The sequence below is a fragment of the Exiguobacterium sp. s133 genome, from assembly GCF_018618595.1.
GTDB classification, from domain to species: domain Bacteria; phylum Bacillota; class Bacilli; order Exiguobacteriales; family Exiguobacteriaceae; genus Exiguobacterium_A; species Exiguobacterium_A oxidotolerans.
This window is the reverse complement of sequence record NZ_JACSMK010000004.1, coordinates 1-56388: the sequence shown is the minus strand read 5'-3', so window position 1 is coordinate 56388 and position 56388 is coordinate 1. Positions and strand designations below refer to the sequence as shown.

Sequence of the window (56388 nt, the reverse complement as noted above, 5' to 3'; positions counted from 1 at the left end):
CCATCGCCGTCAAGACGTCGCGTGTCTGATACGCAAGCGACTCGAGTGTCGCACGAATGAAGTGTTCCTTTTCTGTTCCACGCGTCAGGCCGAAGACTGCTCCACGGACGTCGCTATCCCAGTAAGGTGTCCCGAGTCCGACGAATGCCGGAACGACATAGACGCCGTCTGAAGAAGTGACACGTTTTGCGTAAGCTTCCGTTTCCTTCGCATCATTAATGAGACGTAAGCCGTCGCGCAACCATTGAATTGCTGATCCGGCAACGAAGATGCTTCCTTCGAGTGCATATTCGACTTTTCCGTCGACACCCCAAGCGATCGTCGTCAATAAGCCGTGATCCGAAACGACTGGTTTTTCTCCTGTGTTCAACAACATGAAGCATCCTGTACCATATGTGTTTTTCGCCATTCCTTTTTCAAAACAAGCTTGACCAAATAATGCCGCTTGCTGATCGCCTGCTGCTCCAGCGATCGGAACCGACTCACCGAAGAAATGATAACCTGCTGTATTCGCATAAATTTCAGACGACGGACGGACTTCAGGAAGCATGGCTTTAGGCACATCAAGAATCTCAAGTAATTCGTCATCCCACTTCAGTTCATGAATGTTGTACATCAATGTCCGACTGGCATTTGAATAGTCTGTCACGTGCGCTTTTCCACCTGACAACTTCCAAATCAACCACGTATCAATCGTTCCGAATAAGAGTTCTCCTCGTTCTGCACGTTCTCGTGACCCCTCGACGTGATCGAGGATCCACTTGACTTTTGTACCTGAGAAGTAAGCGTCAATTAAAAGACCAGTTTTTGAACGGAACAATTCACCATGACCCGCTTCACGTAACTCTTCACAGATTTCAGCTGTCTGTCTGGATTGCCAAACAACTGCGTTGTGAATTGGCTTACCCGTTTCTTTTTCCCAAACGACTGCTGTTTCACGTTGGTTCGTAATCCCGATTCCAGCGATTTGATTCGCTTTTACGTTCGCTTCTGTTAAACATGTTGCGACAACTGCAAGGACTGTACCCCAGATTTCATTCGCATTATGCTCGACCCAACCCGGTTTTGGAAAATACTGCGTGAATTCACGTTGGGCGGAATGAACGATTTCCCCTGCTTGGTTAAACAGAATCGCTCGTGTACTCGTTGTTCCTTGGTCTAATGATAAAATGTAGTTCTCCATCTCTTCCCCATCCTTTGTATCTAGTAAGTTAAGCTGACTTTGACGCTACTGACGTTTCTTTATTCGGACGAATACCGAATTTATAGCATAAACCTAAAATGACAATTGTCACAAGTCCGACGATAATGAAGGCCGGTGTATCCTTGCCTGAGAAAACAGACCGATAAAATAATCCACCTAAGCTTCCGCCTAATACGGGACCGAGTACTGGAATCCAAGCGTAACCCCAATTCGATGATCCTTTTCCTGCAATCGGTAAAATGAAGTGTGCGATCCGCGGTCCTAAATCACGTGCCGGATTCATTGCATAGCCTGTCGTTCCCCCGAATGACATACCGAGACTAACAATCAAAAAGCCGACGATGAGTGGATTCAAACCATCTGAGAACGTATTAGCACCAATCGATAAGATTCCGACGACGAGCAGGAACGTAGCAATCAATTCACTGACAACGTTTGCGAATGTATGTGGAATAGCGGGTGACGTTGCGAAAACACCCAATTTTGTTGCCGGGTCTTTTGTTTCTGCCCAGTGCGGTAAGTAATGAAGATAAACGATACTGGCACCGACGATTCCACCTAAGACCTGCGCGATCATGTATCCTGGTACATCTGTCCAAGCAAATGAACCGTCAAAGGCTAATCCGAGTGTGACGGCAGGGTTCAAGTGGGCTCCACTGAACTGACCGACGGCATAGACGGACAACGCTACCGCAAATCCCCAAGCAAACGTAATGACAATCCATCCAGCGTCTTTAGCATACGACTTTGATAGCGAAACCCCTGCCCCGACTCCGTTACCTAACGCAACAAGTAAGGCTGTTCCTAAAAATTCTGCTAGTACTGCTGACATGTTCTATTCCCCCTTTTATCAAAATAGCAACAAAAAAAAGAGATTCACACTTCCTCCCTCTTGAGAATTACTCAAAGGGAATAAAAGCGTGAATCTCCGATTTCTCCGTCACTGTGTATTAACTTAATGTCACTATAACAATCGATGAAAACGCTGTCAAACACTTTTTGTGCGTTTTATCATAGCGCTTTCATCGTTCAGGTTCAAAATGTCGCCACAACTCTTTATTGGACGTCGTAATACTCGACGCACCCGCTGCAATCGCTTGTTCTACTTCCTCGACCGTATCAATCAATCCACCCGCAAAAACGAGTCGTCCCGTTTTTCGTTTAACTTCTTCAATGTATTTTGGCATCAATCCGGGTAACACTTCGATATAATCAGGCTGAGTCCGCTCCATCAATTGATAACTTTTTTCGAGTGAACTGGAATCGAGCAGAAACATCCGTTGCATCGTTTTAACTTTCTTTTGACGCGCCTTTAAGATGACGCTCGCTTTCGTTGAAATGACACCATATGGCTTTAATTCCTGACAGACGTACTCCGTCGCATATTCATCATTTTTTAGTCCTTGAACTAAATCCATATGCAAAAACATTTTTTTATCATATCGATTGGCTAATTCATAAACCGACTTCAAACGCGAGACGTGCATCTCGAGTAACACTCCGTATTCATACGGACTTTTCAGCATTTTTTCAAAGTCCTCAAGTTTCCTGACGGACGGTAAAATTTTCTGACCAAAATAAGTCATCGTCACTCCCCATTTCTTTGAATTGTTTTCAGTATGTCGTGTCCAGTAAAGGTTTCGCAATGGGGTTTCCTGAATTTCCATGAAAAGAGTCAACACTTTTAGGGTATACCTTAACGTAAAACTGTCTGAAAAGGAGGTGAGAAGCGTAGCATCACTTGCTACGTTCCACCATGAGTCAACAAAAACGAATTACGATTTACTTATTTTCTATCATCATCAACGCCTTAGGGAACAGCTTTATGGTCACCGCCGCAATCGGGAGTGCTCCTTGGACTTCCGCCAGCGAAGCTTTAGCGAGAATTTCACCTTTAACGGTCGGGTTAGCAATCGTTTGTCTGCATATCTTCGCGCTCGCCAGCGCTCTCGCTTTAGGAAGTCGTTTTAGTTGGTGGACAATTATTTTAAGTTTTTCGCTCGTCGTTTTATTTGGTGTTGCGATTGACTTTTTCTTAGCTATTCATCAGTTACTCTATGTGCCATCGAACCTTGTAACCCGTTCGGTTTATATGATAATCGGGATGCCGATGATTTCATTAGGTCTCGCCCTTTATCTACAAATCGGTTTCGTCTTAATGCCGCCTGATTACTTGATGAAATCGTTAATCAGTCGTTTTAACAGTACGACAATCGGTGCGACGATCAGCTTAGCAATCCCTTTCCTCATCGCAAGTGTTCTTTCCATCGTCGAACACGAATTGATTGGAATTGGTGTCGGAACCTTTGTGTTCTTGTTATTGAATGGTCCATTAATCGAGTTTTTCCAGCGGATTTTCCCGATTTCCAATCGAGTGAAGTAATTAAAAAAATCCCGCCCTCACGAATCATATGAGGACGGGATTTTTTTACGTATATGATTTCTTTTGGAAGATTAAAATTGATCCACCGAGCAATACTAAGATATGCGCAAGTACAAAGAGCACGGAGAACGTCAATGTCGTGTCCATTTGATTAGCCATCTCTGCCATTAGTGAACCATCGAAGTACATCGACCAATCGAGGTGCATGAAGACGATCCATTTCGCGATTTCTGGTTTAAAGGCAAGCAAGACGTTCCCGGCAATCGAAGTAAAGAACTGAGCAAGTACAGTAAAACCGATGATCATTCCGACGGAGCGGAAAACGAGCGAAAAGAATAACGTCATGAAAATCGTAAAGATTGGACCTACCAGTTGTAACCAGGTATCCCGCATGACGAGTGGGTCTCCAGCTTCAGAGAACGTAAATGACAATGCGTATGAAAGCAGGACGATAAACAGGAACTGACCGAGCATGATGAGAACGGAAAACGCTAATTTCGAGAAATAAATCGTCATCCGAGAATATGGACTCATCAATAAATGTTTCATCGTATCATACCGGACTTCATTACCAATCGCTTCAGCTGTGAAGACGATTGTGATGATACCAAGCAGTGCAATTAAAACCATCGACGTGATTGAATAAAATTCACTTCGCGTAAAATCGATATCATTTGTCTTTGCGATTATGATGATTCCAATCGTAACGAGTACATACAAGGCCAATACGATTTTCGATTTTTTCATCGTCCACCATTTCATCCATTCATTTTGTATGAGTGAAAGCATGTGAATCCCCCTCTTTTTTCGTGACTTGCAAGAATTGTTCTTCTAACGTCATCCGTTTAATGGTTAACTCGTGTAAATCAGCAATCGGAACGACTAGGCGAGCAATCGCCGGGCATGACGTTTCAGGAGCCGTAACGACGATTCGATCATTCCACAGATCCGCTTGATAGTTTGCTGCTTTAAGTGCTTCAAGTACGTCTTCCGTTTCTTCCGTCGCAACACGTAATAAAATTTTCGATCCCGTCTCATTGCGGACGGATTCGACAGATTTGATGACACCTTGATCGATGATGGCATACCGGTCGCTAATCTGCTCCATTTCACCCAACATATGACTCGATATTAAAATCGCAATCTGTTGATCCCGAGCCATCGCCCGTAAATACTCACGCAGTTCTGCGATTCCGGCTGGGTCAAGCCCGTTCGTCGGTTCATCGAGAATGAGAACACGCGGATTATGTAATAAAGCGCGGGCAATTCCTAAACGTTGTTTCATCCCAAGAGAATACTCGCCGACTTTTTTCGACAGCTTCCCTTCCAGCCCAACGAGACGGGAAAGTGCCTCGTAGTCGACTTCACCTAAACCTGGAATTAAGTTTTTCGCATGAACGAGGTTTTGCTTCCCTGTCATATACGGATAAAATGCCGGATTTTCGACAATCGCTCCAATTTGCGTCAATGCTTTCGAACGCTCCTCGACGACATCGTGTCCATTCACGGTCACTTTACCTTCGTCCTGCTCTAACAACCCTGTAATGATTCGAATTGTCGTCGTTTTCCCCGCACCGTTCGGACCTAAAAATCCAAAGACTTCTCCGGGTGCAACTTCAAAGCTGACATCTTTTAGGATTTGCTCTTTTCCGAGCCGCTTCGAGATATGTTCAATCTTCAACATTTTTTTCGCCTCCTCATTTTTTTACTCTACCTTTACATTGTACGGGAAATAAAAGAAAAAGTTCCTTTTCTTACAATTATGTAATCAAAACCCACTTGCTCTTTGTATAATAAAAGCATTGAATGTTACGAAATTGATGAAAGAGAGGTTCGACATGGACGTTACGTTTATTGAAATCACCCCGGACCACTTTAAAGATGTTCAAACCATTTTTAATCACAACCTGGCATATGCTCAGCTAGAAAATCGTCAACTTCCTTTAACTCGTCAAGCATTCACAGAAGAGTTCCTTAACCCCGAAACCGTCAGTCTTCTATGTCGAAGTGATGCGGGATTTTTTGCAATTATCGACTATTTGCCTGAACATCCAAGGGACGGATCAACTTGGATTGGTCTCTTTTTGATTGATGGCCGCTATCATCACCAGGGAGTCGGTACAATTCTTTATCATACTTTTCATGAACGCTATTTAAAGAACAAAGACGTCATTCGTTTAGCTGTTCTTCCAAAAAATCAAATCGGACAATCTTTTTGGCGGAAACTAAGTTATATTTTCGAACAGAAAAGTATTTCTAATACGAACCAGGAGGTCGAAGTTTTCGTCAAATTTCAAGACCTGTCGAGGAACTATGATAAAATAAAGTAGAATACGTCATCGTATATTTACAGGTGAAATGGAGCTCACTAGATGCAAAAGTTATCAATTCGTTTTGATGTGTTACTTGCAATGCTAATTGCCCTACTCTTTTTTACAATGACCTTATGTTTAACCTTTTTTATTAGTGACCGTGCAACAGATCGCCTAAAAGAAGAAGTCGGAATGACGTTGTCTGCGACTGCCTACCAGTTGTCTGATAAACTCGACCATTACATGTGGTCACGGGCAGCAGAAGTTAATCTACTTGCTACGCTTCCGACGCTTAAAAATTCAGCAGACCTCCCTGTCACGCGAACGACGTTAGAACAACTTCAGCAACAAATTCCTGATTTCTCTTGGATTGGTCTACTCGATGCGAACGGTACAGTGCGTGCTTCGACGGATCAAATCTTAGAAGGGCAATCGATTCAATCACGCCCCGTCTTCCAAGAAGCGACAGAACGCCCATTCATTGGTGATGTCCATGATGCCGTCTTGCTTGCAAAACTGCTTCCCAATCCGAGTAATGAACCTTTACAGTTCGTTGATATCAGCACCCCTTTATTCACTGATGGTCGATTGACTGGCGTCCTTGCAGCGCACCTGAGCTTCGCCTGGGCAAAAGAAATCGAACAAAGCTTTAAGAGTTCAACCAAACAAATCGAGGGTTTAGAATTTTTCATCGTCAGCGAAAATCAACGGACTGTTTTACTCGGACCGAATGAGTGGCGCGGTAAAGCGCTCCCACAGAATCTCGTCGAACCCGTCGAGTCCGGTTATCATGTATCGGAATGGTCTGATGGAAATGTCTATTTGACCGGCTCGACTAAAAGCCAAGGCTACAAAAACTACGATGGTCTCGGCTGGACGATTCTTGTCCGTCAACCAAGTGAAATCGCTTTTAACGACGCCATCCTATTGAAGAAATTTATTTTTTTCGCTGGACTGATTGCTTCCATCGTTACTGCCGTCATCGGTTGGTTCATCGCGCAACTCATTACGAAACCACTCAAGAAAATTACATTGGCTGCTGAGCAGATGCAACACGATCATTCAATCTCAATCCCGTCCCATAAAGGAATTCGAGAAATCACCGTTCTATCGGTTGCCTTACGTCAACTGATTGCTCAGCTGTCTGATACAGAACAGCAACGAACGACGTATGAGACGTTAGCGCTCATCGATCCGCTGACCGGTTTACCGAACCGAAACGGACTGTCGAACTACTTACATGAGATTTCTTTAAATGAAACGCCCGAAATCTATCTTTATATTGATTTAGATGGCTTCAAAGCAATCAATGATCGATTTGGACATCAGACAGGTGACGTATTATTAAAAGAAGTAGCTGAACGTTTAAGCCAGATGAGACGCCCGAACAGTATGATCGCACGACTTGGCGGAGATGAATTTTTAATCGTTTTGAACGATGTCGTATCCTTTGATTTACTCGATCAGTACGGAACAGAAATCATAGCGTATCTTTCAGATTCCTATGTCATCAATCAATCCACACTTCAGATTGGGGTAAGTATCGGAATTGCGACGCGACGATTAAACGAATCGGTTGAACAAGTCATCCACCGTGCTGATATTGCACTATATGATTCTAAAAAACTTGGTAAAGGTCGATTGACGTTCCATCGCTAACATTAGACATTGACAAGAGGGAACGCTCTCCGTAATGTAAGCAAATAGAAGAAAAAATATAAATAAATGCATAAGGAGCTGTCAGCATGAATCAGTGGACACGCGAGGCACGCTATCGCCCCCTCTCAGATATCGCACCGGAAGTTTATCAAACAATGAAGGAAGAAGTAAGAAATTCTCCTTGGCGGTTTTCTTACCATATCCAACCTCCAACCGGTCTCCTAAACGATCCGAACGGTTTTGTATATCACGACGGAACGTATCATTTATTTTATCAGTGGTTCCCACTTGGACCTGTTCATGGTCTAAAGTATTGGTACCACATGACATCAAAAGATTTAGTCCATTGGTTTGACGAAGGCGCGGCACTTATTCCGAACGATGATGCAGATTCCCATGGTGCATACTCAGGTAGCGGCTTCATTAAGGATGATGCTGTCCATATTATGTATACAGGAAACAAACGCGATGCAGATTGGGTACGGCATCCAAGTCAAATCGTTGGTCATTTGCGTTCGGATGGTCGCATCGACAAACACTTACCTCCTGCGATTCCGAACGTTCCTGCAGGTTATACAGAACATTTTCGCGACCCGAAAGTCTTCCAGGAAGCGTCTGGTACATGGTATTGCATCATCGGAGCTCAGCGCGACGATTTAACGGGATGCACCGTCCTCTATCAGTCGGAAGATACTGAAACATGGACGTTCCTCGGAGAGTTGAAGACACAATACCCTGACTTTGGCTACATGTGGGAATGTCCTGATTACTTCGAGCTCGACGATAAAGGTATTTTATTATTCAGCCCACAAGGCATTGAGCCGGACGGGGACGCTTATCAAAACATTTTCCAATCCGGATACATGATTGGGGAAAAACTAGCTTTGCCTGAGTTAACGTATCAACACCATGCCTTCTCAGAACTCGATTTCGGGTTTGATTTTTATGCCCCCCAAACGACGCAAGCAGCAGATGGACGCCGGATTTTAGTCGGATGGATGGGCTTACCAGACATTTCATACCCGAGCGACATGTATAACTGGGCTCATGCATTAACACTTCCACGTGAACTGACGTTGCAGGAAGGACGTTTGAAACAATTGCCTGTCCGTGAACTCGATCTTCTTAGAAAACGTACAATTTACGCGCAATCTACTGAAATTAATCATGCGATGGTGATGGCCCAAGCAGAGACATTTGAACTCGATCTATCAAACTTAGCACTTCAAACAACGCAGTTCGAGATACATGTTCGAGCCGCTGACCAGGAAGCAACCGTCCTAACTTATGATGCGATGACACAACGCTTTACGCTTGATCGTAGTCGTTCTGGCGCTGAAGTTCCTGCTGTCGATTACGGTACGACACGTACTGTTCAATTAGAACAACCGTTACATCAACTACGGCTATTCGTTGATCGCTCATCAATCGAAATCTTTTTGAATGACGGTGAAGCTGTCGCTTCCACTCGCATTTTCCCGAAATCAACGAGTCAGGATATTACGTTAATCGGTGATTTGACAGCGGATATTGCGATCTACGAATTGTAAATATAAAAAGCACAGCACTTTTAGACTGGGAGTCCGAAACACGTGATTTGCTCTAAAAAAAATTAAAGAAGGGATTGCCATCTAAAATCGATGCGCAATCCCTTCTTTAATTTCGTCCTGTTCAAAATCATCCGATTGTATCTCAAGCCTTTTCGATGGTACTCAACGCTCTAATTGCGTTTCTTTTTGCAAGCTAAAAGCGAGTATGTGTTGTTCGCCGATTGGTCCCATGACTGATTGGAGCGTATCTACATAACCGGTTTTAAAATATAACGATTTAGCCGCGATATTTTTTTTATTGACAGCTAATGTAATGGCAGTTACTTGCGGAAAGTGTTGCTGAACGAATTTTGGTAGCTGCAACATCGCTTCTTTGGCATACCCTTGTTTTTGATGTTTAGCATCAATCGAAAATGCACGTAAGAGAACACTTTGTTCTTCTGTCCGATGCGTTTTCGGGGGGTTTAAGTGCAAGATGAAAAAGCCGACGACTTCCAAGTCTTTTTTGATGACGACAGGAAACTTATCTGGATTTTCTAACGCTTCCGTTACGACACGAGTCGGGAAAGTCGTAAATTGAACTTGTTCTTCCGGAAGTATAAAGGCATCGCATTGCTCATAGTGTTCATCCGTATACATAAATAATCTGATTTGAGACATGGTTTTTTTTCATCCTTCCGTCTATTTCAAAAAGAGCTACTTTAGCTCACTAGACTTACATCAATTCCCATTTTACACTGATTTTAAGTTTTATCCTATACATAACTCATCGAAAAACGAAGTCACTTCTCATTTTTTCTCATATCATACTTTCTGTTTCGTTCTAATATTATTCCACTTCTTTTACTTCCTTAATCAATTATGATGTCGGAAATGCTAAACTAGGGAAAGAAAATCGAGTTTACAGATGTTAGAGGTGAAGATTGACATGTCCGATGATTTCTTTAAAAAAATGGAGCTTGAAACTGGTACGAAGTTGAACCCCGTCCAACGTGCTGCGATTGAGCATGATGAAGGTCCGCTTCTGTTACTTGCTTCCCCCGGGTCTGGTAAGACAACTACCTTAAACTTTAAAATTGCTTATTTAATCTTAGAAAAGAAAGTAAATCCACGAGCGATTCTAGGTTTGACGTTTAGTAAAGCAGCAGCCCATGAAATGGCGGAACGGTTTCACGGTTGGTTTCATCATCTTATTGGGACGACTGCGTCCTTTTCCACCATCCATAGTTTCGCTTTTCAGGTCGTGCGAGATTATGCGTCATTGAATCAGTTACAATATACGATCATCGAAGGTGCTTTGGAAAAGACAGCGAATCAGCCGATGCATAAACGAATGGTATTACGTCGTATTTTCCAGGAAATAAACCGTAGCGTCATCACAGAAGATCAAATGGACGAGTTGTTACGGATGATTTCTTTTGTCAAAAACCGCCTCCTCGTCGAAAAAGATATTCGTACATTAAAAACAACGATTAAAAACTTCACAGAAATCTATCTTGCATATGAACAATTTAAACTGCGCGATCCCTCACATCCTTTGATGGATTTTGATGACATGTTGACGTATGCCAATACGATTCTTGCTGACGATGCTTCTTTGTTAGCTAACTATCAACGACGTTTCGAATATATATTGACGGATGAAAGTCAGGATACCTCTCTCGTCCAGCATCAACTCGTTGAAAAATTGGCTCTTCCGCATAACAATCTCTGTGTTGTCGCTGATGATGACCAAACTTTATATAGCTGGCGTGGTGCCGATGTTTCGAAGATTATCCACTTCAAGGACACGTACCCGGATGCAACGGTTTTGTATATGGAACAAAATTATCGTTCGTCAAAAGAAATCGTCGAAACGGCGAATCAATTCATTCAACGGAATAAAGTACGACATCCGAAAAAAATGTTCACAGAAAATCCATCCGTCCGTCCGATTACGATTGAACAGCTTGCTTCTTATGAAGATCAAACGCGATATGTCATCAATCAGTTGCGGCAGGAAACGAACTTTGAGGAAGTCGCGATTCTTTACCGGAACAATGCATCGTCAATCAATGTCATGAATGCACTCGATTTAGCAAATGTTCCATTTTACATTAAAGATGTCGATCATAAATTCTTCAGTCACTGGGTCCTAAAAGATATTTTACATTTTATCGAATTCGCCCAGGATCCTTCCGACATCGATGTATTGGCACAAATTCATACGAAGTTTGCCGGCTATATTTCTAAAGTCCAGTTGCAACGCCTCTATGAATTACGTAATGGTGAACATGCGTTTGACTTGTTACTTCAACATGTCGAGATGAAGTTTTACCAAAAGAAACAATTAAAAACGATGAAAACTGTTTTCGCTTCGATTCAAACTGCCCGTCCGGCTGCTGCTCTTGCTTTGATTCGTAATGAACTCGGATACGAAAAAAACTTACGTAAGATGAGTGACAGTCTTGGATTCAGTATCGATTATTTACTTGAGATGTTGAACACGATTGAAAATGTCGCCAGTGACTTACCGACCGCTCTCGCATTCAAGGAGCGTATTGTTCACTTAGAGCAACTGATGCGTGATGCCAAGTCCAATAAACATCAAAACGCAGTCACGCTTTCCACGTTCCATAGTGCAAAAGGACTCGAATTTAATCGTGTCTTCATGATTGATTTAATCAATGGCGTTTTACCATCATCAGATAATATCAAATCCTATAAAGATGGTCAGCTCGAAGAAATGGAAGAGGCTGCTCGGTTGTTCTATGTCGGCATGACACGAGCACGTCATGAACTCCATTTGATTTCGTATCGCTACAAATCAAAAGTCGTCGAAGAATCGATTTTTGTTGGCAACGTGCGACAAATCCTGAATCCAGATGCCGCTAAACGACAAAAACAGCAAGCACAAGTTCGACCGAGTATGCGTCCTCCCGTAGAACTATTACCAATCGAGGAAAAGATGCGGATTGCCCATAAATCATTTGGCGAAGGGACTGTTCTTCATTTAACAGGAGACGTTCTCGATGTTCAATTTGATCAAGGTGTCGAAAAACAATTTTCCCTTCAAGTTTGTTCAGAGAATCAACTCATTTCCATTTTATAAGAAAAACCCGCTGCATTTTCTACTGCTACGACGAGTAGAAAAGCTGACGGGTTTTTTCTTGATTTAATTTTCTACTTAAATACGATCATCGTTTCGACTGACGAGTGCATCTCGAATTTCTGTAAGCAGTCTTTCTTCCGTCGTCGGTTCCGGGACTTCTTCCGTAACTTCTTCTTTACTCCGAAAACGATTGATAGCTTTGACGAATAAAAACAACGCAAAGGCAATTAAAATGAATTCAATCGTTGCTTGAAGAAACTGTCCATACAATAATTCTGCACTCCCGACGGACACTGATAATCCTTTTACATTTACTCCACCAACTACGATGCCAATCAACGGCATGAAGATACTGTTGACGAGTGCCTTGGTGATACTACTAAATGCTGCCCCTAAGATGACACCAATCGCTAAATCAACGACATTTCCGCGAAAGGCAAACTCTTTAAACGCTTTAAACATATTACCCTCCCGTTAAGACCATGTTCCGGCTGCAAGTTGACTGATTGCATGACCGACACCATGTTCATCGTTTGTTTTTGTGACGTGAGAGGCAATCGCTTTTGCATCTTCATGTCCATTTCCCATCGCAATCGCAACACCTGCGACTTTGAACATTGGAACGTCGTTTAAGTTGTCACCGATGACTGCGACCTCATCGATTGATACACCTAAGTGCTTCGCTAACGTTTTGACAGCTGTTCCTTTATCGGCACCGACTGCCATGACTTCGATGTTATCGTGACCAGACGACGTCACATAAATACCGTCAACTTTTTCTTCGACTTCTTTCCAAATCTTATTCATTAAGTCTTGATCGAACGAGAATGAGATGAATTTAAAGACTTGTCCCGCCTGATTCCGGATGAAGGAACGGAACCCATCAATCATTTTTACATCTTCATTGACGTAATAGCGTTTATAGAAAAAGTCGAGAACTTCTTTCGCACGGTCACTTTCACGACTCATATCTTTTAATGAGTCATACGCTGCATCGATTGTTGCGCCTTGCGCTGTTACGAGACCTTGATCACAGAACATCTCGAAAAACACTTCATATTGGCTGATGATACTATAAATTTGTTGCGCTTGTTCAGCCGTCAACGTCGTTGCGCTCAGTTGTTCACCATCGCGCGTCATGACACGTGCACCGTTCGATGCAATGATTGGACAAACGATTCCTGCTTGATCCGTTAATTCCTTCGCATTTAAGTAGTTCCGCCCTGTTGCAATCGCAAAATCGACGCCTTGTTCCTTTGCCGCCTTAATCGCATCAATCGTTTCCTGTTCGATTTTTTGATTACTCGATAAAACCGTACCATCCATGTCGGAAATCAATAACTTGATTGCTTTTGCCACTTCTTCCACTCTCCTTTATCTTTTTCAATCCCACTATACCATTTCTCTTTTTCTTTGCCTTCTCAAACCTGTTTCGAACGAATCGTGATCAAAGTCATACCTTTACTTTTTCTTCCTTACAAAATCGGAGACAACAATCTAGAAATGCTCTCTTTAAATTTAATCAGCCTCGACCGTTCTGCATATATTTCAGCAGTTAACAACTTTGATACATCACAATCATCGAGAAATAATTGTTCTAACTCGAGCGCAGTCGCTCGGTCATATACAATCGAGTTCATTTCAAAGTTCAATCGAAAACTCCGGGCATCAATGTTCGTCGTTCCGACTGAAGCAATCTCTCCATCGACGACAATTGTCTTTGCATGAAGAAACCCTGGTTCGTACGTATAGATTTTCGCTCCATAGGCAATCAGTTCTCCCGCTGCGGCTGTCGTCGCCCAGTAAACGAATGGGTGATCCGGTTTATTCGGAATCATGATTCGAACATCGACACCAGACAATAGCGCCATCTTACACGCATCCATGTAACTGGCATCTGGTATGAAATAAGGCGACTGAATCATTACTGATTTCTTAGCAAGTGAAATCATTTTAATCAATACATTTTTTAAATGTTCTGTCTCAGAATTTGGTCCTGATGTGACAATTTGCATGGGTAACGGCTGATTGATTTCGTGAGATCCATAATAAAAGAGCGTTTTATCCGTGTAGATGTCATTCGCTTGATTCCAATCCAAAATAAATCGATCTAATTGTTCGTGAACGACCTCACCTTCTAGCCGAAAATGTGTATCACGCCAATAGCCGAATTTCTCATCAATTCCAAAATACTCCGTTCCGACATTAAAGCCTCCGATGTAACCAATCTGCCCATCGACGATACAAGACTTACGATGATTCCGGTTGTTCATTCGAAAATTAATGACTCCAAACGTCGGTGGGAAAAACGCAAACACTTCTCCACCATGATGAAGTAAGTCTTTAAAATCTTGTCGTTTCAAATCACGAGAGCCTACTGCATCATACAATAAACGGACTTTGATTCCTTGACGCGCCATCTTCGTCAATGCGTCAATCAATGCTAAGCCAAGGGAATCTTTTTGGATGATGTAATACTGGATATTGATTTCATGTTTGGCATTCATGATGTCTGTCATCATTCGATTAAATTTTTGTTCACCATCTGATAGAATCGTCACTTCATTTTTCAGGCTGAGTAATGACCCGTTTGATTTCAGATTCATTTGAATCAATTGATTGTATCGTTCGATCAACGGATATGTCCGTCGAAGGTCACCCAAATGGTTCAATTCTGCAATCTGTAGCTCGACACGTCGTGACTGTTCCAACCGCTCCTCTTCTTTAACATGATAAAAATCCTTTTTCTTGAGTAGGCGTCCAAAAAATAAATAAATTAAAAATCCAACGATCGGAATGAAATAGAGGACGAGCATCCAGGCCCATGTCGCACCAATATCACGCCGTTCCAAGAAGATGACCGTCAACACTGCAAGTAAATTCATGATTCCCAGTCCAAACAGTAAGACAACTGTAAACGTGCTAAGTACATCCATCATATCCATCCCTCCTCTCCCTTCTATTCCCCAGCATCCATTCTTTAGTCCCTTTGCCGTTCATTAAAAAACATGCCTGAAATTCAGTAGTAACTGAATTTCAGGCATGTTAGTTTAAGCGTTCGACTGTTCGTGTCCGTGCTGTATAGCGATTTCTTCAACCATCGTTTTCGCACTGGCAACACAATCCGGTAAACCGACGCCATCATAAGCCAATCCCGCTAAATACACACCAGGATACTTACTCATGACTTCGTCACGGACAATTTGAATCCGTCCTGCATGACCAACCGTATAAGCTGGTAAACCATCAACTAACCGGCTGATGATGACTTGTCTCGGTGCAAGCGTTTGACCACAAATTTGTTCCAAATCTTTTAATACTGTTTCCTTGATGACATCATCCGTCTCGTGAACGAGCGCATCATTACCTGGCCGACCGACAAAAGCGCGTAAAACCGTATGATTCGGTGCAGAATGACTCCACTTTTGATCGATCGCCGTACATGCCGTAATCGAATACCGGGCACGTCGATTGACGACAAAACCTGTACCTTCAATGGGTAATGTCGCTTGCTCATCGAAAATCAGCGTAACCGTCGCCGTTGAATGGGTCTTCAACTGCTCAAGTTCCCGTAAATCGGCATCCGGAAGTAAACTGACGACTTGAGGATGAGGAATCGTCAAGAGTACATAATCGGCATACTCAGGACCATGATCTGTTTTTAAGCGATACCGTTCATTTTCACGCGCAACTTCGAGTAAAGGCGTTTCTAGACGAATTTCAGTCCGTTCAAGCACTTCTTCTAAACGTTCGACTAGCGATTCAAGTCCCGTTGAAAGTGACAGGAACTGTCCTGTCGCTGGTTTCGTTTGTCCTTGAACTTGAGCAGTCGGACGCATCAAACGCATCCCTTCGAATAACGATCCCGCTTTTTGTTCATTCGCAACGAACTGCGGATATGTCGCGAACGTACTCATTTGATCAATGTTCCCGGCATAAATTCCCGACAATAACGGTTCGATCAACTTCTCGACCAGCGCATCCCCGAGGCGAGGACGCAAGTAACTACCGAGCGGAATATCTTCTTCAGGAATCGTCAATTGATCAGAAGGATGAAGCAACAATCGTGCAACCTCCGCTTTTTCCGAATCTGTCAGCAACGTCGTCTCTGAAAATAAGTTTAAATCGGTCGGGATCCCCATCACAGACCCTTTCGGAATCGGATGGAGACCACCTGGATCTAAAATGAATGCTTGCGACGTGTTGTTTCGAACCAACTTATCGCCTAATCCAACCGCTTCAATTAAATCGGTCAAGATGTGTTTTCGTGCGACGTAAGAATCCGGACCACGCTCAATCATGAAGCCGTCTTCTCGATAGGTCGCGACTTTACCACCAAGTCGCTCACCTGCTTCTAGGACGGTGATATTTAAATCAGGAAATAAACGTTCTGCGAAATAGGCAGCGGCAAGACCAGTAATACCCCCGCCGACGATAACGAGACGTTTACTTGACATAGCTACCAACTTGTTTTGCGACGGCTTCCGTGACTGCCTCCATGAAAGCCGGCTCCGCGTTTGGCATACCTGGTCGAGCATAGTGGATACCGAGTTCGTCACATACGACTTTACACTCGTAATCATTATCAAACAAAACTTCTAAATGGTCAGCGACGAATCCGACTGGTACGTATACGAATGCTTCATACCCTTCTGCTTCATAAACATCACGCGTTAAATCTTGAACGTCTGGCCCGAGCCAAGGTTCAGGTGTTTGTCCTGCCGATTGCCATCCTGTAATCATATGTTTGACACCAGCACGTTTTGCAATCAACTCTGCCGTTTCTTTCAATTGATCCGGATACGGGTCACCGTTTGCAATGATTTTCTCAGGAAGACTATGCGCTGACACGACGAGGACCGCTTTTTCTTCTGTTACAGGCAGTGCATCGAATGTTTGACGAATCGCTTGTCCCCACCAGTTGATGAATGCTTCTTCTTGGTACCATGATTCGACAGAAGCAAGCTGAATTCCGTGTTTGTCCGCGACTTCTTTTGCTCGTCCATTGTATGAACGAATGCTGAATGTCGAATAGTGTGGTGCTAAAACAACCGTCACTGCTTCCGTGATGCCGTCTTTTGCCATTTGCTCGACCGCATCTTCGACGAACGGTTCGATGTGCTTGAGACCTAGATAGAGTTTGAACTCAATTTCGCCCGCATATTTTGCAGACAACTGACGATGTAATTCTTCCGCCTGGTCAATCGTGACTTGTGCAAGTGGCGAGACACCGCCGATTGCTTCATAACGCTCCGTCAGTTCAGCGAGTGCTTCAGGTGACGGTTTACGCCCACGACGGATGTGCGTGTAATATCGTTCGATATCTTCCGGTTTATACGGTGTTCCGTATGCCATTACGAGTAATCCAAGTGTTTTCATTTTGCTACCTCCATTTTTTCTTTCGAATAATCATGGATAAATGCAGTCAAGCGTTTTAAGACTTCTGGGTCGACTTCCGGGAAGATTCCATGTCCTAAATTAAAGATGAATCCAGGACGTTTCATTCCCATGTCAAGAATCTCTGTTGCTTTCGCTTCTAAGATTTCCCATGGTGCAAGTAAATAAGAGGGATCAAGGTTTCCTTGCAACGTTTTTGTCAACCCGCGTTCGCGTGCTTCGTCGATCGACAGACGCCAATCAAGTCCAACGACGTCGAGCGGTAAATCATGCCACTCTTCTGCTAAGTGACTTGCACCGACACCAAACATAATCATCGGAACGCCCGTTTCTTTTAATTCCGTGAAAATCCGCTCCATTGTCGGTTTGATGTAGAGAACATAATCTTTCTGACTTGTCGTTCCGACCCATGAATCAAAAATCTGAAACGCTTGAATCCCAGCATCAACTTGAGCTTTAATGTAGTCAATCACCATGTCTCCGAGTTTCTCCATTAATGCATGCCATACATCCGGATGTCCATACATCAATGCTTTCGTTTTATGGTAGCCTTTTGAAGGTCCACCTTCAATCATATAGCTCGCAAGTGTAAACGGTGCGCCTGAAAACCCAATCAATGGTACTTCTAATCGTTCCCGTAATAACTTGATGGTCTCGAAGATATATGGAATATCTTCTTTTTTAAACGGTTGTAGCGCCTGTACATCTTCCATCGTTTGAATCGGATTCGCGATGACCGGACCGATGCCACTTTTAATTTCAACATCAACACCCATAGATGGTAATGGCGTCATGATGTCTTTGTACAGAATCGCTGCGTCAACACCAAGTTGTTTAACCGGCAATTCAGTGACGTATGCACATAGTTCTGGATCATGTGTGATCTCGAACAGCGTACGCGTCTTTTTAATTTCACGATATTCCGCTTGATAACGACCTGCTTGTCGCATGTACCAGACAGGTACGTGGCCCACTTGTTCGCCACGGACCGCCCGTAAAAACGTATCATTGAAGTTTTTCATCATAACTACCCCTTTATACTCTTACTAACGCCCCAAAATAACGTACGATAAGTTTGTGAACACAGAAACATTATATCTGAAATGAAGAAGTCTGTGCCAATAAATCGGTTACAAAATTACAGTTCCTTATCCAGTTCATTAAATGTTCACCGTTTCTTGTAAAGACCAAACGCAGCATTCAATTGTCCCCGAATTAAATCAGTTCGTTGCTGCTCCGTTACTTTCCGCTCTTTTTCACGGATTTCATGCGTCCGCCAACCATCTTCGATTTTTTCTGCAACTTCAACTAGTCGTTCAATATCTGTAAATGAATATTTTCGTGTTTTCCCGTTCGTACGCTCCGGGAAAATAAGTTTCCGCTCCTCATAGTAACGAATCTGACGTTCCGATAACCCTGTCAATTCACAGACAATCCCGATCGACATCACTTTCTTTTCACGGTAACTCATCTTCGTCACTCCTTTTGATAAAAATACCATGTCAGATTTTCTGACACAAGTCGTTCCTTAAAAACAATTTCCGTTTAAAGTAAACACATACTTTAAATTGATAAAGGAGGAACGACGATGAATCTTGAAGAAATGATCATTTCAGTTGATACGTTTTATGTCTTATTCGCTACGCTACTCGTCTTTACGATGCAAATCGGTTTCCTATTACTTGAAACGGGAATGTTACGCGCCAAAAATGCAGGGCACGTCGCCGTCAAACAGCTCATTAGTTTTTCCGTCGCCGCGTTAGCTTTTTGGGCGATTGGGTTTGGACTGACGTTCGGAGACGGACCTGGTCTAATCGGAACGGAAGGATTCTTCTTACAAGGAGGGTTCTCAAGTCTCGACTGGTCAAATGTTACAATCGATGTTAAGTTCCTCTTCCAACTCTCATTCGTCGCTGTTTCCTTAGCGATTGCCTGGGGCGGGTTTGCTGAACGAGCTAAACTATCTGTTTATCTGCTGTTCGGAACATTCTTTGTCGCCATCATTTATCCAATCATCGCTCGCTCCGTTTGGGCAGGTGGTTTCCTCGGTTCACTCGGTATGCAAGACTTCGCCGGTTCGACCGTCGTCCACTTACAAGGTGGAATCGCCGCTCTCGTCGCCGCGTTAATTTTGAAAAAGCGGATTGGCGCTGAAAAAACGCCGCTCCTTGGTCACAACGTCATCTATTCTGTCGTCGGCGCCTTCATTCTTTGGTTATGCTGGTTCGGCTTCAACGCTGGATCGACATTGACGATTGCCGACGGGTTCTTCAGTTATGTCGCCTTGACGACGTTACTTGCGACAGCTGCCGGCGCACTCGGCGCACTCGCCATTTCTTTCTGGCATCGTCGCGTGGCAGACATTCCTTCTATCATCAATGGCGTACTCGCAGCACTCGTCGCGATCACTGCAGCCTGTGCATTTGTTGAGCCGTGGGGTGCCGTCGTCATCGGTTTCCTCGCAGGTATCATCACGTACGGAACAAGCATTTTACTCGCGCGCCGTGTCGATGATCCATTATGTGCCTTCTCTGTTCACGGTGTCGCCGGGATTTGGGGAACACTTGCTACCGGGTTCTTCGCCTCACCACGCCTCGTTGAAATCACAGGGATTGGACAAGCTGGATTATTCTACGGGGGTGGATTTGGTCAACTCGGTGTCCAAGCACTCGGTGTTGTCTTCGCCGTCGTCGTCGTCAGTGTCTTAAGTTATGCTTTCCTCAAACTCCTCGATGTAACGATCGGTCTTCGGATCACGCGAGAAGATGAACTCCGCGGACTTGATGTCGCTGAACACGGACAAGCTTCCTATGACCTCCCCGCTCCAATCAGTAAAGAACTAAAAGCAACGTACGATGCTGAAACTTCTGAAAAAGTGAATTAAGCTCTCGCTTTCTTAAACAAGAAACTAACCCCCGATTTCTCGTGCCTACTTAGGAACGAGAAATCGGGGGTTAGTCTGTCATACATTACATTTCATTTTCTGAGATACATTTCACTAACGGCAATGGCGATGATTGCCCCAATCAAGACGATAGGTTGTCCGTTCATTAACATAGCGATTAATGCTAATGCGATAATCTGAAGGATTGACGCGACCCGAATGACTTTTTTACGAGAGCTATTCGCATCTCCAAAAGGCAACAAGCGCGTTAAGAGGTGTGAGTCAATCGCTCGTGTGAACGGTGCCAATTGGAAACTTGTCAAACCACTGAAGGCAGGAATTGCAAACGTGACAAGCCATGGATTATCTTTTCCGAGCCAGATGAAGACTGCTCCAATCAATGTAAGCCGAACAATCAATCCAATTCCGTCTGTGCTACGAATGAGTTGCTTCATGTAAAGGTAGTCGAACGTTTGTTTTTTATCAAATTGAATTTTTTCGACGAGTTGACTTAAGATACGGCGTTGTTTATACGTCTTCGATAAGCGTGGAACATCGACGAACCAGTTCGCAATCCGATAGAAACGATCACGCGACTCTTGCTCGATTGCAATCCATTCCATCAGTGGTAACTGCTGATATTTTTTTAGGTGCAGCGTGACGAGCAGTAAGCTCGTAATCACTATACTGAAAATCGGCATGTCAATCATCACTAAAACCCCTGCACCCACTGCATGCAGAACGACAAGTCGGTGCGGAATCGCTTCTAGTTTCGATAGGTTCGCGCTCGCACCAATCATCGCGAGAGCGAAAAATAATACGATCATCTCAAGCGGACTCGTTGATTCCGTTCTTACATAAAGGACAGCGATTGCTAAAAACGGAATGACAACTCGAACCATTCCTAAAAAAGCATTGTACAGTCGGACCCGCTTCATATAAGAACTAAGTTGCGGCAAGTTCGGCAATAAAAATACTTGGTCAGCTTCGACTAAGAACGTTCGTGCCGTCCGATAAAAGGCGATGATAATGAATAAACCGCCCATCAGCAGATTTCCAGGAAAGTCGCCATTGATTTGATTCAGAAACCGCCCATAGACGACGAGAGCATATAATACGACGAAGTAGACCGTAAATAACAACCCACCGTTCGCCATGTACTTCGTGTACTTGGTCATTTCCGACATCGCAGCTTGATAGCGTTCTCGCCATAAGGTAGCACTCGTCATCCTTCTGCCTCCTCAATGGCAGCTACATAAATGTCATCAAGCGAACTATCCGTTAAATCAAAACGTTTCCGCAATTCCTCGGTCGTCCCCTCTGCTGCGATATGTCCATCGTGAAGGAGAATAAATCGATTACAATGCCGCTCCGCAGTCTCTAAAATATGTGTGGACATTAAAATACCTTTTCCATCGGTTTTTAATTCACTAAAAATATTCAACAATTCCCGGATCGCTAGTGGATCGAGACCAACAAACGGTTCGTCAACAATCAATAACTCACTGCCTGTGATTAAAGCACAGAGAATCATCGCCTTTTGTTTCATTCCTTTAGAAAATACACTTGGAAACCATTCCAGCTGTTTCGTCATCCGCAATCGCTCTGTGTAATGTTCGATTCGTTCTTGTGCTGTTTTCTCATCGACATCATACCCTTGCGCCATTAAGCGAAGGTGCTCTCGAAGAGTCAACTGTTCGTATAACATCGGCTGTTCCGGGATGTATGCCACTTGTTTCCGGTACGTTTGTTCATCAGCTGACAGACTGACACCGTTAATCAAGATTTCACCTGACTTAATGGGTAACAATCCTAATATGTGCTTAATCGTCGTCGATTTCCCGGCACCATTCAATCCAATCAGTCCAACTAACTCCCCTTGCTTTACTGCTATATCAATATGATGCAACACTGTTTTCGATCCATATCCACCTGAAAGATCTTTAATTTCTAATAACAAATCTAGCCACTCCTCTCATTAACTATCCTAGACAATTCATCCTTGTTTTTCTACTGTTGATGATTTTTTTTAAAAGAAAAGGTTTCAATACATCTTATTACGGCAATTACTCTAAGTGTAATCGTTACATCAATATATGAAAAACGATTTACAAAAATTGAAAGTGTATGTCACATCAAACGTTTTATAGAGAAGTAACTGGTCTAATCGTCTAGCTATCTTATCTACTTGTATTGTTTTACTTCTCATCAAAAATTACGTTTATGAGTCATTCATTTTCAAAGTGTTTATAACAACCTGAAAACAGGTAAATCTAAGTATGAAAAGGAGTGCTTCAAATGGGATTCTTATGGGCTTTAATCGTTGGTGGACTAATCGGTTGGGTAGCAAGTTTAATCATCGGGAAAGACGTTCCTGGTGGCATCATCGGTAACATCATCGCTGGTTTCATCGGCGCAATCATCGGACAGTCAATCTTCGGTTCAATGGGACCTGATCTTGCCGGGTTCGCAATCATTCCTGCAATCTTAGGTGCAATCATCTTAATCTTCATCGTGTCATTGATTCTTCGTGCCATTCGCAAGTAATCATTATCATCGAATAACAATTTAAATTAGAGGAGTGTTTTTAAATGGGATTTTTATGGGCTTTAATCGTCGGCGGTTTAATTGGTTGGGTAGCGAGCTTAATCATCGGGAAAGACGTACCGGGCGGCATCATCGGTAACATCATCGCAGGTTTCATCGGTTCAATGATCGGACAAGCCATCTTCGGGGACATGGGACCTTCTATCGGCGGTTTCGCGGTAATTCCTGCAATCATTGGTGCAATTATCTTAATCTTCATCGTGTCACTCGTTCTTCGTTCAGTAAATAAAAAGTAAGTAGCAGTAACCACTAAAACTAGTAATTCAAAGGAGTGTTTTTAAATGGGATTTTTATGGGCTTTAATCGTTGGCGGTTTGATTGGTTGGGTAGCGAGCTTAATCATCGGGAAAGACGTACCGGGCGGCATCATCGGTAACATCGTCGCAGGTTTCATCGGTTCAATGATCGGACAAGCCATCTTCGGGGACATGGGACCTGACCTTGGTGGATTCGCGATCATTCCTGCAATCATCGGTGCAATCATCTTAATCTTCATCGTATCGTTGATTCTTCGTTCAGTAAACAAAAAATAAGTAACAGTAACTACAACTACTAATTCAGAGGAGTGTATTTTAATGGGATTCTTATGGGCTTTAATCGTCGGCGGTTTAATTGGTTGGGTAGCGAGTTTAATTATCGGGAAAGACGTTCCTGGCGGCATCATCGGTAACATCGTCGCTGGTTTCATCGGTTCAATGATCGGACAAGCCATCTTCGGAGACATGGGACCTTCTATCGGCGGTTTTGCAGTCATTCCTGCCATCATCGGTGCAATCATCTTAATCTTCATCGTATCACTCGTTCTTCGTTCAGTTCGTAAACGGTAATAAAAACTAATTACTTGAGACCTTATTCAAACTAAAAAAGGAGTGTTTTAAATGGGATTCTTATGGGCTTTAATCGTCGGTGGTATCATTGGTTGGTTGGCAAGTCTTATTCTTGGTAAAGACGTTCCCGGTGGTATCATCGGTAACATCATCGCAGGTTTCGTCGGGGCCATGATCGGTCAAGCTCTCTTAGGTGACTGGGGACCAGTTATCGGAGGATTTGCGATTATTCCAGCATTACTCGGAGCAATCATCTTGATTCTAATCGTTTCGTTCATTCTTCGTGCAGTGAACAAAAAATAATAAATGAAAGCACCGGTAACAGACTCGAAGTTCTCAAAGTCGTTACCAGTGCTTTTTTTGTACCATCAGCGCAATTCTAACCACATTTTATCCGAACGCTCGATTACTCTTTTTTCTGACCGTAAGTTAAGCCACCCTAGTATATCTTCAAAGAAGCTCGTCGGGTACTCCCAGACGGTCCCGATCGATTCATTACTTTTCGATTCCGGTTTACCGGCGACTGCTTCAAGCTCAGACGGCGTCTTATTTAAATCAATCATGATGCTTTTTACATCATTGTTTGCATACGTCACTTCAAAACCGTCGTACACTGCACGATTTGCTACATTTGATGCGGGAGGACCAAATTCTTTTTCAACAGAAGAATGGTTCTCATCCAAATAAGCTGTCATCGCGTCGATCGACTTGCCTGTTCTTGCCTCGACTTCAGTTTCTAACAATTTTTCGATGTCTAATCCATACTGCTCCGTGACGTCTGGTTTGATTTGCTTCGCCAACTTAAACGTTACTTCCGTTGTTTTTTCGTCTCCCAGTTGAACGGTTTGACGGTCTCGTCCCGTCTTACCATTGGCTTCGACACTTGCAAGTACATCGTACTCACCCGGAAAACGTTTGATTTTCAACGGCTCATCCTCCTGGACGCCTACTTCTTCATCATCTATGAAGACGGTCGTCTCTGGTACATCACTCGTTACTTGAAGTAGCTGTTTATTTAGATGAAGCACATATTCGTCATACCAAAAGCGCCCTGCTGTTTTTTTTAGCTCGAACAAATCCTGTTCATTTTTCTCTGCTGTAGGTTCAGGGTAGTTTCGCTGATCGGCTTTAATCTCCGCCGCTGCTCGGCTGAGACGTCCATCCTCTGCCTGAAACCATTTCATCAAACGAGTTGCTTCCGCAATCGATACGACCTGATCATCTTCATAGACGAGTTTTTGGAACGCAGCCCGATCCTGATCGTTCACGGCTTTCACAAAAACAGCTTCTGTACGCTCTCGCTCAGCAGCCGGCTTGATTTGGCTTACGTACCCCCAGACTCCCCCTGCAACTAAGAGGAGAACGATTCCGATGATGAGCAAACGCTGATTTCGTTTTTTCCTTCGTTCATGTAACGTCATACGAGACGGCATCGTGAGTTCCCTACTTTCTTTAATCTTGTGTATCTAAGTGTAAAAACGTTTGATTACGTTGTCAATCACACTTAAGATGGAGATAATTCTATTTTTATAAAAGGAGTAATCCCTATGCAAAAAGATAACTGTATTTTCTGCAAAATTGCTAAGCACGAAGTACCTAGCCATAAAGTCTTTGAAAATGATGAGGTTCTTGCATTCCTCGATCTTTCTCAAGTTACGAAAGGTCATACATTAGTCATTCCAAAACAACATGCAGATCACGTATACGATTTATCCGTCGAAGATGCTCAATCAGTCTTTGCCGTTGTTCCGGAAATTAGTCGTGCCTTACAAAAGGAAACACAAGCTGCTGGCATCAACATTCTATCGAACACGGGCAAGGTCGCTGGACAGTCCGTATCACACTTTCATATTCATTTAATCCCACGGCATGATAAACATGATGGTTTTGGCGCAAAATGGGAAGTTCATAATGAAGACTACACGGCTGAAGAGCTTGCCATTTTAGCAAATTCAATCTCGACTCACCTGTAAAAAGACCTTCGAATGCATTATTCCATACACCCTTTTTTAGAAATATTGTCAAAATAGGTTTCCAATATCGGATTTTCGGTAAAATAATATGAAACAAATATTTTAATATTAAAGAAGGAGGTAAACTATGTCGAAGCGTCCCCAACGTAACTGGGTCGCTTTTGGTGCTACGCTGTCGCTTGTGACTTTTTACGGTTTGAAGGCGCTTCGCCAAGGTACTAAAAGTGACTCTTCGAATGGTAAACAACGTCGAAATTCTTATTCTACAATCGTAACGAACGTGCAGGATTTAACACAGGAGGGCAAGAACTTAATAGAGACAGCTAAAATTTCCGGTACAACCTTCAAAGATGAAGTTACGAAAGATGTCTCTGTGTATCAAGCCGAGATTCAAGAATCCATTTCGCGTATCCAAGAATTAGCTGATGAGGCGAAACAAGATGCGGATCACCTCTCTCCTCAAAAGTAAGGTCCATTGCTTCGATTTGTTTTTTGTATAGTTTGCATTTTGCGTTTTTTAGCCATCGTCACCTTTCGAAAGGATGAGTCAGATATGGAACATGAAAAATTATATCCTGGACAAGAAGCACTGTTATACAGTCATAAAATTGTCCAGCTGAGCAAAGCACTATGGAAAACGGTAGAAAAAGATTGGCAAAATTGGATTAAGCCCTTTGATTTAAACATCAATGAGCATCATATCCTCTGGATTTCACATGCTTTAGGTGGTGCTTCGATTTCTGAGATCGCGAAGTACGGTGTCATGCACGTTTCAACGGCGTTTAACTTCTCTAAAAAATTAGAAGACCGTGGTCTGTTGACATTCTCGAAGAAAGAGACGGATAAACGAAATACGTACGTCCAGCTTACACCAGCCGGCGAAACGTTATTACTTGAAACCATTCAAGCGTTCCGCCCGGAAGAGAATGGTGTCTTCCGTGCCTCACTCCCGCTTCAAGAATTATACGGGAAGTTTCCTGAGCTGACGGACATCTCTGCGATCGTTCGTCGTCTATACGGAGACAGTTTCATGGATATCTTCGCTGAAACGTCGAAAATGATTACAGAAGAAGCTGATCGTCGCCCGCAAGACCCTGTCATCGATTCAATCAAAAAGGCATGAATTCGTTTAGTATTTGAAGAGCTAGCGTTCTGGCCGATGCCTAGAGCGCTTTTTTTGATTGCGGTCATATTACTAGCCAATGTCAAACATCGCTTCCCCTTCACAATTTCCCATAAAAATAGTCATCAACGCGGATCGTGTATGTGATAGCATAGAAAAGAGCAAACATCTTTTGAAAAGGTGTGCAGCTGTCAACCTAGCCAGGATATGATATGATAGAACGGTTGAAATAAATGGTAAATTAGGGGTGTATGTATGAAGAAGAAATTTTTAAGTGCAGCAGCAGTCGCAAGTGTTTTCACACTAGCAGCGTGTGGGTCAAATGATGAAGCCGTCATCAACTATAAAGGTGGCGAAGTGAACAAGGCTGATGTCCAGGAAGAGGCCTATGAAAAAGCGGGTGCGCAAATCGCTTTCCAACAAACAATGAACGAGCTTCTTGAAAAAGAATATGGCAAGAAAGTAACGGATAAAGAAGTAGAGGCAGAAGTCAAAAAAACAAAAGACCAATTCCCGGATGAAGAGCAATTCAACTCTACATTGGAAACAGCCGGTATTAAAAGTGAAAAAGAATTCGAAAAAGTTCTTCGCACACAAATGCTCTTAACAGAAGCAAAATCTGCAAAATCTAAAGTAACAGATAAAGAAATTGAAGAACGTTTCGATCAAGAAAAAGTTGAAGTAAAAGCAAGCCATATTCTTGTCGAAAAAGAATCAGAAGCAAAAGCAATCAAAAAAGAGTTAGATGACGGTGGAGACTTCGCAAAAATCGCGAAAGAGAAATCGACAGATACAGGTAGCGCTACGAAAGGTGGAGACCTCGGTTACTTCACAAAAGGTAAAATGGTCGAGGAATTCGAAACGTATGCCTTCAAAGATGGCGTTGAAGGTAAAATCTCTGATCCAATCAAAACACAATTCGGTTACCACATCATCAAGGTAACGGATCGTAAAGAGAAAAAAGATTTCACACTTGAAAAAGAAAAAGACCGGATCAAAAAAGAACTTGCTGAAGAAAAAGCAGCTCAAGTCAATCCGAACGATATCTACCGTGCATTGATGAAAGAATACGATGTCAAAATCGAAAATAAAGACTTTAAAGACGCATTTGATCTCGATAAACAAGAACAAGAACAAATGCAGCAACAAATGATGCAACAACAGCAGTAATCAAAAAACGCCGATGATTCCGTTTTCTATACGGAGTCATCGGCGTTTTCTATACATATTTTCTGAGCATGGCGACCAAGTGCGTAGATGAAGCAACTCCCCCGCCTGAAGAAAGCACATGTGCGAAAGCGTGATTCCTTTTTAAGTCCGCTCTTTTTTGATCAACGAATGGGCGCACGTTCGTATTGCTTCGGAAGGATGACCTCATCATGGAGTTCTGCCGCTGCATGATGAACCCAGTACGGTTGCCGTAAGAGTTCACGTGCGAGTAATACGACATCAGCACGTTGACTCCGTAAAATCTCTTCTGCCATCGTTGCTGTCGTAATTAATCCAACTGCCCCTGTCTTGATTCCTGTCGCTTGCTTGAGCTCTGCAGCATAGGGAACTTGATAACCAGGGTATACGTCTGGAACTGCATTAGCGACGACGGCACCGGAGCTACAATCGAGTAAATCGATACCTCGTTCTACTAATGCTTGCGCGAGTGGAATATAGTCCGTCGCTGTCATTCCACCCGGTGCGTGATCAGCTGCTGAAATCCGGACCCATAGTGAGATATCCGATTTTGCTTGGATGCCTTCGATGATTTCAAGTAAGAAACGCATCCGGTTTTCAAGCGATCCGCCATACTGATCGTTTCGCTCATTTGATAACGGTGATAAAAATGTATTGATTAGATAGCCATGTGCCCCATGTAATTCAATGAAATCGTACCCTGCTTGTTCAACGCGTAATGCTGCATCGATAAATTGTTGCTGAATTTTTTTAATGTCTTCTATAGATAACTCGGCTGGACTTCCATATGAATCATCAAAGGCAATCGGACTCGGTGCGACAGGCGGACGTGCTGTCGTACTTTTCCGTCCCGCATGTGCTAGTTGTACGCCAGCTTTCGCCCCTGCTGCTTGTACTTGCTCCGCAATCCGTCGTAAGCCTTCAATTTGCGAATCTGACCAAATTCCTAAATCGCCTGCTGAAATCCGTCCGTCAGGTGTCACAGCTGTCGCTTCTAACATGACACCTCCGACACCCCCTACTGCGCGGGACGCGTAATGTGTCACGTGCCAATCCGTCACCTTACCGTCTTCTTTCGCGCTATACATACACATCGGTGCCATGATGACACGATTACGAAACGTCACATTCCCAATTTCGATTGCTTCGAATAACTTTGCCTTCATTTTATTCTCCCCCTACCGCTGATTATAATTTTGGTCGATAAAACGAACGGTTGTCGAGTGCAAACGAACGTTCAGAGAATTGTCCTGGTTCCACGTATTCAAGAAGACGATCCATCATCGTCATTCGTGCATCCAAGTTATCAATTAAAAATAACACTTCTGCTTCGCGCATTTGAGGTGCTACTGCCGATCCCCACTCAGGACGACCGTGATGACTGAGCACTAGATGTTGTAAGACCGTCAACACTTCAGCATCAATCTCGAGTTCTGCTCCGACTTTTTCAAGTTCTGCGACCATTAATGAAATATGACCGACAAGTTTTCCAGGAAGCGTATACTCTGGCGTGACAGGATCTGATAACTCTTTTATTTTTGCATAATCATGTAACACGACACCTGCTACGAGTAGATCGCGATTCAATGTCGGATAGAGCTTCGCGATTTGATCGGCAAGCTTCAGCATCGACAGTACGTGGTACGATAACCCTGAATAGAACGCATGGTGGTTCTTAACAGCCGCCGGATGCGTAAAGTAGGCATTAAAGTTTTTAGTAACAAGGTGTTTGACGATTTTTTTCATATCCGCTTGTTGAATCGACTCGATGTACTGGAGTACTTCTGTTTCGATTTGTTCCCGCGGGAGCGGTGCTGCCTGAATGTACTCTTCAACATTGGTCTCATCGAGTACCGTAATTTGTTTTAGTTTCAACTGGGTCCGGCCGCGATAATCCATCACTTCACCTGCCGCATGGACGATGAACTTAGGGGCATACTTTTCGACATCACTCGTATCCCACATCTTCGTCTCAATTTCACCTGTCTTATCTGCTAAAATCAATGTGAGATATGGTTTGCCGTTCGCCGCGATGCCTTTCATCGACTGCTTAATCATCACACGTTGATCCAGCATTTCTCCAACTGCCAGTTGTCCAATACCTTTCATTTCACAACACGTCCTTTATTTTAGAAGTTAATCGTATCTTTAATATTTTTCATTATGCTTACTGCAATTCACTTATTTATTCTACTATATGGGAGCCTTAAACATGAAATTCGATTCGCACTTTAACTGGTACCGCTACATGACTGTATCAGACTATGACCAACAACTACATAATGAAGAGACCGTCAGTCCCTCAAAAATTGAGTGGGTTCGTCAGCTTCGTACAAAAGATGTCAACTTTACCCGAGCAGAACTCGGTGTCTTATACGGTTCAATCGTGACTTGGCAAAATCCTGATGATAAAAGCGACCGTCGCTTCATCTGCTATTACATCACGCCAACTGAACTCATCACGATCGGACTCTCTGAACATATTATGTCACTGGCTGCACCGTTTGACTCAAAAACAGCTTTTGATGCCTTTTATCAAAATTAGGCGAGAATACGCCCACTTCTAAACGAAGTGAAAGTGGGAGATGAATCGCCAGCCTGCTTTTCGGGTATATTCCCTTTGAAGGAGGTGAAAAATGGTGTTGACACACAAGGCCTACAAATTCAGAATCTATCCGACAAAAGAGCAGGAAATCCTGATCGCGAAGACCATCGGTTGTTCGCGCTTCGTCTTCAATCACTTCTTGGCGAAGTGGGATGAGACATACAAAATGACAGGAAAAGGACTGTCTTACGGTTCTTGTTCGAAAGAAATTCCGATGTTGAAGCAGGCGTTCGACTGGCTAAAAGAAGTCGATAGCACATCTGTGCAGACAAGCGTCAAACATCTTGCCGATGCCTTTGACCGCTTCTTTAAGAAGCAGAACGAACGGCCTCGCTTCAAGTCAAAGTGCAACCCTGTTCAATCGTATAAGACGAACATTCAGGGCAATTCTCAACTTCCCGAAGTCTCGATCGTTGGTGCCAAAATCAAAATTCCAAAGCTGAAGTGGGTGCGCTTCGCTAATTCGAGGCAGGTCGTCGGACGCATCTTGAACGCGACCATCCGGCGTAACGCTTCAGGAAAACACTTCGTCTCCCTGCTCGTCGAGCAGGAGAGCAACGAAATACCGAAGACGGGCTCATCCGTCGGCGTCGATGTCGGATTGAAGCACTTCGCCATCCTGTCGGACGGTACGGTGTACAAGAACGACCGTTACTTCCGTTCGCTTGAGAAGAAGCTGGCGCGTGAGCAACGCAAGCTTTCTCGTCGTCAACGGTTGGCCCTGGACAAGAAAGTAACACTTTCCGAGGCGAAGAACTATCAGAAGCAGAAGCGCAAGGTCGCCCGCATCCACGAAAAGATTGCCAACAGGCGAACCGATTTCCTGCACAAGGTATCGACCGAAATCGTTAAAAACCACGACGTCATCGGGATTGAGACCTTGCAGGTGAAGAACATGCAGAAGAATCGCAAGTTGAGCAAGTCCATCTCCGAGGTCAGTTGGTCAGAGTTCTTCCGCATGCTCGAATACAAAGCGGAATGGTACGGGAAGACCGTCGTCAAGGTCGCCAAGACCTTTGCTTCCAGCCAACTGTGCTCCAGTTGCGGACATCAACACAAAGACGTGAAACATCTTGGATTGCGTGAATGGACATGTCCGAGTTGCGGCATCCATCACGACCGGGATGTGAACGCAGGATTGAATCTTAAACAAGAAGCAGAACGCCTCTTAGCTTCTTCAACCGTCGGGACGACGGGGTTAGCCTGATCAATTTTCGACCGTTAGGTCGGATCACTCAGGAATCCCCCCACCTCTAAGAAAAGCGTAGGTGGAGGTAGTTCAAGCGATTCTTTCGTTACAAATGAATACGTACTTTTCAGGCATCGATGACTTTGAAACGGAACTCTTTTCTCGACAAGATGAACTCCGGGGCAACATCAATGAGAATTCACTCGATAGCATCTTTGCTTTACGCGATACAATTGAGAACTGGTCTGACTTAATCGTCCCTTTTCAAGAATTGATTCTCGCAGGCCAAGAAGCCTTCGTCGCAGTCACTGATTTTGAACACCATCTTCCGTTTCGCCTTGCCAAACGGCGTTTCGAGCGTTTATTGATGTTGATTGAACACTATCAAAAGGATATTGAGGTTCTGCTCGATTTATCGACGACTGTTTCAAACTTCAGAGGAAATGAAATCATGAAAGCCCTGACGATTTTCACGGCTGTCGCAACTCCGATGATGGCCCTCGGTGCGATTTGGGGCATGAACTTCAAGAACATGCCCGAACTCGACTGGAAATATGGTTACGCCGGTGCGCTCACCCTCATCTTGATTACGACTGGCGGAATCTTTTATTGGATGAAATGGCGTGGATGGCTTGGTGCGCTCGTTCGCATGCCTAAAAAACGAACAAAAAAATAGATGTAGGAACATAAGTTCGTTATACTGATTTTATCATACTTACTTTTAGGAAGGAGCTGACTTTGATGGGACGAAAAATCATTCATATCGATATGGACGCTTTTTACGCTTCTGTCGAACAACGCGATCGCCCTCACTTAAAGGGTGTTCCTGTCATCGTCGGTGGCCCTCCTCATGCACGTGGAGTCGTCGCGACGTGTTCCTATGAAGCACGGAAGTACGGTGTCCACAGCGCGATGCCATCTCGTCGTGCCTTTCAGCTTTGTCCGCGTGCCGTCTTCATTCGTCCCCGATTCGACGTCTATCGTGCGGTTAGTGCGCAAATCATGGAACTGTTTCTTGAAGTCACACCGCTTGTCGAACCATTATCACTCGATGAAGCGTACCTCGATGTGACGGAGAATAATTTAAATATGCCGAGTGCGACCCACATCGCAGAGTATATTCTTGCTGAAATCAAACGCCGGACGGACTTGACGGCATCCGCTGGTGTCTCTAATTCGAAGCTCGTCGCAAAAATTGCTTCCGGTTATCAAAAACCGAACGGCTTAACCGTTCTTCCGCCTGAGGAGGTACTTCCCTTTTTGTCTTCTTTACAAATCGGTGACTTGCATGGTGTTGGGAAAGTCACAGAGCAGACGCTTCGAAAACATGGATTTGAGACCGTCGCTGATATCCAACAGTCACCGGTCGAAGAACTCCGCGGGTTACTCGGTCGGGACCGTGGAACAGAATTGTATACGATGGCCCACGGTGAAGACGAACGGTTAGTCCGTCCCCACCGTGAGCGCAAATCGATTGGATCTGAAACGACCTTCGAAGAAGATACGGAAGATATTGATACGATTTTCGAAACCTTAAAGCGAGAGGCCCAATCTGTCGTCCGTAGTCTGCAACAAAAAGAACTCGTTTGTCGGACAGTCACCGTTAAGTGGAAAACAGAGACATTCCAATCACGTTCAAAACGTTTCACTTTTCTCGAAGAGACGAACGACGAAGATCGGTTACTCACGGTAACGACAAAATTATTTAATGAAATCGAATTCACGGGTCCGATTCGTTTAATCGGAATGAGTGTCAGTCATCTTGAAGTACCACCAAAGTCGAGACAATTAACGTGGCAAGATATTGACTCCTACTTGTAAAATGAATGACTATTCAGTACACTTGAATTAGTTATTTTACTAAAGGAGGAAGAGACATGCTCTATACACTTACTGTATTCGCGGACCGTGGAGAAACTTTACTCGATGATACGTTTGAATCACCTAACGATTCAGATGCAAGGGAGGAAGGGATCCGTCGTCTCAAAGAAGGAAAGTTCGAACATAAAGGCGCCCGCGTCACGCGTGCCGGTAAATTAATTCATTTCGAGCGTGCTTATTTACCTAAAATTGTGCCTGTTGCAGGCAGTTCAACATAAGTTCTTATTGAAATCAGAGTCATCTATGTACAAATTAAGAGGAACGCGACGAAAAAGAAAGAATCTTCTATTGTCTAATGCCACTTTGTCTACACACCGAGAGCCCCGGACATTGTCCGAGGCTCTGTTTACATCTTATTGCACGTCGTCTTGATTTTGCTCCATCATTGGCGCATAAAGTTCTTCGAGCGGCTTCATGATGATTTGAGTAACTTCCGTCAACATCGTATGCATCCGTTGTTCTTCTTGCATCAATTGACTGATGAGTGGATTGTTTTGAACTTCCAACATTTTTGCTTGAGCTGAAGCCATATCGTCAGGTGTGATTTCTTCACCTTCCATTTGCTTTTGTTGAAGCTCAAGTTGAACGTTACGGAATGAAGCAAACAGTTCATTCGATGCTGGATCAGCGTTCACTTGTGTGTATAAATCTTGTAATGTTGTGTACTCCGGAGTTTCTCGCAGTGCACGTTCGAGCGTATAGGCGTGGTCATACAAATTTGTTTCAGACATATTAAAACCCTCCAATTTAGTTAAGCAATCACGATGATTGCTTGTATCATCCCAATTAAACCACCTAACAGTCCTCCAAGCCAAGTGATAGCCCGGAATTCCTTCCGAGAAATCGATAAGACGATTTCTTCGAGATACTGTGTATCGAGTAGGTCGACCTCATCACGCACAATCGATTCGACGTCGAGTGTCGTCATGATTCGTTCTGCGTGTTTCACCGCTTGGTCAATCAACCGGTCGACAATCACCGGAACGAACTCGGTCCGCACTTTCTCATCAAACCGGCCGAGATAATGGTGTAATGGCTTATCCAACGTTTCTGTTAGTGGAATCCGGTTGATGATTTCCGATTTGACGCGTTCGATGACTTGTTTCTCTAACTCTTCATCAAGGAGTGTATGAATCGGACGTTCCATCACTTGTTCGATTTCTTTCTCGACCATTTCAGTAATGAACTGACGCGTCGACTCTCCTTGTAATACCCGTTTGATTTCAGGTTGAATCATCTCCACCAAATTGATATTCGCAAGTAACATCCCGAACATTCCGCCTCCAAGTTTTCCTTGGATGAATCCGGCGGCCGTCTCCTCTAATTTCATCTTCCCTTCTGGACTATCAAAATAAACATCCGTTTGTTTTAACAATGCATCTACGACGTCAGGGATTGCTTCCTTGACTTTTAAGACTCCGCCTTCGCCGATGACTTCTTGAATCGTTGAGTTTTTCAGATGAATCACGCCGTCCATCAATTCATGTTCAAGCGTCTGTTCGATTTTTTTTCGCAATTGTTCTTCCGGTTGATTGACGAAGCGGCCGATCACTTCTCGAATCGTGACGGTTGAGTGTACCCATTTCATGAGTTCGGTCGTGACAAGATTTGTAACGGCCTCGTGCATCGCAGGTTGTCGAAGGCGTTTCCCGATTCCTTCAGGGGTCACTAAATGCTTGACAACGGTCCGTCCGAGATTGGCTGCTAGTTCATCGCGCCGTTTCGGAATTAGACCTGGTGTAAAAGGAATCCGGTACTTTCCGATATATTTTGCTTCTAGCGGTCGAAATAACATACGAATCGCAAGATGGTTCGTGACTGCACCGATTGTTGCACCTAATACAATCATTCCGATGATTTTTAAGATGGTCATGAATTCGATTTGCATAGCTCATCGTTCCTTCCGAATTTAGTATTGTGGTAAAGTCTGAGTATCACTTTTTATGTAGGAGAGATGTAACGTGCTACAGCAATTGATTTCCTTATTCAAAGATCAGTTATCGACAGACCCCACGGTATATTGCATGGATAATTATAGCGTATATCAGTTAGCGGATGGACTTCGTTTCGGAATCGAAAGTTCCGCGTTGTCCGGGCGTGAAATCGACTTATTGAATTTAATCGCAGAACGCGTCGTCGTTTCAGCATCAACCGATACAACTTACTGGCATCAGCGTCTGGAATTATCGAGCGCCGTCGAGCACGAACCCTTCCGGATGACCCATTTCTTATTCAATCAACTCGATGATCGGACGACTGAAGATCTCGAACAGCTATTGACTTCTTTTTTCGACTCCTCGAGCATCTTTGTCCCCTTGACGACGACTCGACTGCTTGTCATTGAACGAGATGAGTTAGTGAGCGAACATGATTTAAATGACTTATTCACAGCTTTACAATCTGATTTTCTAACAGATGGAAAAGTATTAATCGGTCAACGCCGAATAAATGGAGATATCGCAGTCCAGTTCCGTCTAGAACAAGCAGCCCTTAACCTGCTTCCGTTCCGTGTCGAACGTTTCTTACCTGCCCTCACACGACTCGCTCTTTTATCGGAAACGGTCCGTGACGAGCTGACAGATCGCTTCATTGCACCACTCGAACCTGAATCGCGTGAGACGATTGATGCTTTCTGTCGTGCCAATCTGAATGTATCGTTGACAGCAAAACACTTATTTCTTCATCGTAACAGCCTTCAGTACCGACTTGACCGGTTGACAGAACAGACAGAAATCGATATTCGATCGTTTGAAGGTGCCGCCTTTTTATATACCTTGTTACTTCTAGCATAGTGCCCAAATGAAAACGGTTGCATTTCGTCATGTTGTCCATGTTCAGTTGATCCCTTTTCTTCTATACTAAGGATTGTAAGCGTTACATTACCCGATCACACTACTAGGAGGATATACACATGGCAGATATTCGTCTTGAACATATTGATAAAATTTATTCCGGCTCAGCAAAGGCCGTTGACGACTTTAACCTTCACATCCAAGACAAAGAATTCATCGTTTTCGTCGGACCATCAGGTTGTGGTAAATCAACGACACTTCGGATGATCGCTGGACTCGAAGAAATCTCGGGTGGAGATTTCATCATCGATGGTAAACGGATGAATGACGTCGCACCGAAAGACCGTGATATCGCAATGGTTTTCCAAAACTATGCGCTGTATCCACATATGAACGTGTTTGATAACATGGCATTCGGACTCAAGCTACGTAAGTTCCCGAAAGACGAAATCAAACAGCGCGTCGACAATGCGGCACGTATCCTTGGACTTGAAGAGTACCTCGAACGGAAACCAAAAGCATTATCAGGTGGACAGCGTCAACGTGTTGCAATCGGCCGTGCCATCGTTCGTGATGCAAAAGTCTTCTTGATGGATGAACCCCTCTCGAACTTGGACGCAAAACTCCGTGTTCAGATGCGTAAAGAAATCATCCAACTTCATAAACGTCTCGAAACGACGACGATTTATGTTACCCATGACCAAACAGAAGCGATGACGCTTGCGACGCGTATCGTCATCATGAAAGCAGGTCTCATTCAGCAGGTCGGCTCACCTAAAGAAGTATACGATCACCCAGATAACATGTTCGTCGCCGGATTCATCGGATCGCCTTCGATGAACTTCCTAACAGGCAAACTGGCTGACGATGGACTTTTCCACGTCACAGGGACAGAAGAGAAATTCGAAGTCCCTGAAGGCAAAATGAAAGTTCTCCGTGAACGCGGCTATACGAGCAAAGACCTCGTCCTCGGAATCCGTCCGGAAGACATTCATGCTGAATTGATTTATCAAGACACAAAAACAGCACACCGTTTCCCGGCACATATCGAAGTTTCCGAATTGATGGGTGCAGAATCGTATCTCTATTCCAAGGTAGGTAATCAAGCCTTCACAGCTCGTGTCGACTCACGCTCACACGTCGAGATGGGATCAGATCTCGACCTCTTCTTCGACATGACAAAAGCGCATTTCTTCGACGCTGCAACTGAAGCGACAATTCGTTAATTTCAACTGAATGTTTACTTTTCTAAGACTGTCTATTCGTGGGCAGTCTTTTTTATTGACAGACGTTCTTGTAACTTTGTATGATACTGCTTGTAGTCTTAAATTAATCCTATTCGAAAACTAGGAATTGAAATCATTTATTTTTAAAGGAGAGAGCGCTATGAAACACGGACTAAAGCTAGCAGTAGCAGCACTATCAACGGCGGGGGTGTTAGCAGCGTGCGGCGCTTCTAATGAAGAAGCAAGCAAAGACAGTAAGATGATTACGGTTGGTACTGAAGCGACATACCCACCATTTACGTATAAAGAAAAAGGCGAACTGACTGGTTATGACATCGATGTCATGAATGAAGTCGCTAAACGCGCCGGCTATAAAATCGACTATAAAGCAATGGACTTTAAAGGATTGATTCCAGCACTTGATTCAGAACGTATCGATGTCATCGCGAACCAAATGGGTATCACGGATGAGCGGAAAGAAAAGTATGCATTTTCTGATGCATATACGGTATCCGGATCAACAATCATCGTCAATGAAAAAACGGACGACATCAAAACACTTGATGATTTAAAAGGTAAAGTCGTTGGTTCGACACAAGGTTCGCTTTATGCAAAGACAGCAGAAGATGCTGGCGCAAAAGTGAAGTATTATAAAGGTGCAAACCAAGTTTTAAAAGATCTTGAAGCAGGACGTGTTGATGCTGCGATGAACGATCGCTTGTTCGTTTTGACTGAACTCAAAAAAGCCGGTTATAAAGTGAAAGCAGTCGGAGAAACATTTGATAAAAATGAGTCTGGTTTCATGATGGCAAAAGATAGCAAGTATGCAGAGGACTTCAATGAAGCACTTGCAGAAATGAAAAAAGACGGTACACTTGCAGACATCGGTAAGAAATACTTTGACGAGGATATCAGTCAGTGACGGAATTGTTCACGATCGTTCGCGATAATGCGAACGTCTACGGAGAGGCGATTGGCATTACACTTCTTGCAAGTGGACTTGCCATCGTCTTTGCGCTTTTCCTCGGGTTGATTCTTGCCGTCATGCGTGACAGCCGCTTCACCGTCTTTAGCGGTTTCGCTCGATTGTATGTCTCGTTCTTCCGCGGAACACCTTTACTGTTACAGATTTTGATTTTATATAATGGTCTTGTCGCATTACAACTGACGGGCTTTCAGGCACTCGCTTTTGGATTATCACTGCACTTTTCCGCTTATATTTCGGAATCGTTCCGGGCCGCCATCGCTTCTGTCGATCGCGGGCAATGGGAAGCAGCTGATTCGCTCGGAATCCCGCGTCGGAAAACGTTCAAGGACGTCATCCTTCCTCAAGCATTATCACGTGCCATTCCGCCACTGTCGAATTCTGTCATCGATATCATTAAATCGACGTCACTCGGTACGCTTGTCGCTGTCGAAGAGTTAACGTATGTCTCGGATCAAATTTCTGCTACGACCTATCTCGTCATGCCACTTCTGCTGTTCTCAGCAGCGATTTACTGGATCATGTCGACGCTCGTACAGATGGTTCAACACCGCTTAGAAGTTCGCTTTAGCATCCCGAATTAAATGAAACCAACTTGGAATGGTCAGCACATTCCAAGTATTTTTTTGTTCTTTTTAAGGTTTAACACTAGGCAACACGGGAATAATAAAGTATACTAATAAAAAATCAGAATTATCTGATAACTTTAAAAGGAGCGTGGCCAAGATGAAACAAGTAATTGAAGCTTTCCGTAGACAAGATGCAGAACAGCGGATTCCAGTGCTACGCCTCGAGATTGATTATGAGCTCAGCACACTCTTTGATGCTATCCAAGTCAGTGACCAAGCTGCCGTAGTTGCCAGTAAAGAACGTCTAGATAAATACCGCCAGGAGATGCTTCGCCTAGAAGCGTGACCCTATAGATACCCATCTCAAATCCCCCTTGAGATGGGCTTTTTGTGCAAAAAAAATAGCCCGAAGGCTATTTTTTTAATCGACGTCACGTCCGCGAGACGCTTTCAAAATTTCGAACCACTGTTCACGTGACAATGTCAAACGCGTCGCATTGACCGCGGATTCAATCCGTTTGATTTTCCCTGAACCGACAATCGGCATGATGCGTGCCGGATGTTTCAAGAGCCACGCATAGGCGACTTCATCAATATCTGTCGCTCCGATTTGTTGTCCGATTTCTTCAAGCTTATCTCGTAAGACGCGATATTCTTCTTCTTTGAATAACCGTCCACCGGCGAGCGGACTCCATGCCATGACCGGCATCTCGTTTTCATGGCAAAGATCCACCGATCCATCTTCGAAATGTTTCAGTTCAGCAACTGAGAGTTCCAATTGATTCGTCACGAGCATGAACGGTAGACGTGATTGAATTAAACTTTGTTGAGCTGGCGTATGATTCGATAAACCGAACGTCCGAACTTTACCGGACTCTTTTAATTCAACAAACGCTTCGGCAATTTCGTTCGGGTCCATCAATGGATCCGGTCGGTGAATCAATAACGTATCAATGTATTCGACACCAAGTTCCTTTAATGAACGTGTCGCATTTTCAATGATATGTTCTTTTGTTGTATCGTAAAATGAAAGGTTTTGATCGGAATAGTAGTTCCCTTTCATCTTGATCCCCGTTTTCGTCACAATCTCCATTCGTTCACGTAATTCTGGTTTTAAGGCCAACGCTTCTCCGAACAAACCTTCATTCGTATAATCCCCGTAAATGTCCGCATGATCAAACGTCGTGATCCCAAGCGCTAAACATTGCTCAATCAAAGCAAGACGTTCTTCTGCCGTCATGTTCCACTCATTTAATCGCCATAATCCATGAATCACACGCGAAAATGACAATTCTTCTGTTAGTTGAATTCGTTCCATTCCAATTCATCCTTTCGATCTCGTACTTTTTCTGTCCCATTTAACTCTACAGGAAGTTGGTAACGGTTGCACGGATTTCGCTTTTCACAAAAAGGCACGAGATACCTGTCCGGTACTCGTGCCTTGATAATCATTTAGTCAACGGTCTTACTGAATTTGTTCCACTTCTTGCATCACTTCATCTTCAATCAGTTGACGTTTACGTGTCGTATCCGCCGCATCCGGTGAAGTTACACTGAAGTAAAACTTGATTTTCGGTTCCGTTCCTGATGGGCGGAGGCAGAACCATGAACCATCCTCAAGCGTGAACTTCAGCACGTTCGATTTCGGAAGATTGATTGGCGATGGTTTGTGTTGAATCAAGTCGTGCGCCATGCTCGCATCGTAATCTTCGAACAAGACCACTTTCTCTCCCGCCACTTGTTTGGGTGGGTTTTCACGGAACGTGTTCATGATTCGTCCAATTTGTTCCACTCCGTCCTTTCCTTTTAACGTCAGTGAACGTAACGACTCTTCGAAGTAACCGAACTGTTCGTAAATGGCTTGTAATGCCTCATACAACGTCCGTCCTTCTTTCTTATGGTACGCTGCCATCTCTGCTGCGAGTAAGCACGCCTGGACAGCATCCTTGTCGCGACAAAAATCGCCGATCAAATAACCGTAACTTTCTTCATAACCGAACAGGTATTCATATTCACCTGACGCATTATATTGTTTAATTTTTTCACCGATGAATTTAAAGCCCGTTAATGTGTTTTCGACATGCAGATTGTAATGACGGGCAATTAACGCACCGAGTTCTGATGTTACGATTGTTTTCGCGACAAAGCCGTTCGCCGGTAATGTACCTTGGGCTGATTTTTGCGACAGGATGTAGTCGAGTAACAATGCACCCGTTTGGTTTCCTGTCAGTACCGTCCATTCCCCACTTGCATCGCGCGTCGCTACACCGACGCGGTCTGCATCAGGATCTGTCGCGAGCAGTACATCCGCGTCGACCCGATTCCCGTATTCGATGGCAAGTTCAAACGCAGCGTGTTCTTCCGGGTTCGGTGACGAAACCGTTGGGAACGCCCCGTCCGGTTTTGCTTGTTCTTCAACGACCGTCACGTTTTCAAAACCGTAGTTCTTTAGTCCGACAGTAACAGGAACAAGACCTGTTCCGTGAAGTGGCGTGAACACAATTTTTAATGAATCTTGCAACTCGTCTTGAATCGCCGGTAAAACACGAATCGTTTTTAATTTTTCTTGATACGCATCATCGATTTGTTCTCCGACACGAACGATAAGTCCATTTGCCCGAAGGACTTCTTCTGCTTCTAACACGATCGATAGTTCATCTTCAACTTGATCGACATACGATACGAGTTCATCCGCTTCTTTTGGCGGCAATTGTCCACCGTCATTACCGTATACTTTGTAACCATTGTACTCAGGCGGGTTGTGGCTTGCCGTAATGACGATCCCCCCTGCAGCGCGAAGCTCACGTACAGCAAACGATAATTCTGGTGTCGGACGTAGTCCATCGAATAAATATGCTTTAATGCCATTGCTTGCAAGCGTTTTTGCTGCTTCTAAAGCAAACTCAGGCGAAAAGTGACGCGAGTCATGTGCAATGACGATTCCTTGCGTGACAGCTTCTTCCCCTGCCGCTTTAATAAAGTCTGCAAACCCTTGAGATGCTTTACGGACTGTGTAAACGTTCATCCGGTTCGTACCGACACCGATTTCTCCACGCATACCGCCAGTACCAAACTCAAGTTCTTTATAAAAAGCGTCCTCTGCCGCTTTATCATCTGCTGATAACGCGACGAGCTCTTCTTTCAATTCAGGCTCTAATTTTTCAAACTGATTCCACTTTTGATAGGTCTCTTTCCATGACATATTCATTCCACTCCTTTAATTTATCGAAGTCACACTTGCGATGAAGCGTCACCTTTCATATGATTAATCTAGAAAGGTCGAGGTGATTCAAATGTTTCCAACCATTCAAATGGCGGACTTACAACAACTCGTCCACTCGGATCAAATCCGTTGGTTCGATTGCCGCTACGATTTACGTGATCCGAATTATGGTCGTCTAGCTTTTGAGGACCAACATGTGCCTGGTGCACTGTATCTAGATTTAGCAAATGATTTATCAGGACCCGTATCCTCTACGGGCGGGCGTCATCCTTTACCGTCGAAAGAAAAATGGATTCAAACGCTAGAAGCGCACGGCATTAAAAATGATGACTTCGTCGTCTTATATGATGATGGTTTTCCTTATGCAGCACGCGCATGGTGGCTTTTCAAATGGGCCGGTCATGAACGCGTCGTCGTACTCGAAGGCGGCCTCTCCTCTTACCTTGCGTTTGACTATCCGATGACACAAGATTTGGAATCCTTCGCGCCTTCTACATACGACGCTGAGTTCCAAGATGACATGCTCGTCGATTTTGAGACAGTCAAAGGACGTTCGACGGATACGCTACTCGTCGACTCTCGTTCCCCTGACAGATTCAAGGGTCAGAACGAAACGATTGATGCTGTAGCTGGTCACATTCCCGGTGCTGTCAATTGTTTCTTCGAAGAAGCGATTTCACCCGACGGAAGACTGAAAGATGCAGAAGATTTAAAGGAGCTTTATGCTCCGTTACTTGAAGAAGCATCTCCGATCCTCTATTGTGGTAGCGGTGTGACAGCTTGCGTCAACATACTCGCATTACACTCGCTCGGTAAAAATGATGTTCGGCTATACGCTGGTTCTTATAGCGACTGGATTAGTCAAACGAACGATATTTCATAATTTTTAAAAGCCTGATTAGATCAGGCTTTTTCTTATGATCAAACTTGAACCGGCTTGATGTTCCAAATCGCGTTCGCATATTCTTTAATCGTCCGGTCACTCGAGAAGACACCTGATTTTCCAATGTTCATAATAACCATCTGGTACCACTTCTCAGGGTTTTGATACGTCCGGTCGATTCGTTCTTGTGCCTGCTGATACGACTGGAAGTCTTTTAAAATCAAGTACTCATCGTTATACGTGATGAGCGAGTCATAAATCGCTTGAAACTCCCCAACCGGGAATAATGAACCATCAACTAAGCTATCGACGATTCTCCGTAACTCCGGTTGTGAACTGTATTGGTCGTATGCATTATAGCCACCGTACTTTTTATAGTTCATGACCTCTTGCGGTGTAAGTCCGAAAATAAAGATATTTGCATCCTCGACCTCGTCCCGAATCTCAATGTTCGCTCCGTCAAGTGTCCCGATTGTCAAGGCCCCGTTCATCATGAACTTCATGTTTCCTGTACCAGACGCTTCATAACTCGCCGTCGAGATCTGCTCACTGACATCACTCGCCGGGAAGATTTTTTCAGCAAGCGAAACACGATAGTTTTCTAAGAACACGACTTTCATGTAAGGGCTGACTTCCGCATCAGAATTAATCAATTTTGCGAGTGCATTGATGTAACGAATGACTTCTTTCGCATAATGATACCCCGGAGCTGCTTTTGCTCCAAAAATAAAGGTCCGTGGTGTCATCTTGAAGGATTTATCTTCTTTTAGACGGTAATACAACGAATGGATATGCAAAGCATTAAGTAACTGGCGTTTATAGGCATGGAGACGCTTGACTTGCACATCAAAAATCGAATATGGATCGACAGTAATGCCTGTCTCCGCTTCAATCAATCGAGCAAGTTCCTGTTTATTTTCAAGCTTAATTTGTTTGATATCCTGTTGGAGTTGACGATCTTCCGACCATTTCGTCAACTTTTGCAAGTCTGACGGATGATTGATCCAGCTATCTCCAATCGCTTCCGTCACACGGTTCGCGAGTTGCGGGTTCGATAACAAGAACCAGCGACGATGCGTAATCCCGTTCGTTTTATTGTTGAAACGAAGTGGGAACATCTCGTAAAACAGACGCATCTCCCGTTGTTTCAGGATTTCAGTATGAATCTGTGCGACGCCGTTCGTCGAATGTGTCCCGACAACTGCTAAGTTCGCCATGTTGATCCGTCCATCGGCGATGATGGCGATTTCTTGCATGTGTGAAGCAAGGTGTGGATAGTTATCAAGAACGTCCTGACAGAAGCGACGATTAATTTCCTCGATGATTTGATAAATCCGCGGTAATAAATTTCTAAATAAGTCGACCGGCCAGCGCTCGAGCGCTTCGGCGAGCAATGTATGGTTCGTAAACGACATGACACTCTTCGTGATGCGCCACGCTTCTTCCCACTCATAGCCTTCCTCATCAATTAGAATCCGCATCAGTTCTGGAATCGCGACGACTGGGTGTGTGTCGTTGATATGAATCGCGATTTGATTTCCGAGCTGTTTAAACGATGCATTTCGTTTTTTGTGAGACAAGAGAATACTCCGTAAGCCGGCGGCAACAAAGAAATATTGTTGCTTCAAACGTAGGACTTTCCCTTCGTACGTCGTATCGTCCGGATAAAGAAACTCTGAAATCGTTTGAATCGATTGTTTATGTGCAAGTAAATCTTTATAGTTCCCGCTGTGCTGGTGCAACAGTTCATCATCATCATATGGAGATTCTGCGCTCCAAAGACGCAAGTTATTGACGACACCATTTTGATAGCCGACGATTGGCATATCATACGGGACGGCCCGGACAATTTCAGCTGGTTCATGATGGACACGGTACCCGCCGTCTACTTCCTCGAGCCAGACGTGTCCACCGAACGGAATATCGACTGCCTTATCGGGACGACGTATCTCCCACATGTTTCCGTTTTTGAGCCAGTTATCCGGGAGTTCGACTTGATAGCCGTCGATGATTTTTTGTTTAAATAAACCATACTGGTATCGAATTCCGTTCCCGTGTCCAGGTAGACCGAGAGCTGCCAACGAGTCTAAGAAACATGCTGCTAATCGTCCGAGCCCTCCGTTACCAAGTCCTGGTTCCGGCTCTTCTTCCGTCAAGTCTGCTAGGTCGTAGCCAAGTTCCTCTAATCCCTCGCGAACTTCCTCGAGTACGTCTAAGCTCAGCAAGTTGTTGTACAGAAAACGTCCGAGCAAAAATTCGAGCGAGAAATAGTAGACTTGCTTACTCTTTTTATGGATATAGGTTTCCTTCGTGTGCATCCAATCTGATGTGACATATTCCCGGACCATGTAGGCGAGTGTTTGATACACATCATTCTCTGTTGCTTCACTCAGTGCTTTTCCGTGCATCGACACAAACCGCTCATTAAACCTCTTCTTGAACTTCTCTTTATCTTTAAACATGCCAAAACCTCATTTCTCTTAATCCCAATCAGTCAACAGATGGTGCGATGAGATGATAGAGTGCTAAATATTCATCGGCTGAGCGAATCCAGCTAAAATCTTCTTCCATTGCTGTCTCAATCAGATGCTTAAAGACTGGTTTATCTTGATAGACATCAATCGTTCGCTTGATCGCGTCAAGGAAGTCATGTGCATTATAATTCGAGAACGAGAAGCCATTTCCCTCTAATGTAAATTGATTGAATGGTGTCACCGTGTCTCGCAAACCACCTGTTTCACGGACGACAGGTAAAGAACCATACTTCATCGAAATCAATTGACTGAGTCCACACGGTTCAAAGCGTGACGGCATCAAGAACGCGTCGCTCCCTGCATAAATACGTTGAGCGAGTCCGACGTCAAAGCCGATGTATGAAGCCACTTTATCCGGACGAATTGTTGTCGCATGGTGGAACAAGCCCTCGTATTCCGCCTCACCTGACCCGAGAATGATAAACTGCGCGTCGAGTTCGAATAAATCAGGTAAAATGTGCGCAAGTAAATCAATTCCTTTTTGGTCGACAAGACGCGACACGAATCCGAAAAGTGGAACATCCGGATTGACCGGTAAACCCAATTCTTTTTGCAATGCTTCTTTATTTACTGCTTTTCCTTCTTCAGCCGTCTCAACATCATAATTCTCGACAAGATGCTCGTCTGTTTCCGGATTGAATTGACGGTAGTCAATTCCGTTTAAAATCCCACGAACATCGACTGCCCGGTGTTGCAAGATGGATTCTAGACTCTCACCATAGTACGGGTCCATGATTTCATCCCGATACGATGGGCTGACCGTCGTAATTTGATTGGCGTGAACAAGTCCCGCTTTCATATAGTTGACGAGACCGTTATGCGCAAGTCCATCCATCGTAAAGTGTTCATGACTGAGGCCAAGTAAATCGCCAAGAACTTCTTCCGGGAAAATACCTTGGTACTGCAAATTATGAATCGTAAAGACCGTTTTGATGTCTTGATAACGCTCAAGGTGTTGGTAATGAATTCGTAAGAAAGCTGGAATGACACCGGTCTGCCAATCATGACAATGAATGACATCTGGTACTTCCGCACGATCAAGGTGTTGAATCATCTCGAGCACCGCCCGGGAAAAGTATGCGAAACGCTCCGCATCGTCGTAATGACCATAAATAATCCCATCTCGATTAAAGTAATATTCATTATCGATGAAATAAAATGTGACACCATCCTGTTTCAGACGTAGGACGGCACCAAACTGTTGCCGCCAGCCGACGGGTACGATGAAATCGAATAAAAATTCCATTTCCGACTTGAACTGTTCTTTAATTTGACCATAGTTCGGTAAGACAACGGATACTTCCGCACCCTCTTCAGCAAGCGCTAAAGGGAGCGAGCCGACGACGTCAGCTAGCCCCCCCGTCTTGATGAAGGGTGTCGCTTCTGTGGCAGCAAACCATACCTTCATGATGACATCCCCTTTAAACGATTGTTTGTTTTTTGATGACGATCGGTTCTTCCGCCGTTCCACGAATCACTTGTCCACGTTTGACAGTGACTTCTTTATCGAGAATCGCGTATTCGACGACTGCACCTTCTTCGATGACCGATTTTTGCATGATGATTGAATTTTTAACACGAGCATGTTTCCCGACTTTCACACCCCGGAATAAGATGCTGTCTTTCGCTGTTCCTTCTAATTTACATCCATTCGCGACGAGCGAGTTCTTGATCGTCGAGCCTGGGAGATAACGTGTCGGTGGTTCATGCTTAATCTTCGTGTAGACATGTTGGAAATCATTGATTGCTCCCCACTGCTCGAGCAATAGCATGCTCTCACGGTAATACGAGCGTAGTGAGTGGATGACTTGTGATGTGCCCTGATACTCGTACCCATGAACATGCAGACGGTTCAACTGCGAGCGAATGATGCTTTGAAGCAAATCATATTCGCCACGACCGACTGCTTCGTCAACGAGACGGACGAACAGGTTTTTCGATAGGACGATTGTTTCCATATAGAATGTTTCGTCAGACGGTTCAAAACCGCGCGAACCAATCGCTGTCACTCGATTTTGATCACCAAAACGAATCGGACGGCAATATTTACATGGCAAGTCACGCTTCGTATAGACGACTGTGATGTCAGCATTCGATTCTTTATGTTCACGCAAGACATCGCGATAATCTACTGCCGATAACACATTCGAACCCGAAATCACGAGGTAGTTTTCTTTACTACGCAAGAAGAAGTCGCGGTGTAAATGGAAGTTTGATAAATCGCCCCGGAATTCATGGGCATCTTGTGATAATGCCGGTGGGAAGATATAGAGTCCCCCGTTCGAACGGTCAAGATCCCACTCTTTTCCCGACCCAAGGTGGTCCATCATCGCTCGGTACTTTTCAAGCGTAAAGACACCAATGTTGGCGATTTCATTTTGTACCATGTTCGTCAACGTGAAATCAATCAACCGATACCGTCCGGCGAACGGAACCGCGGCTAAATTTCGATGCTCCGTCAGTTCTTTAAAGAATCCTTCTTCTCCACTTAAATTAATGACACCCAATAGATCTGCTTTCATCGGTAGTTCCCCCTTATTGAATCGCTTCTTTTACGACTTCATTTTTCTTGATGACACTATTTGCCTCGATGACGAACACTTCGCCGCCCGGTGTACCGATTGTTGCGCCGTCTTCGACGACGACGCCGTCCGCTAAAATCGCACGATGAATCGTGACATCTTTTCCGATTTTGACATTCGGGAAAATGACCGAATCTTTCACGAGTGCACCTTCCGCGACATCAACGCCGTAGAAGAGAACGGAATGGTTGATTTCACCTTCAATGTGACAGCCTTCATTGATGATTGACGTTTCAATCGTCGCATTGTTTCCGATGTACTGTGGTTGTTGATTCGGGTTAACGGAATGTACTTTCCACGATGGTTCATACAAGTCGAACTCTGGTTCCGCTTCAAGTAAATCCATATTCGCTTCCCATAACGACTGGATTGTCCCAACATCTTTCCAATATCCTTTAAATTTGTACGCGCGAATATTTAAGTTTTCAAACAACATATTCGGAATAATGTTTTTCCCGAAGTCAAAGCTTGACTCGGCATCCCCGGCGTCTTGAATAAGGTGACGTTTTAAAATATCCCAGTTGAAGACGTATATGCCCATTGAGGCTAAGTTCGATTTTGGATTTTCAGGTTTTTCTTCAAACTCATTGATCCGTAAATCATCATCTGTGTTTAAGATTCCAAAACGTGGTGCTTCTTCCCACGGCACTTCACGGACTGAAATCGTTACATCTGCCCCACCTTGACGATGCTCTTCAATCATCTTCTCATAATCCATCTTATAGATATGGTCTCCAGATAGGACAAGGACATAGTTTGGATCGTATTGATTGATGTAACTCATGTTCCGATAAATCGCGTTGGCCGTTCCTTCATACCAGTTCTTTCCGTTTTGGGCTTGATATGGAGGCAAGATCGTTAATCCCCCGTTTCGACGGTCTAAGTCCCAGGCACTCCCGATTCCGAGATAACGGTTCAATTCTAGTGGTTCATATTGCGTTAAGACACCGACTGTATCGATTCCCGAGTTCGTACAGTTCGATAATGGGAAATCAATGATTCGATATTTCCCTCCGAACGCAACTGCTGGTTTTGCAGTGTGTTTCGTAAGTGCTCCTAGACGTTTTCCTTCTCCACCAGCAAGTAGCATTGCCACAACATTCTTTTTAGCCATTTCGTCCCCTCCAGTTTATGCTCTTTCTTTACAGTCAGACCATGATGTAGTTTCTATACAGATACTCTTATATACCCACCTTTTCTCTTTTTAATATAACATTCCTGCAAAATAGGTTTATTAAAATACGAAATTCAGAAAAAAATCTATTCCTTTGCTTAAAAGAGACCGATAATAAGAAGGAAATGTCTTTTGAGAGGAGTTTTCATGAGAATTACGACTGGCTACCTTTTATTAATTGGACTTACTATCGGTTTACTTTTGACGTTGTTTTCCGTTCGCGACCAACTCGAGACGTCCCGCAAACTTTTCCATTGGGCAGATGTACAGACGACCCGTCAACCATTGACGTCGTACAAACCGATCACTGTCACATACGGCAAAGAGAAGGTAAAGTTGTACGATGGACTTCGCCGTGATGATTTAACAGCAAATGCGTTACCTAAAAAGGTCGAACAAACCTTCATCGCTATCGAAGATCAACGTTTCTATCAGCATGGTGGTTATGATATTACAGGAATTCTTCGCGCATTCACTGAAAATCAATCGACTGACCAAAAAGGGCAAGGTGGCAGTACGATTACACAACAATTGGCTCGAATGACGTATCTTTCAAATGAAAAAACATATACTAGAAAAATAAAAGAACTTTTAATCGCCATTTCATTGGAGCAAAAATACTCCAAAAAAGAACTCTTAACGGCATATGTCAATCAAGCCTATTTCGCAAATAATATTTATGGAATCGAACTGGCATCATCGGCGTACCTCGGAAAAAAGGCGAACGATTTGACGTGGGCAGAAGTGAGTTATCTAGCGGCGATTCCAAACAACCCCACACTATACGATCCGTTACGTTCACCTCAAAATACAGAAAAACGTCAACAGCGGATTTTAAAAATTTTAGCAAATACAGACACGATACCAAAATCGATTAAAACAAAAGAAATTGCATTGTCCTTCAATAAGCCGGTCATCCCATTCCCTGACTATATTGATGCAAGTGTCAAGGAAGCAATCCGTCAAACGGCCGCCATCAAAAAATTAGATTATGAGGCCGCACAACAATATCTGCATCAACATGGCGCGACGATTGCGACTTATTTGGATTCAACGGAGCAAACACGGGCCAAACAATCCATCGTGGCACTACCTAAGGAAATCGAAGGTGCTTATGTTGGAATTGATGGACGAACGCATGGTGTGACAGCACTTGTCGGCCATAAAACTGACTTACCTGGTCAATTCAATCGGGCAACACAATCCTTTCGTCAACCGGGATCCACATTAAAGCCCTTACTCGTCTATGGACCATACCTCGAGAAAACAAAAGCCACGTTAAGTAGTCCTCTTGACGGTCGTCCTGTTTGCTTTGACGGCTATTGTCCTGAAAATAGCGGGAACCGGATTCTTGGTGAAGTCACACTTGCCGATGCCATTGCCTATTCCTATAACACGCCAGCCCTTCGTGCGTTTTCTGTCTCCTTCGCTGAAGGATTAAAAGCGATTCGTCCGTTTAAATTCAGCCAATGGTCGAAGCAAGACAATGCCTACACGAGTGCGTTAGGTGGATTAAAATATGGTGTTAGTCCTTACGAGTTAACGAATGCCTATACAACGTTTGTTAATGACGGCTTGTATAGTCCAGCATCCATGGTTCGAACCATCACCTTATCGAAAGGCGAAGGGACGCTGTATCGGCATACTGTTCAAAATAATCGCATTTGGTCGAGTCGGACAAACCAGGTGTTACGTAAAGGATTGACGAATGTCATGACATACGGAACAGGGCGTCTTGGTTATGATGCACGCCCCACTTATATCGGTGGAAAAACAGGGACGACGAATGATAATAAAGATATGTGGTTCGTCGGAATCAAAGATCAACACATAGGAGGGATTTGGTTAGGTGCAGACATCCCACGACCTTTCCCTGCCGAGGCCAACTCAACGCTTCAAGTAAGGACGTGGGCTAACATTCTACGCTGACGATCATTTCGGGAATAAAATCGCTTCGCCTAACGAATTGAACAAAGTCAATCCGACCCAGGCTAAGCCAGCCAGTAAGATGCCCCATGCAAGAAACAAAAAGACAATCAAGCCAATCGCTCCGGCCGCAGTCGTCATCTTGCTGATTTGAAAGGTATAAAAGAAAAAATAAATTAGGAATGAACTTGCTAATACGAGGCAGACGAGTGGGAACGATGTCATGAAAGCAAAGCTGATGCATCCACCTACGAGCAATAAAATGCTACCAGGTCGAAGCATACTGAGTGTCGTCCCAATCTGTTCCTTGATGAAGAAGGCAAACCCTAACTGATTGATTGTGTCTGAAATCAGTTTGAGCGTACTAAAAATCATAAAATAGACAATCAAAAAACCAAGCCAAACTAATAATTTAGTGTCACGTGCGCTCAAAATTTGTAACAATTCATTGTATACACCGACATCCTTTAGCCATGAGAGTGCTAACTCCGATGTCGCAATCGCAAGCGACGTACTGAACAACAGGATGCTAATCAACGGCGCATAACTTAACAGATAGACATTCGTCCGCATTTCCAATCTCCATTCATAGAAAATTCATATGTAGCACACAATTTCTCTTACAGGTATACTATAATAGATTATATCGGTTATTGAGACTGAAGGGGGAAGCAAAAATGGCATTTATTTTAATGATTGGTGTAAGTCTCGCTTTCTTGACAGCGATTTTCACTGCAGGCTACAACAAAAAACCTGAAGGTAACGAATAATAAAAAGGCGCTGATGCATCGAATAGGATGCGTCAGCGCTTTTTTGTGTTTAAAGTAGTCCAGCGTACCCTTGCTGCCGTAATGCTTCATACACGATAATTGCAGCCGTATTTGAGACATTTAGCGAACGAACTAAATTTGACTGCGGTAATCGAATACAACGATCTGTATTTTGGTCGATCACTTCAAGCGGTAAGCCTTTTGTTTCTCGACCGAATACAAAGAAGTAGTCTTCCTCGACATTCGATAAATCAATTTGACTTGGATACTGTTCCCCATACTTCGTGATGTAATAAAACTTCCCTTCCGGGTGCTTCTCCCATAATTCTTCGAGTGAATCATGATATCTTACATCAACAAACTCCCAATAATCGAGTCCGGCTCGTTTCAACTGCTTATCATCCGTTGAAAAACCTAATGGACGGATTAAATGAAGAACGGAATGTGTCGCAGCACACGTTCTTGAGATATTTCCTGTATTTTGAGGAATCTCTGGTTGATACATTACAACATGAATTGCCATTATCTTCTCTCTCCTATCTCATGCGCAAGTAGCGCTTGTTTATGATCGATTCCACTCGCAAACCCCGTCAACTTTCCGGATGCCCCGATGATTCGATGACAAGGATAAATCAGCGCGATCGGGTTTCGATTTAATGCCCCACCGACGGCTCGCGCTGCTTTTTCGGAACCCATCATTTTAGCTAATGTTCCATAACTCGCTGTTTCTCCGAATGGAATCCTTCGAAGATTCGTAAGAACACGCCGCTGAAAATCCGTCACGTCGAGGCGGCAACTAATGCGTTCTAGCGCATTTGGTAGACGATTTTCATAATCATCGAGAGCTTGTTTTAGATGCAGTGGAAGTGGCGCTTCGTACCGCTGTCCTTCTCGAACATATCGTTTAGCGCGCTCAGTATCAAGACCAAAATCTAAATAAACAACGACGTCGTCCTCCCAGGCAATCAGTAACTCTCCGAACGTGAACTTCACTTGTTTATACGGCATCGGGTTCCCTCCACTCCGACAAAAGACGCTCACCTTCCGTTTGGACATCCTGTGCGGAATCATTCATTAGTCGTTCTTCTACGTAACTTTTTTCATCGCCCCCCGCAATACGGCCAATCGCCCAGAGCGCGAGAGCCCGCATATCATCACGTGGATCTGTTTCTGCCATCAAGCGCAGAGCATCAAGCGCTGTCTTGTCTTGATAATGGACGAGTGCACAAATCGCATTTCGTTGAATCGGCTTCTTTCCACGCCATGCTCCTGAAAGCGAACCGAATTTCGCTTTGAATTCACGATTGCTGAGCGACAAGATTGGAATTAAGAGTGGTTTGACTTGTTCCGGGTCCGGCTGCAATTCAGCATGTTGCGTCGCATGTTTTTTTCGATTGTAAGGACAAACTTGCTGACATGTATCACAGCCGTATAAGCGATTACCTAATGCGTAACGGAAATCTTCCGGAATCAGCGTCTTCGTTTGGGTAATAAAGGAGATACAACGTTTCGCATCAATTACCCCCGGCTCGACTAATGCATCCGTCGGACAGGCATCGATGCACTTATTACACGTTCCGCAGAGTTCTTCAACCGCTTGATCAGGAGGTAAGTAAAGATCTGTAATCAATTCACCGAGATAAAGATAAGATCCATGTTCTTCGCTAATGATCGAACAATTCTTTCCGCTAAAACCAATTCCTGCCCGTTCTGCGACGGCGCGATCGACGAGTTCACCAGTATCCACCATCGAACGTGTCTTTGCTCCAGGCGATAACTCTTCGATTTTTTTCTCTAGTAGCTGGAGTCGTTGATTCAGCGCCTGATGATAATCAAGCCCCCAAGAAGAGCGACCAAAAATCCCACGCCGTTCCCCGGCTTTCCCACGTGGTGCATCCGTTAACTTACTCGGGTAAGCAACTGCAATCGCGATGATTGATACCGCGTCATCTAGCAACAGTTTCGGAGTTGTCCGTTTTTCGAGATCAGGTTCTTCAAAACCAGATGCATAATTTTTATCCTGCTGATCAATCAATCGTTGTTTCATCGTTAAAAATGGATCGGCCGTCGTCACCCGAAACACATCGATCCCAATCTCTAAAGCATATGCTTGAAGTGTTTCTTTAAGTTGTTCTCCGCGCATGACAGATCCCTCCTTTCATCGTTCTATCCTAAACAAAAAGAGCAATGTGTCAGATGAAAACGACACGTTGCTCTTTTAAATAAGCGGGTGAAGGGAATCGAACCCTCATCATCAGCTTGGAAGGCTGAGGTTTTACCACTAAACTACACCCGCATGGGTTAAAACTAAGATTGTGAAAAGGTAAAGCGGGTGAAGGGAATCGAACCCTCATCATCAGCTTGGAAGGCTGAGGTTTTACCACTAAACTACACCCGCAAGATACCGGTGGTCGGAATCGAACCGACACTCCAAAGGAACACGATTTTGAGTCGTGCGCGTCTACCAGTTCCGCCACACCGGCACAATCTCTTGCAAAACTATTGAATTGAAAAGAATTGGAGGCGCCAGTCAGAATCGAACTGACGATAGAGGAGTTGCAGTCCTCTGCCTTACCACTTGGCTATGGCGCCACTCGTTGGAGCGGAAGACGGGATTCGAACCCGCGACCCCGACCTTGGCAAGGTCGTATTCTACCACTGAACTACTTCCGCTTAAAAAGCTGGGCTGGAAGGGATCGAACCTTCGCGTGCTGGAATCAAAATCCAGTGCCTTACCACTTGGCTACAGCCCAATAATAAGAGGGCGACTGATGGGAATTGAACCCACGAATGCCGGAATCACAATCCGGTGCGTTAACCACTTCGCCACAATCGCCATAATAAACAGGGGCAGCAGGAATCGAACCCGCGCTGACGGTTTTGGAGACCGTAGTTCTACCGCTAAACTATGCCCCTATGGTGGTGGGGGGGGGCGGATTCGAACCGCCGAACCCGAGGGAGCGGATTTACAGTCCGCCGCGTTTAGCCACTTCGCTACCCCCCCACAAATGGGAAATCAACTTCATTCTTCTATAAAAGGTGGCTTTGGACGGAATCGAACCGCCGACACGAGGATTTTCAGTCCTCTGCTCTACCGACTGAGCTACAAAGCCTTAACAATGGCGGTCCTGACGGGATTCGAACCCGCGATCTCCTGCGTGACAGGCAGGCATGTTAACCGCTACACCACAGGACCGTATGTATTGCGGGGGCCGGATTTGAACCGACGACCTTTGGGTTATGAGCCCAACGAGCTACCAGACTGCTCCACCCCGCGATGATAAAAATGGTGACCCGTACGGGAATCGAACCCGTGTTACCGCCGTGAAAGGGCGGTGTCTTAACCGCTTGACCAACGGGCCATCGTAGTAAAATTGAAACGTTACATATAATTATGGCGGAGAGCAAGGGATTCGAACCCTTGAGACGCTTATGACGCCTACACGATTTCCAATCGTGCTCCTTCGGCCACTCGGACAGCTCTCCAGTGAACGTGGTGAAGAAGTTATTAATGGCTCCGCAAGTAGGATTTGAACCTACGACCTACCGGTTAACAGCCGGTTGCTCTACCACTGAGCTATTGCGGAACGATCGCCTGGCAGCGTCCTATCCTCACAGGGGGAAGCCCCCAACTACTTTCGGCGTTCAAGTGCTTAACTTCCGTGTTCGGCATGGGAACGGGTGTGACCACTTGGCTATCGCCACCAGACATCTATTATCTTAACATTATGTTTCCATAACGTCAAGCACTTTTTTTTGAAAGGCTCGCGCCCTCAAAACTGAAGTCATCAACAATCATCTGCTAGAACAAGGCCTCGACCGATTAGTATCACTCAGCTCCGCATGTCACC

57 protein-coding genes, 15 tRNA genes and 1 rRNA gene (1 of these 73 only partly in view) are annotated in these 56388 nt (G+C 44.2%); 27 read left to right on the top strand and 46 right to left on the bottom strand.

The window, feature by feature from the left end; genetic code table 11:
• From glpK to KNP96_RS07240, 3 genes are all read right to left on the bottom strand, one after another.
• Window positions 1–1183, bottom strand: the 5' portion of a protein-coding gene (gene glpK, locus KNP96_RS07250) for a glycerol kinase GlpK (RefSeq protein ID WP_214765506.1). The gene continues 308 nt to the left of window position 1, outside the view; only the first 1183 of its 1491 coding nucleotides appear in the window; it begins with the start codon at window positions 1181–1183; its stop codon lies beyond the left edge, outside the window.
• Window positions 1184–1211: 28 nt separating this feature from the next.
• Window positions 1212–2036 (bottom strand): MIP/aquaporin family protein, encoded by an 825-nt coding sequence (locus KNP96_RS07245; RefSeq protein ID WP_214765509.1) that lies wholly within the window; start codon window positions 2034–2036, stop codon window positions 1212–1214.
• Between the two features lie 190 nt (window positions 2037–2226).
• Entirely contained in the window at window positions 2227–2790 is a 564-nt protein-coding gene (locus tag KNP96_RS07240; RefSeq protein WP_088836476.1) for a glycerol-3-phosphate responsive antiterminator, read from the bottom strand.
• Between the two features lie 155 nt (window positions 2791–2945).
• Between KNP96_RS07240 and KNP96_RS07235 the strand changes: the two genes are divergently transcribed.
• Window positions 2946–3587: a YczE/YyaS/YitT family protein gene (locus KNP96_RS07235; protein WP_239456834.1), complete on the top strand. Its 642-nt coding sequence runs from the start codon at window positions 2946–2948 to the stop codon at window positions 3585–3587.
• 45 nt (window positions 3588–3632) lie between these two features.
• On the opposite strand, the gene KNP96_RS07230 is transcribed toward KNP96_RS07235, so the two are convergent.
• Together KNP96_RS07230 and KNP96_RS07225 are read right to left on the bottom strand one after the other, a co-directional pair.
• Window positions 3633–4376: an ABC transporter permease gene (locus KNP96_RS07230; protein ID WP_088836474.1), complete on the bottom strand. Its 744-nt coding sequence runs from the start codon at window positions 4374–4376 to the stop codon at window positions 3633–3635.
• Entirely contained in the window at window positions 4354–5271 is a 918-nt protein-coding gene (locus KNP96_RS07225; RefSeq protein WP_214765516.1) for an ABC transporter ATP-binding protein, read from the bottom strand. Before KNP96_RS07225 ends, KNP96_RS07230 begins: the two co-directional genes overlap by 23 nt.
• A gap of 154 nt (window positions 5272–5425) precedes the next feature.
• Between KNP96_RS07225 and KNP96_RS07220 the strand changes: the two genes are divergently transcribed.
• From KNP96_RS07220 to KNP96_RS07210, 3 genes are all read left to right on the top strand, one after another.
• Window positions 5426–5917, top strand: coding sequence for a GNAT family N-acetyltransferase (locus tag KNP96_RS07220; protein WP_088836472.1), 492 nt, complete (start codon window positions 5426–5428; stop codon window positions 5915–5917).
• A 42-nt stretch (window positions 5918–5959) separates the two neighbouring features.
• Window positions 5960–7558, top strand: coding sequence for a sensor domain-containing diguanylate cyclase (locus KNP96_RS07215; RefSeq protein ID WP_088836471.1), 1599 nt, complete (start codon window positions 5960–5962; stop codon window positions 7556–7558).
• A gap of 86 nt (window positions 7559–7644) precedes the next feature.
• The gene (locus KNP96_RS07210; protein ID WP_088836470.1) at window positions 7645–9108 is read left to right on the top strand and encodes a glycoside hydrolase family 32 protein; all 1464 of its coding nucleotides are present in this window, start codon (window positions 7645–7647) and stop codon (window positions 9106–9108) included.
• Window positions 9109–9270: 162 nt separating this feature from the next.
• On the opposite strand, the gene KNP96_RS07205 is transcribed toward KNP96_RS07210, so the two are convergent.
• Complete coding sequence (locus KNP96_RS07205) at window positions 9271–9768, bottom strand: GNAT family N-acetyltransferase (protein ID WP_088836469.1); 498 nt, start codon at window positions 9766–9768, stop codon at window positions 9271–9273.
• A gap of 268 nt (window positions 9769–10036) precedes the next feature.
• Between KNP96_RS07205 and KNP96_RS07200 the strand changes: the two genes are divergently transcribed.
• Window positions 10037–12199 (top strand): ATP-dependent helicase, encoded by a 2163-nt coding sequence (locus KNP96_RS07200; protein ID WP_088836468.1) that lies wholly within the window; start codon window positions 10037–10039, stop codon window positions 12197–12199.
• A gap of 75 nt (window positions 12200–12274) precedes the next feature.
• Here the strand turns inward: KNP96_RS07200 and mscL are convergent, their stop codons facing one another.
• The 7 genes from mscL to KNP96_RS07165 all read right to left on the bottom strand — a co-directional run bounded on the left by mscL (window position 12275) and on the right by KNP96_RS07165 (window position 19067).
• Window positions 12275–12661, bottom strand: coding sequence for a large-conductance mechanosensitive channel protein MscL (mscL, locus tag KNP96_RS07195; protein ID WP_214769866.1), 387 nt, complete (start codon window positions 12659–12661; stop codon window positions 12275–12277).
• A gap of 12 nt (window positions 12662–12673) precedes the next feature.
• Window positions 12674–13558 (bottom strand): Cof-type HAD-IIB family hydrolase, encoded by an 885-nt coding sequence (locus KNP96_RS07190; protein ID WP_214765523.1) that lies wholly within the window; start codon window positions 13556–13558, stop codon window positions 12674–12676.
• Window positions 13559–13674: 116 nt separating this feature from the next.
• Window positions 13675–15138: a cardiolipin synthase gene (gene cls, locus KNP96_RS07185; RefSeq protein WP_214769862.1), complete on the bottom strand. Its 1464-nt coding sequence runs from the start codon at window positions 15136–15138 to the stop codon at window positions 13675–13677.
• A 111-nt stretch (window positions 15139–15249) separates the two neighbouring features.
• Complete coding sequence (gene hemG, locus KNP96_RS07180; protein WP_088836466.1) at window positions 15250–16656, bottom strand: protoporphyrinogen oxidase; 1407 nt, start codon at window positions 16654–16656, stop codon at window positions 15250–15252.
• On the bottom strand, window positions 16646–17578 hold the full coding sequence (hemH, locus tag KNP96_RS07175; protein WP_214769860.1) for a ferrochelatase: 933 nt from the start codon (window positions 17576–17578) through the stop codon (window positions 16646–16648). Before hemH ends, hemG begins: the two co-directional genes overlap by 11 nt.
• Window positions 17575–18621 (bottom strand): uroporphyrinogen decarboxylase, encoded by a 1047-nt coding sequence (hemE, locus tag KNP96_RS07170; protein WP_088836464.1) that lies wholly within the window; start codon window positions 18619–18621, stop codon window positions 17575–17577. Before hemE ends, hemH begins: the two co-directional genes overlap by 4 nt.
• A gap of 143 nt (window positions 18622–18764) precedes the next feature.
• Window positions 18765–19067, bottom strand: a complete 303-nt coding sequence (locus KNP96_RS07165; protein WP_088836463.1) for a MerR family transcriptional regulator — start codon at window positions 19065–19067, stop codon at window positions 18765–18767.
• Window positions 19068–19184: 117 nt separating this feature from the next.
• On the opposite strand from KNP96_RS07165, the gene KNP96_RS07160 reads away from it, so the two are divergent.
• Window positions 19185–20480, top strand: a complete 1296-nt coding sequence (locus KNP96_RS07160) for an ammonium transporter (RefSeq protein ID WP_029332822.1) — start codon at window positions 19185–19187, stop codon at window positions 20478–20480.
• Between the two features lie 92 nt (window positions 20481–20572).
• Here KNP96_RS07160 and KNP96_RS07155 read toward each other — a convergent pair whose 3' ends face one another.
• Both KNP96_RS07155 and KNP96_RS07150 read right to left on the bottom strand, forming a co-directional pair.
• Window positions 20573–21709 (bottom strand): ABC transporter permease, encoded by a 1137-nt coding sequence (locus tag KNP96_RS07155; protein WP_088836462.1) that lies wholly within the window; start codon window positions 21707–21709, stop codon window positions 20573–20575.
• On the bottom strand, window positions 21706–22440 hold the full coding sequence (locus KNP96_RS07150) for an ABC transporter ATP-binding protein (RefSeq protein ID WP_088836461.1): 735 nt from the start codon (window positions 22438–22440) through the stop codon (window positions 21706–21708). Before KNP96_RS07150 ends, KNP96_RS07155 begins: the two co-directional genes overlap by 4 nt.
• Window positions 22441–22778: 338 nt before the next feature.
• On the opposite strand from KNP96_RS07150, the gene KNP96_RS07145 reads away from it, so the two are divergent.
• Genes KNP96_RS07145 through KNP96_RS07125 form a run of 5 tightly spaced genes read left to right on the top strand, consistent with a single transcriptional unit; the run spans window position 22779 to window position 24217 of the window.
• Complete coding sequence (locus KNP96_RS07145; RefSeq protein WP_088836460.1) at window positions 22779–23027, top strand: GlsB/YeaQ/YmgE family stress response membrane protein; 249 nt, start codon at window positions 22779–22781, stop codon at window positions 23025–23027.
• Between the two features lie 44 nt (window positions 23028–23071).
• Entirely contained in the window at window positions 23072–23323 is a 252-nt protein-coding gene (locus KNP96_RS07140) for a GlsB/YeaQ/YmgE family stress response membrane protein (RefSeq protein ID WP_088836459.1), read from the top strand.
• Window positions 23324–23368: 45 nt separating this feature from the next.
• On the top strand, window positions 23369–23620 hold the full coding sequence (locus tag KNP96_RS07135; protein ID WP_214769857.1) for a GlsB/YeaQ/YmgE family stress response membrane protein: 252 nt from the start codon (window positions 23369–23371) through the stop codon (window positions 23618–23620).
• A gap of 42 nt (window positions 23621–23662) precedes the next feature.
• Window positions 23663–23914 (top strand): GlsB/YeaQ/YmgE family stress response membrane protein, encoded by a 252-nt coding sequence (locus KNP96_RS07130; RefSeq protein WP_088836457.1) that lies wholly within the window; start codon window positions 23663–23665, stop codon window positions 23912–23914.
• Between the two features lie 51 nt (window positions 23915–23965).
• Window positions 23966–24217: a GlsB/YeaQ/YmgE family stress response membrane protein gene (locus KNP96_RS07125; RefSeq protein ID WP_029332817.1), complete on the top strand. Its 252-nt coding sequence runs from the start codon at window positions 23966–23968 to the stop codon at window positions 24215–24217.
• A gap of 65 nt (window positions 24218–24282) precedes the next feature.
• Here KNP96_RS07125 and KNP96_RS07120 read toward each other — a convergent pair whose 3' ends face one another.
• Complete coding sequence (locus KNP96_RS07120) at window positions 24283–25347, bottom strand: TcaA second domain-containing protein (protein WP_214769853.1); 1065 nt, start codon at window positions 25345–25347, stop codon at window positions 24283–24285.
• Between the two features lie 114 nt (window positions 25348–25461).
• Here KNP96_RS07120 and KNP96_RS07115 point away from each other — a divergent pair, with 114 nt between their 5' ends.
• The 4 genes from KNP96_RS07115 to KNP96_RS07100 all read left to right on the top strand — a co-directional run bounded on the left by KNP96_RS07115 (window position 25462) and on the right by KNP96_RS07100 (window position 28180).
• Window positions 25462–25887 (top strand): HIT family protein, encoded by a 426-nt coding sequence (locus KNP96_RS07115; protein ID WP_029332815.1) that lies wholly within the window; start codon window positions 25462–25464, stop codon window positions 25885–25887.
• Window positions 25888–26014: 127 nt separating this feature from the next.
• The gene (locus KNP96_RS07110) at window positions 26015–26356 is read left to right on the top strand and encodes a hypothetical protein (RefSeq protein WP_029332814.1); all 342 of its coding nucleotides are present in this window, start codon (window positions 26015–26017) and stop codon (window positions 26354–26356) included.
• 84 nt (window positions 26357–26440) lie between these two features.
• Entirely contained in the window at window positions 26441–27010 is a 570-nt protein-coding gene (locus tag KNP96_RS07105; RefSeq protein WP_029332813.1) for an HTH-type transcriptional regulator Hpr, read from the top strand.
• A 255-nt stretch (window positions 27011–27265) separates the two neighbouring features.
• Entirely contained in the window at window positions 27266–28180 is a 915-nt protein-coding gene (locus tag KNP96_RS07100) for a peptidylprolyl isomerase (protein ID WP_214769850.1), read from the top strand.
• 161 nt (window positions 28181–28341) lie between these two features.
• Here the strand turns inward: KNP96_RS07100 and namA are convergent, their stop codons facing one another.
• Complete coding sequence (namA, locus tag KNP96_RS07095) at window positions 28342–29364, bottom strand: NADPH dehydrogenase NamA (protein WP_214767934.1); 1023 nt, start codon at window positions 29362–29364, stop codon at window positions 28342–28344.
• A gap of 22 nt (window positions 29365–29386) precedes the next feature.
• A complete protein-coding gene (locus KNP96_RS07090; RefSeq protein ID WP_029332810.1) occupies window positions 29387–30307 on the bottom strand; it encodes an HD domain-containing protein in 921 nt (306 codons plus the stop codon).
• Between the two features lie 103 nt (window positions 30308–30410).
• Between KNP96_RS07090 and KNP96_RS07085 the strand changes: the two genes are divergently transcribed.
• From KNP96_RS07085 to KNP96_RS07065, 5 genes are all read left to right on the top strand, one after another.
• Complete coding sequence (locus KNP96_RS07085) at window positions 30411–30743, top strand: hypothetical protein (protein ID WP_214769847.1); 333 nt, start codon at window positions 30411–30413, stop codon at window positions 30741–30743.
• 94 nt (window positions 30744–30837) lie between these two features.
• Window positions 30838–32010: an IS200/IS605 family element RNA-guided endonuclease TnpB gene (tnpB, locus tag KNP96_RS07080; protein WP_214769844.1), complete on the top strand. Its 1173-nt coding sequence runs from the start codon at window positions 30838–30840 to the stop codon at window positions 32008–32010.
• A gap of 61 nt (window positions 32011–32071) precedes the next feature.
• Window positions 32072–32668 (top strand): CorA family divalent cation transporter, encoded by a 597-nt coding sequence (locus KNP96_RS07075; protein WP_239456832.1) that lies wholly within the window; start codon window positions 32072–32074, stop codon window positions 32666–32668.
• A 65-nt stretch (window positions 32669–32733) separates the two neighbouring features.
• Window positions 32734–33813, top strand: coding sequence for a DNA polymerase IV (gene dinB / locus KNP96_RS07070; protein WP_239456830.1), 1080 nt, complete (start codon window positions 32734–32736; stop codon window positions 33811–33813).
• Window positions 33814–33869: 56 nt separating this feature from the next.
• Window positions 33870–34091, top strand: a complete 222-nt coding sequence (locus KNP96_RS07065; protein ID WP_088836449.1) for a YhzD family protein — start codon at window positions 33870–33872, stop codon at window positions 34089–34091.
• A 135-nt stretch (window positions 34092–34226) separates the two neighbouring features.
• Here the strand turns inward: KNP96_RS07065 and KNP96_RS07060 are convergent, their stop codons facing one another.
• Entirely contained in the window at window positions 34227–34604 is a 378-nt protein-coding gene (locus KNP96_RS07060; protein ID WP_029332804.1) for a YlbF/YmcA family competence regulator, read from the bottom strand.
• Between the two features lie 20 nt (window positions 34605–34624).
• Window positions 34625–35761 (bottom strand): DUF445 domain-containing protein, encoded by a 1137-nt coding sequence (locus KNP96_RS07055; RefSeq protein ID WP_088836448.1) that lies wholly within the window; start codon window positions 35759–35761, stop codon window positions 34625–34627.
• Between the two features lie 73 nt (window positions 35762–35834).
• On the opposite strand from KNP96_RS07055, the gene KNP96_RS07050 reads away from it, so the two are divergent.
• From KNP96_RS07050 to KNP96_RS07030, 5 genes are all read left to right on the top strand, one after another.
• Window positions 35835–36665, top strand: coding sequence for a helix-turn-helix domain-containing protein (locus KNP96_RS07050; protein WP_088836447.1), 831 nt, complete (start codon window positions 35835–35837; stop codon window positions 36663–36665).
• Between the two features lie 119 nt (window positions 36666–36784).
• Complete coding sequence (locus tag KNP96_RS07045) at window positions 36785–37891, top strand: ABC transporter ATP-binding protein (protein WP_029332801.1); 1107 nt, start codon at window positions 36785–36787, stop codon at window positions 37889–37891.
• 160 nt (window positions 37892–38051) lie between these two features.
• Entirely contained in the window at window positions 38052–38813 is a 762-nt protein-coding gene (locus tag KNP96_RS07040) for a transporter substrate-binding domain-containing protein (protein ID WP_214769841.1), read from the top strand.
• A complete protein-coding gene (locus tag KNP96_RS07035; RefSeq protein WP_088836445.1) occupies window positions 38810–39460 on the top strand; it encodes an amino acid ABC transporter permease in 651 nt (216 codons plus the stop codon). Before KNP96_RS07040 ends, KNP96_RS07035 begins: the two co-directional genes overlap by 4 nt.
• Before the next feature lie 142 nt (window positions 39461–39602).
• Entirely contained in the window at window positions 39603–39791 is a 189-nt protein-coding gene (locus tag KNP96_RS07030) for a hypothetical protein (protein ID WP_014969669.1), read from the top strand.
• 75 nt (window positions 39792–39866) lie between these two features.
• Here the strand turns inward: KNP96_RS07030 and KNP96_RS07025 are convergent, their stop codons facing one another.
• Together KNP96_RS07025 and KNP96_RS07020 are read right to left on the bottom strand one after the other, a co-directional pair.
• Window positions 39867–40763, bottom strand: a complete 897-nt coding sequence (locus KNP96_RS07025) for an aldo/keto reductase (protein WP_088836444.1) — start codon at window positions 40761–40763, stop codon at window positions 39867–39869.
• A 147-nt stretch (window positions 40764–40910) separates the two neighbouring features.
• Window positions 40911–42647: a phospho-sugar mutase gene (locus tag KNP96_RS07020; protein ID WP_214767940.1), complete on the bottom strand. Its 1737-nt coding sequence runs from the start codon at window positions 42645–42647 to the stop codon at window positions 40911–40913.
• Window positions 42648–42738: 91 nt separating this feature from the next.
• Here KNP96_RS07020 and KNP96_RS07015 point away from each other — a divergent pair, with 91 nt between their 5' ends.
• Entirely contained in the window at window positions 42739–43551 is an 813-nt protein-coding gene (locus tag KNP96_RS07015; protein WP_239456828.1) for a sulfurtransferase, read from the top strand.
• Window positions 43552–43589: 38 nt separating this feature from the next.
• Here KNP96_RS07015 and KNP96_RS07010 read toward each other — a convergent pair whose 3' ends face one another.
• The 4 genes from KNP96_RS07010 to KNP96_RS06995 are packed head-to-tail and all read right to left on the bottom strand — an operon-like array spanning window position 43590 to window position 49781.
• Entirely contained in the window at window positions 43590–46013 is a 2424-nt protein-coding gene (locus KNP96_RS07010) for a glycogen/starch/alpha-glucan phosphorylase (protein ID WP_214767943.1), read from the bottom strand.
• Window positions 46014–46041: 28 nt separating this feature from the next.
• Window positions 46042–47493, bottom strand: coding sequence for a glycogen synthase GlgA (glgA, locus tag KNP96_RS07005; RefSeq protein WP_214767946.1), 1452 nt, complete (start codon window positions 47491–47493; stop codon window positions 46042–46044).
• A gap of 13 nt (window positions 47494–47506) precedes the next feature.
• Window positions 47507–48607, bottom strand: coding sequence for a glucose-1-phosphate adenylyltransferase subunit GlgD (gene glgD / locus KNP96_RS07000; RefSeq protein ID WP_214769838.1), 1101 nt, complete (start codon window positions 48605–48607; stop codon window positions 47507–47509).
• Window positions 48608–48620: 13 nt separating this feature from the next.
• Window positions 48621–49781, bottom strand: a complete 1161-nt coding sequence (locus KNP96_RS06995) for a glucose-1-phosphate adenylyltransferase (protein ID WP_088836440.1) — start codon at window positions 49779–49781, stop codon at window positions 48621–48623.
• A 207-nt stretch (window positions 49782–49988) separates the two neighbouring features.
• On the opposite strand from KNP96_RS06995, the gene KNP96_RS06990 reads away from it, so the two are divergent.
• Window positions 49989–51770: a transglycosylase domain-containing protein gene (locus tag KNP96_RS06990; protein WP_088836439.1), complete on the top strand. Its 1782-nt coding sequence runs from the start codon at window positions 49989–49991 to the stop codon at window positions 51768–51770.
• A gap of 3 nt (window positions 51771–51773) precedes the next feature.
• On the opposite strand, the gene KNP96_RS06985 is transcribed toward KNP96_RS06990, so the two are convergent.
• The 20 genes from KNP96_RS06985 to rrf all read right to left on the bottom strand — a co-directional run bounded on the left by KNP96_RS06985 (window position 51774) and on the right by rrf (window position 56246).
• Window positions 51774–52340: a DUF5366 family protein gene (locus tag KNP96_RS06985; protein ID WP_029332790.1), complete on the bottom strand. Its 567-nt coding sequence runs from the start codon at window positions 52338–52340 to the stop codon at window positions 51774–51776.
• Window positions 52341–52586: 246 nt separating this feature from the next.
• Window positions 52587–53060, bottom strand: coding sequence for a tRNA (uridine(34)/cytosine(34)/5-carboxymethylaminomethyluridine(34)-2'-O)-methyltransferase TrmL (gene trmL, locus KNP96_RS06980; protein ID WP_214769835.1), 474 nt, complete (start codon window positions 53058–53060; stop codon window positions 52587–52589).
• Window positions 53060–53545: a methylated-DNA--[protein]-cysteine S-methyltransferase gene (locus KNP96_RS16840; protein WP_088836437.1), complete on the bottom strand. Its 486-nt coding sequence runs from the start codon at window positions 53543–53545 to the stop codon at window positions 53060–53062. The genes trmL and KNP96_RS16840 overlap by 1 nt, the downstream gene beginning before the upstream one ends.
• On the bottom strand, window positions 53535–54680 hold the full coding sequence (gene queG / locus KNP96_RS06970) for a tRNA epoxyqueuosine(34) reductase QueG (protein WP_214767949.1): 1146 nt from the start codon (window positions 54678–54680) through the stop codon (window positions 53535–53537). Before queG ends, KNP96_RS16840 begins: the two co-directional genes overlap by 11 nt.
• Before the next feature lie 82 nt (window positions 54681–54762).
• Window positions 54763–54833: transfer RNA gene (locus KNP96_RS06965), tRNA-Gly, on the bottom strand.
• Between the two features lie 31 nt (window positions 54834–54864).
• Window positions 54865–54935: transfer RNA gene (locus tag KNP96_RS06960), tRNA-Gly, on the bottom strand.
• Between the two features lie 4 nt (window positions 54936–54939).
• Window positions 54940–55020: transfer RNA gene (locus tag KNP96_RS06955), tRNA-Leu, on the bottom strand.
• 35 nt (window positions 55021–55055) lie between these two features.
• Window positions 55056–55129: transfer RNA gene (locus KNP96_RS06950), tRNA-Cys, on the bottom strand.
• A gap of 6 nt (window positions 55130–55135) precedes the next feature.
• Window positions 55136–55210 (bottom strand) — tRNA-Gly (locus KNP96_RS06945).
• Between the two features lie 8 nt (window positions 55211–55218).
• Window positions 55219–55290 (bottom strand) — tRNA-Gln (locus KNP96_RS06940).
• 10 nt (window positions 55291–55300) lie between these two features.
• Window positions 55301–55373, bottom strand: a tRNA-His gene (locus KNP96_RS06935).
• A 9-nt stretch (window positions 55374–55382) separates the two neighbouring features.
• A tRNA-Trp gene (locus tag KNP96_RS06930) sits at window positions 55383–55453 on the bottom strand.
• Window positions 55454–55457: 4 nt separating this feature from the next.
• Window positions 55458–55541 (bottom strand) — tRNA-Tyr (locus tag KNP96_RS06925).
• A gap of 36 nt (window positions 55542–55577) precedes the next feature.
• Window positions 55578–55650, bottom strand: a tRNA-Phe gene (locus KNP96_RS06920).
• Window positions 55651–55657: 7 nt separating this feature from the next.
• Window positions 55658–55733: transfer RNA gene (locus KNP96_RS06915), tRNA-Asp, on the bottom strand.
• Between the two features lie 7 nt (window positions 55734–55740).
• A tRNA-Met gene (locus KNP96_RS06910) sits at window positions 55741–55814 on the bottom strand.
• Between the two features lie 10 nt (window positions 55815–55824).
• A tRNA-Glu gene (locus KNP96_RS06905) sits at window positions 55825–55899 on the bottom strand.
• A gap of 33 nt (window positions 55900–55932) precedes the next feature.
• Window positions 55933–56023, bottom strand: a tRNA-Ser gene (locus tag KNP96_RS06900).
• Window positions 56024–56049: 26 nt separating this feature from the next.
• Window positions 56050–56124, bottom strand: a tRNA-Asn gene (locus KNP96_RS06895).
• Between the two features lie 6 nt (window positions 56125–56130).
• A 5S ribosomal RNA gene (rrf, locus tag KNP96_RS06890) occupies window positions 56131–56246 on the bottom strand.
• Window positions 56247–56388 lie beyond the last annotated feature (142 nt).

What these genes read in the sequence shown, in the direction of transcription:
- queG (WP_214767949.1), bottom strand. Translation starts at nt 54,680, where the DNA reads ATGCGCGGAGAACAACTTAAAGAAACACTTCAAGCATATGCTTTAGAG.
- KNP96_RS07055 (WP_088836448.1), bottom strand. Translation starts at nt 35,761, where the DNA reads ATGCAAATCGAATTCATGACCATCTTAAAAATCATCGGAATGATTGTA.
- cls (WP_214769862.1), bottom strand. Translation starts at nt 15,138, where the DNA reads ATGATGGATGTACTTAGCACGTTTACAGTTGTCTTACTGTTTGGACTG.
- KNP96_RS07010 (WP_214767943.1), bottom strand. Translation starts at nt 46,013, where the DNA reads ATGTTTAAAGATAAAGAGAAGTTCAAGAAGAGGTTTAATGAGCGGTTT.
- KNP96_RS07160 (WP_029332822.1), top strand. Translation starts at nt 19,185, where the DNA reads ATGAATCTTGAAGAAATGATCATTTCAGTTGATACGTTTTATGTCTTA.
- KNP96_RS06990 (WP_088836439.1), top strand. Translation starts at nt 49,989, where the DNA reads ATGAGAATTACGACTGGCTACCTTTTATTAATTGGACTTACTATCGGT.
- hemE (WP_088836464.1), bottom strand. Translation starts at nt 18,621, where the DNA reads ATGATGAAAAACTTCAATGATACGTTTTTACGGGCGGTCCGTGGCGAA.
- KNP96_RS16840 (WP_088836437.1), bottom strand. Translation starts at nt 53,545, where the DNA reads ATGCCGTATAAACAAGTGAAGTTCACGTTCGGAGAGTTACTGATTGCC.
- KNP96_RS07135 (WP_214769857.1), top strand. Translation starts at nt 23,369, where the DNA reads ATGGGATTTTTATGGGCTTTAATCGTTGGCGGTTTGATTGGTTGGGTA.
- KNP96_RS07110 (WP_029332814.1), top strand. Translation starts at nt 26,015, where the DNA reads ATGTCGAAGCGTCCCCAACGTAACTGGGTCGCTTTTGGTGCTACGCTG.
- KNP96_RS07100 (WP_214769850.1), top strand. Translation starts at nt 27,266, where the DNA reads ATGAAGAAGAAATTTTTAAGTGCAGCAGCAGTCGCAAGTGTTTTCACA.
- KNP96_RS07230 (WP_088836474.1), bottom strand. Translation starts at nt 4,376, where the DNA reads ATGCTTTCACTCATACAAAATGAATGGATGAAATGGTGGACGATGAAA.
- KNP96_RS07065 (WP_088836449.1), top strand. Translation starts at nt 33,870, where the DNA reads ATGCTCTATACACTTACTGTATTCGCGGACCGTGGAGAAACTTTACTC.
- hemG (WP_088836466.1), bottom strand. Translation starts at nt 16,656, where the DNA reads ATGTCAAGTAAACGTCTCGTTATCGTCGGCGGGGGTATTACTGGTCTT.
- KNP96_RS07040 (WP_214769841.1), top strand. Translation starts at nt 38,052, where the DNA reads ATGAAACACGGACTAAAGCTAGCAGTAGCAGCACTATCAACGGCGGGG.
- hemH (WP_214769860.1), bottom strand. Translation starts at nt 17,578, where the DNA reads ATGAAAACACTTGGATTACTCGTAATGGCATACGGAACACCGTATAAA.
- KNP96_RS07090 (WP_029332810.1), bottom strand. Translation starts at nt 30,307, where the DNA reads ATGAAAGGTATTGGACAACTGGCAGTTGGAGAAATGCTGGATCAACGT.
- KNP96_RS07225 (WP_214765516.1), bottom strand. Translation starts at nt 5,271, where the DNA reads ATGTTGAAGATTGAACATATCTCGAAGCGGCTCGGAAAAGAGCAAATC.
- KNP96_RS07045 (WP_029332801.1), top strand. Translation starts at nt 36,785, where the DNA reads ATGGCAGATATTCGTCTTGAACATATTGATAAAATTTATTCCGGCTCA.
- KNP96_RS07120 (WP_214769853.1), bottom strand. Translation starts at nt 25,347, where the DNA reads ATGCCGTCTCGTATGACGTTACATGAACGAAGGAAAAAACGAAATCAG.
- KNP96_RS07220 (WP_088836472.1), top strand. Translation starts at nt 5,426, where the DNA reads ATGGACGTTACGTTTATTGAAATCACCCCGGACCACTTTAAAGATGTT.
- KNP96_RS07155 (WP_088836462.1), bottom strand. Translation starts at nt 21,709, where the DNA reads ATGACGAGTGCTACCTTATGGCGAGAACGCTATCAAGCTGCGATGTCG.
- KNP96_RS07020 (WP_214767940.1), bottom strand. Translation starts at nt 42,647, where the DNA reads ATGTCATGGAAAGAGACCTATCAAAAGTGGAATCAGTTTGAAAAATTA.
- dinB (WP_239456830.1), top strand. Translation starts at nt 32,734, where the DNA reads ATGGGACGAAAAATCATTCATATCGATATGGACGCTTTTTACGCTTCT.
- glgA (WP_214767946.1), bottom strand. Translation starts at nt 47,493, where the DNA reads ATGAAGGTATGGTTTGCTGCCACAGAAGCGACACCCTTCATCAAGACG.
- KNP96_RS07140 (WP_088836459.1), top strand. Translation starts at nt 23,072, where the DNA reads ATGGGATTTTTATGGGCTTTAATCGTCGGCGGTTTAATTGGTTGGGTA.
- KNP96_RS07205 (WP_088836469.1), bottom strand. Translation starts at nt 9,768, where the DNA reads ATGTCTCAAATCAGATTATTTATGTATACGGATGAACACTATGAGCAA.
- KNP96_RS07245 (WP_214765509.1), bottom strand. Translation starts at nt 2,036, where the DNA reads ATGTCAGCAGTACTAGCAGAATTTTTAGGAACAGCCTTACTTGTTGCG.
- trmL (WP_214769835.1), bottom strand. Translation starts at nt 53,060, where the DNA reads ATGGCAATTCATGTTGTAATGTATCAACCAGAGATTCCTCAAAATACA.
- KNP96_RS07130 (WP_088836457.1), top strand. Translation starts at nt 23,663, where the DNA reads ATGGGATTCTTATGGGCTTTAATCGTCGGCGGTTTAATTGGTTGGGTA.
- KNP96_RS07060 (WP_029332804.1), bottom strand. Translation starts at nt 34,604, where the DNA reads ATGTCTGAAACAAATTTGTATGACCACGCCTATACGCTCGAACGTGCA.
- KNP96_RS07015 (WP_239456828.1), top strand. Translation starts at nt 42,739, where the DNA reads ATGTTTCCAACCATTCAAATGGCGGACTTACAACAACTCGTCCACTCG.
- namA (WP_214767934.1), bottom strand. Translation starts at nt 29,364, where the DNA reads ATGAAGGCAAAGTTATTCGAAGCAATCGAAATTGGGAATGTGACGTTT.
- KNP96_RS07200 (WP_088836468.1), top strand. Translation starts at nt 10,037, where the DNA reads ATGTCCGATGATTTCTTTAAAAAAATGGAGCTTGAAACTGGTACGAAG.
- KNP96_RS06995 (WP_088836440.1), bottom strand. Translation starts at nt 49,781, where the DNA reads ATGGCTAAAAAGAATGTTGTGGCAATGCTACTTGCTGGTGGAGAAGGA.
- mscL (WP_214769866.1), bottom strand. Translation starts at nt 12,661, where the DNA reads ATGTTTAAAGCGTTTAAAGAGTTTGCCTTTCGCGGAAATGTCGTTGAT.
- glgD (WP_214769838.1), bottom strand. Translation starts at nt 48,607, where the DNA reads ATGAAAGCAGATCTATTGGGTGTCATTAATTTAAGTGGAGAAGAAGGA.
- KNP96_RS07240 (WP_088836476.1), bottom strand. Translation starts at nt 2,790, where the DNA reads ATGACTTATTTTGGTCAGAAAATTTTACCGTCCGTCAGGAAACTTGAG.
- KNP96_RS07085 (WP_214769847.1), top strand. Translation starts at nt 30,411, where the DNA reads ATGAAATTCGATTCGCACTTTAACTGGTACCGCTACATGACTGTATCA.
- KNP96_RS07165 (WP_088836463.1), bottom strand. Translation starts at nt 19,067, where the DNA reads ATGAGTTACCGTGAAAAGAAAGTGATGTCGATCGGGATTGTCTGTGAA.
- KNP96_RS06985 (WP_029332790.1), bottom strand. Translation starts at nt 52,340, where the DNA reads ATGCGGACGAATGTCTATCTGTTAAGTTATGCGCCGTTGATTAGCATC.
- KNP96_RS07025 (WP_088836444.1), bottom strand. Translation starts at nt 40,763, where the DNA reads ATGGAACGAATTCAACTAACAGAAGAATTGTCATTTTCGCGTGTGATT.
- KNP96_RS07105 (WP_029332813.1), top strand. Translation starts at nt 26,441, where the DNA reads ATGGAACATGAAAAATTATATCCTGGACAAGAAGCACTGTTATACAGT.
- KNP96_RS07215 (WP_088836471.1), top strand. Translation starts at nt 5,960, where the DNA reads ATGCAAAAGTTATCAATTCGTTTTGATGTGTTACTTGCAATGCTAATT.
- KNP96_RS07030 (WP_014969669.1), top strand. Translation starts at nt 39,603, where the DNA reads ATGAAACAAGTAATTGAAGCTTTCCGTAGACAAGATGCAGAACAGCGG.
- KNP96_RS07115 (WP_029332815.1), top strand. Translation starts at nt 25,462, where the DNA reads ATGCAAAAAGATAACTGTATTTTCTGCAAAATTGCTAAGCACGAAGTA.
- KNP96_RS07210 (WP_088836470.1), top strand. Translation starts at nt 7,645, where the DNA reads ATGAATCAGTGGACACGCGAGGCACGCTATCGCCCCCTCTCAGATATC.
- KNP96_RS07145 (WP_088836460.1), top strand. Translation starts at nt 22,779, where the DNA reads ATGGGATTCTTATGGGCTTTAATCGTTGGTGGACTAATCGGTTGGGTA.
- KNP96_RS07125 (WP_029332817.1), top strand. Translation starts at nt 23,966, where the DNA reads ATGGGATTCTTATGGGCTTTAATCGTCGGTGGTATCATTGGTTGGTTG.